Raw genomic sequence first — 49,717 nt, 5'->3', positions numbered from 1 at the left:
CACTATGTGAGCTTCTTCGGCTGGGTGCTGATCCTCTCCATCCCGCCGGTCATCCTGGCGTGGCTGGCACCGTTCCCGCACGATCATGACGAAGCCGCCGAGTTCGCCGGCGAGGCCGCACCGGCCGGAGGACATTGAGATGATGATCAAACCGCTGCTGACCCTGCTCATGGCCACCCTCACCACTGCCGCCATCGCCGCCCAACCCACCTGCGGCGCCGACGTGCTGGGCACATCGCGCACGCTGACGCTCAAGCGCGAAGCCGCAGCCTGGGGCACGGCGCAGCACGCCGCGCTGCCGGGGCTGGCGCCGGGTGAGGTCGTGCTGACCTTCGACGACGGCCCGCGGCCCGAGTCCACGCCGCTGGTGCTGAAGGCGCTGGCCGACCAGTGCGTGAAGGCCACGTTCTTCATGAACGGCGAGCCGCTGAGCCACCACCCCGAACTGGCCCGGCAGGTGCGCGACGCCGGCCACAGCGTGGGCATGCACGGCTACCGGCACGACCACTTCTCGCAACAGCCGCCGGCCGCGCAGCTTGCTGACCTCGATGCGATGGTCGCCACCTACCGTGCCGCTCTGGGCGCCGAGCCGCCAGCCTATCGCTTCCCCTTCCTGGAGGAAACGCCGACGCTGCTGAAGGCACTGGGCGACCGTGCCGTCACCGTCATGTCCATCGACGCTGGCGCCGAGGACTGGCTGCCCGACCAGACGCCGCAGATGCTGGCCGATAAGCTGTTAGGCCAACTCGCGAAGCCGGGCGGCGGGATCATCCTGTTGCACGATGCGCAGGATCAGACGGCGAAGGCGCTGCCGTTTTTGTTGCAGACGTTGAAGGCCAAAGGCTTCAAGGTGGTGCATCTGCAGTGGGAGTGATTTGAGACTACGCGGTCGGCGTGCTGCGACTGCGGCGTCGCAACGCCGGTTCATCAGTCTTTTGGATGTGCCGAAGTCGATTCGTCGGTACAAGCCGATTTGCTGCATGCAAAAACGGAGGCAGCATGGCGACGAAGCGGCCTTTCAGTTTCCTCCACGGGACTTCCCTGCGAGCGCAGATGCGGCAGGGAGGCATCTGCGCATGTTGTTCGACGCTGCTCATCGAGGAAATCGAGGACGGCGACTACGCTTATGGACACCATGTCATCCCCAACCAATGCGGCAACCCTGCTGATCCGAGCCACCAGTGGCTCAGAACTGAGTTGAATTGCGTGGCGCTCTGTCATGCATGCCACATGCGAGTGCACCAGGACGGCAACACAAGGAACGGGGCCGTTGCGCCACCTGAGTATTTCCCTCATAGCCACAAGAATTCCCAGCTGCATGCGGCATGGGTAGCGGAAGTCAACAAAAGGGCTGAGTCCATCTGGAAATATCTGGACGCTAAGGCGACATCCGGCAGCAGCTAGGTTCGCTCGATCGGTTGGCGCGGCATCTCCAGCCCAACCTGCCGCGGGCATCTCTGGGTGCACCCGTCCACTTGAGTCCGTTGAATTGGCGCCAGCCTTCGTGATGACTTCTTCGCAGCCTCGGCGGTTAAGCGAGCACCGGGCTTCGCTATGCTGCCCCGCACCACCGAAGGAGCCATTCATGGATCTCGACCCCCAAGGCCTTGCCACCCGTCGCGCCGTGCTGGGCGATGCCTACGTCGACGCGGCACTGGCCAAGGTCACGCCGTTCACGGCGCCGTTGCAGGAACTGGTCACCCGCCACGCCTGGGGCAATACCTGGCAGCGGCCGGGGCTGGACCTGCGCACGCGCAGCATCGCCACGGTGTCCATGCTGGTGGCGCTGGGACGCACGCACGAGTTGAAGACGCATGTGCGCGGCGCCCTGAACAACGGCGTGACCGTGCAGGAGCTGCAGGAGATCTTCCTGCACGCCAGCGTCTATTGCGGCTTCCCGGCGGCGGTGGACGCCTTCCGCGCGGCGGCCGAGGTGGTCGACGCCGCGCCCTGACGCCCGCCCTTCGACTCGAAGCCCGGGCTTTCCCCGCGCCTCAGGCCAGCACGACCTCGATCCCCCGGCCCCGCAACTGATCCACGATCGCCTGGTCCGCGCCGCTGTCGGTGATCAGCATGTCCAGCTGTTCCACCGGCGCGATGACGGAGAGGTTGCGCTTCATCAGCTTGGATGCGTCCGCCACGGCGACGACCTGGCGGCTGATCTTCATCATCTGTGCGTTGAGCTGGGCTTCCAGCAGGTGCGGCGTCATCAGGCCGATGTCGGGGTCCAGGCTGTCGACGCCGAGGAACAGTCGGTCGGCGTAGAGGCCTTGCAGCGCAGCCACGGCCTGGGGGCCGGACAGCGAGTAGGAGTTCGGCCGCAGCTGGCCGCCCGGCATGATGAGGTTGATGTGCGGCACGGTGGCCAGCAGGCCGGCGATGTTGAGCGCGTTGGTGATGACGTTCAGCGACGTCAGCCGCAGGCCGCGGATCTGCTTGGCGATCTCCTCGGTCGTGGACCCCGAGTCGAGCAGGATGGTCTCGCCGTCGCGGATCAGCTTTACCGCCTCGGCGGCGATGCGGGCCTTCTGCTCATGGCGCAGCTTCTGCTTCACACCGATGGGCACTTCCTCGGTGTCGCGTTGGGCCAGCGCGCCGCCGTGCGTGCGCAGCACGGCGCCGGTGGCGGCGAGCGCGTTGAGGTCGCTGCGGATCGTGACGACCGAGGTGTGGAAGCGCTCGGCGAGTTCGTCGACCGTGACGCGGCCCTGCGTCTGCACCAGCTCGCGGATCAGGCGGCGCCGCTCGTCGATGAGGAGCGGACTTTCGGTTTTCGCGGGTGCGTGGGCGGAGGCGGGCATGCAGGAACGAAAGGCGGGAGCCGACTTTCGAATGATATCGGCGTCAGTCCTGCAGCCGGGCCAGCGCCGCGGGCGACAGCGGCTGGCCCGCGAGACGCGCGGCGTACAGCGCGGCACCCAGCTCGGGGCCGAAGCGCGGCGTCCTGAGCGCGGCACCGGGCAGGCGGCGTGCGAGCGCGGCCTGCAGCGGGCCGAGCACGAGATCGCCCGACGCGAACACACCGCCGGAGTAGGACACGTCCACCGCCTGGCCCGGCGCGAGCGCGAGGCTGCGCGCGATGCCGGCGGCCAGCGCGGCGAGTTCGTCGCCGGCACGCACCAGCAGCTGCCGCGCTTGCGCGTCGCCAGCAGTCGCTGCGGCGGTAGCGAGCCGGGCGATCTGCGCGAACTCGCTGCGCGCAGCGCCACCGTTGATGGCAGCGCAGAGGTCGAGGTCGTGCTGCAGGCCGAAGTGCTTGCGCACGAGGCCAACGAGCGGGCCGGGCTCGGCGCGGCCGTCGGTCATGCGCGAGAACAGCGCCAGCACCTCGCGCGCCAGCCAGTGGGCCGAGCCTTCGTCGCCGAAGACTTCGCCCCAGCCGCCGCAGCGCGCGCCGCGGCCCTGCCACTCGCCGTAGGCGATGGAGCCGGTGCCGGCGACGAGGCTGATGCCGTCACTGCCCGCGAGCGACCCGGCCCAGCTGCAGACCATGTCGTTGCCGACGGCGCTGCGCGGCAGCACGCCGGCTAGCAGCGTGTCGAAGCGGCCGAGCAGCGTGCTGTCCTCGCCATGCGCGGGCAGGCCGGCGAAGGCCTGCGTGACGTCCGACGCGGTCACGCCGGCCTGGGCCAGCGCGGCCTGCACGCCGTCGCGCAGCAGCGCGCGCAGCGCGTCGAAGCCGATTTCGACGTAGTAGCTCGTCGTGGCTTCATGGCGGGCGAGCCGGCGGCCGTCGTCGCTGACGAGGGTGAAGGCGGTCTTGGTGCCGCCGCCGTCGATGCCGAGGAAGAGGGCGCTCATCCGGTGTGCTGCTGTGAGGTCAGGGGGTGGATGGTGACACCGCTGACGACGCGGGTCACGGTGCCGGAGGCGCTGGGGTTGTCGGGCGTGATGCCGCGCTGCAGCGACGCGAGCAGCGCCAGGCATTGCGCGAACACCAGGGCCACGGGCGCCAGCGCGAGGTCGGGCGCGGCGGCCGGCAGGGCCAGCGGCACGTCGTCGGCATGCGTTGCCTGGGCGTCGTCGAACACACCGAGCGCGAGCACGCGGGTGCGGCCTTCGCGGCGCAGTTCTCGCAGCAGGTCGAGGTCGTACTGGCGTGTGTAGGCGTCGTTGGACAGCAGGATGACGACGAGCGTGCGGTCGTTCAGGATGGTCTTGGGGCCGTGCCGGAACCCCAGCGGCGAGTCGGCCAGCGCGACGAGCTGGCCATCGGTCAGCTCCAGCAGCTTCAGCGCGGCTTCGCGGGCCAGGCCCAGCAGCGCGTTGCTGCCGAGGTAGACGACGCGCTCGAAGGGCTGCTCGGCCAACGCGTAGAGGCGGTCGGTTTCGGTGTCGGCCAGCGTCTGCGCGGCGGCGGCCAGCGCTGTCACCGGTTGCAGCGGCAGGCCGAAGGCCCAGGCGGCGGCGAGCAGCATGCCGGTGAAGCTGGATGTCATCGCGAACGCGCGGTCGTGCGTCTCGTCGGGCAGCAGCAGCACGTGCGCGTCGGCACGGCCGGTCATGCGGCGGTTCAGCGTGCCCTCGGCGGCGCAGGTGACGACCAAGTGGTGGCAGGTCTTGACGCAGCGGTCGGCCAGCTCGACGGCGGCCAGGCTCTCGGGGCTGTTGCCGGAGCGCGCGAAGGAGACGAGCAGCGTCGGCACCTCGGCCTGCAGGCATTGCTCGGGGCTGGAGACGATGTCGGTCGTCGCGACGGCCTCGACGCGGATGCCGGGGCGCTGGCCGAGGTGGCGCAGCAGCGCGGGCGCGATGCACTGGCCGATGAAGGCGGAGCTGCCGGCGCCGGTCAGCACGATGCGCAGGTCGGGCAGCGCGAGGAGCGGGGCCAGGAAGGCGTCGAGTGCCGGGCGTTCGGCCTGCAGTTGCGCGTGGATGGCCTGCCAGACGGCAGGTTGGTGCGCGATCTCGCGCGCCGTGTGCGCGCCGCCGCGGTGGTCGAGGTCGGAAGGGGCGAGGTGGAGCAGGGGCATGTCGGTATCGGGTCAGGCGGCGCAAGCGGTCAGGTAGGGGCGCAGGGCTTGCACGGTGCCGTCGCGCAGCAGCGCGTCGGTGTGCGTGGTAATGCGGCCGTCGCGCACGGCTTCGTACTGGCGGGGCAGGTACTGGCTCAGCAGCGTCAGCGGCGGCGGTGCGGCGTCGAGCCGGGCGAGCATGGTCCGGCAGGCCTCGCGCACGGCGGGGTGGGCCCAGTAGTAGCGGATGCGGTCGCTCAAGCTGTAGGCGAGGTCCACGTCCAGGCGCGCCGGGTCCTGGTAGTAGCCGCGCCAGTGCTCGGGCTCGGCGCGCATGACGCCCAGCACGGTGTCGACGAGGCCATCGCCCTGGCCGACCCATTCACGCTCGACGGCCGCCAGCGCCCACAGCGTCTCGCGCAGCGCGAAGGTCACGCCGGGGCCGACCTTCAATATGGCGAAGTGGTCGCGCGCCAGCTGGGCCAGGCGCTCGGGGGTCTGGTAGTCGGTGGAATGGGCCTCGAAGACGAGGCCGGGCTGGGTCTCGATGAAGGTGCTCAGGTCGCGCGCCTTCTCGGGGCGGTAGTCGATGACCTTGTGGTGGTCGAACTCCACGCCGGGTTGCACGACCATCGCGATGACGCGCTCCCAGGCAAGGTCGAGCCCCGCGCGCGCGAAGGCGTGGCGGTGCAGGTCCAGCGTCGACGCGGCGGCTTCGGGTGACGTGACGGCGAGGTCGGTCAGGTCCTCGTGCGCGCCGCCTGGCACGGGCACTTCGGTGCCGATGACGTAGACGGGCGGCTCGCCACGGTCGGGGGCGTCGCGCCAGGCCTGCTCGGCCGCGCGGCACAGGCGCACGGCGCGCGCGGCGATCTCGGGTTCGGGCAGCGGCACGGGGTCGCCGGCGCAGCTCATGGAGCAGTCGAGGTGGATCTTGCGGAAGCCCGCGGCCACGTACTGCGCCACCATGATCTCGGCCTTGGTCATCGCGGTTTCGGCCGGCAGCTTGCGCCAGGCGTTGGGCCCCAGGTGGTCACCGCCCAGCACGAGCAGCTCGGGCGCCAGGCCCTCGGCGGCGGCGAGGTCGGTCACGTAGTGGCGAAAGTCCAGCGGCGTCATGCCGGTGTAGCCGCCGTCCTGGTTCACCTGGTTGGACGTGGCCTCGATGAGCGCCGGGCGGCCCTGCGCGGCGCACTCGCGCAGCGTGGCGGCGATGACGACCGGATGGGCGGAACAGACGGACGGGATGCCGATCGCCGGGCCGAAATCAGCGCGGTTGGCGGCGACTCGCTTGTGGCGGCGCACGAGGTCGAGCATGAGCTTCATGCGGCGTCTCCTTGAACGGGTTGGGAGGAAGAAGGGATCTCGGGTTGCAGCGCCAGCAGCAGCGCGGCGAGCAGGGCCAGTGCGACGCCGAGCAACTTGCTGCCGCTGGGTGTGGCGCCGCTGAGGGCCATGGACAGCACCGCCGTCAGCAGCGGCGCGCCGGCGTTGACGAGGGGCGACACGACCATCGCCTTGCCGTAGCGGAAGGCGTAGACCAGCGTCAGCGCGCCGATGGCGTTCAGCACCTGCGTGACGGCGGCCAGCCCCGGGCCCTGCCAGCCCCAGTTGACGGGCTGAGAGAAGTCCGTCATCGCCAGGGCGATGGGCACGCACAGCAGTGCGCCGACGGTCATGTAGAAGAAGATGCTCTCGGCGCTGGTGCCCGCGTTGGCCAGCTTGATGAAGTAGGCCTGCAGGCCCCAGGCGGCCAGCACGACGAGGGCCAGCACGAACCACAGCCCGAGGCCCTGGCTGCCCTGGCCCAGCTGCAGGTCAAACAACGGCAGCGAGCACAGCGCCAGCGCGATGCCGGCCACGCCCAGCTTGCCGGTGCGCTCACCCAGCAGGCCGAAGGACAGCGCGATGGTCAGCGCCGGTGACAGCGACACGATGGGGAAGATCAGGTAGGCCGGGCCCGACTGCACGGCGCGAAACAGCAGCATCTGGCCGCCGGCGCCGAGCAGGCCCACGGTCAGGCCCAGCACGACGGCGCGGCGGTCACGCTCGATGCGCCAGCCGTTGCGGGCCAGCACGATGACGGCGGGCGGGATCATCGTCAGCGCCCACACGACGTAGATCAGCGTGTCGGGAAAGCCGTGCTCGGACGGCAGGCCGGCGAAGGCGCCCCACACGCCCCAGAGCAGGGTGGTGACGAGGGCATGGAAGAGCCAGTTGCTCTGCATGGGCAGCATCTTTCAGGTTCAGCGAAGTGGGCGGCGCCGACTTTCGAGCGAAAGCATAATCGAACGAAAACGAAAACACAACGATGAGTGTGGTTTCGTATGAAAAATTTCGAGACCGAAGAATGCTTCCCTGTATAGGTCGCTGTTATCGCTCTATGTCAGCATGGCGGAAGTCTTTCGTGGCATGATGTATCGAAAGTAATCGGCATCGGTGAAAACCATATACGAAATCAAACGAAAGAATTCGTAGACTTGCGTCAAGCCGGCCGACGGGGCTCAACCGAGGCCGGCAACCCGCACCGGGGGAGAGCTGCCCCGGTACCTCTTCGCAGATTGCTTCTGGCTGCCCTGACGGCAGCCTCGCCACAAAAAAGGAACCGTTTGATGAGTCCTCGACTGCAACCCCGTTTTGCGCTGCACCCGCTGACCGTGGCCGGCCTGGTGGCCGTGGCCGCGCTGGCCGCCGCGAACCCGGCGCTCGCCCAGGAGGCTGCCAAGCCTGGCGCGCCGGCCGATGCCAAGGCCGCCGACGCCGACCAGCTGGAGCGTGTCGAGGTCGTCGGCACCCGGGCCAGCCTGCAGCGCTCCCTCACGCTCAAGCGCAATGCCGCCGGCGTGCAGGACAGCATCAGTGCCATCGAGCTGGGCCGCTTCCCCGATGACAACGTGGCCGACTCGCTGAGCCACATCACCGGCGTGGCGATCTCGCGCACGGCCGGCGGCGAGGGTCAGAAGGTCAGCATCCGCGGCCTGGGCCCGGAGTACACGATCACGACCTTCAACGGCCGCATCCTGGGCACCGACGGCGCCGGCCGTGACTTCGCCTTCGACGTGCTGCCGTCGGACGTCATCAGCGGCGCCGACGTCGTCAAGTCCACGCAGGCCTCGCTGACCGAGGGTTCCATCGGCGGCCTCGTGAACCTGCGCTCGGCCAGCCCCTTCGACCAGAAGGGCCAGCACGGCCTGGTCCGCGCCGAAGCCGACCGCAATCAGATGACGCACCTGAACGGCAGCAAGCTGTCGGCGGCTTACAGCAACACCTTCGATGACAAGTGGGGCGTGCTGCTGGGCGTGGTCTACGCCGACCGCAAGGAGCGCACCGACACGGCCGGCAACGATGGCGGCTGGACCCGCAACGCCGTACCCAGCGACGCGAGCGCCTTCTGGCCCTGGGGCAATGCCTGGGGCGGCGCCATCGACCCCAACGGCAATGGCGTGCTCGACAAGAACGAGGAAGGCCTCATCGGGCCCGGCCAGTTCCGCTTCGGCTCCATCATGGAACAGAAGAAGCGCCTGGCGCTGTCGGCCAAGGTGGAGTTCCGCCCGAGCGACACGTTGAAAGTCGTGGCCGACGGCATCAAGACGCGGCTGGACTCGCCCCAGGTCGGCTACCAGCAATCCTTCTACCCGCTGTTCTCGCCGGGCCGCTGGTCCAACATGGTGGTGACCAATGGCGTCGTCACCGATCTGACGTTGGACAACACCGGCCCCGACCTGCGCCTCAATCCCGAGCTGCTGAACAAGACGGAGCACCGCGTCGTCGACACCGCGCTGTACGGCGTCAACGTGGAATGGAAGGCCCGCCCCGACCTGAAGGTGACCGGTGACTTGTACGAGTCCACCTCCAAGCGCCATTCGGGCGGGCAGGACAGCTATGTCGTGCTGCGCATGAACCAGCCCAACGTGACGCGCATCCAGCTCACCGGTTCGCAGGTGCCTGACGTGAAGACCACCTTCGCCGATGGCCGCGACCTGCAGAGCGGCCTGGCGCAAGGCTTGTTCACGGGCAAGGACTTCAACACCCACTACTTCGAGCTGTCGGGCGACAACGTCGATGACCGCATCACCGGCGCGACGGTGGGGGCCGCCTGGACGGTCGACCGCTTCAACCTCGACACGCTGAGCTTCGGCATCAGCCAGACCAATCGCAAGAAATCGCGCGACCTCATCGACAACGATTTCAACGGCGGCTCGGGCTACTACTCCGGCGCCAATGCGATCAACGTGGGCGCGCTGGGCGGCAACGTGCTGGACCAGACGCTGAACCTGCCCAACTTCATGAGCGGCGTCAGCGGCAACTTCCCGCGCAGCTTCATCGGCTTCGACATCCCCGGCTACCTGAACGCACTGCAGGCCTACAACGGCAAGGCCCGCCCGGATGGCGGCACCTACGACTACAGCAAGGCCGCGCCGGCATGGGACCCGCTGCAGAGCTACCGCGTGACCGAGAAGACGACCGCAGCCTACGTGCAGGCCGACATGTCGGGCGAACAGTGGAATGCCGACTTCGGCGTGCGCTTCGTGTCCACCAAGACCACGGCCCAGGCCTGGGAAGCCAAGATCGCCAGCCTCATCACCAACGGCCCGTTCAACTACACGGCCAACTACGCCGCGCCGACGACCATCCAGCAGGACGGTGACTACAAGTTCGCGCTGCCATCCGCGAACTTCACCTGGCACCTGAGCAGCGACCTGCAGCTCCGCCTGGGCGCCGCCAAGACCATGGCCCGCCCCTCGGTCGACAAGCTCGCGCCGACGAGCACCACGCAGAGCGTGTCCTGGGGCGACTTCACCGAGGTCTACGGCGGCAACGCCAGGCTCAAGCCCTACAGCGCGCGCCAGGGCGACGTGTCCCTGGAGTGGTACTACGCCAAGAACTCGGCCTTCAACGTGGCCATCTTCCAGAAGAACATCAAGAACCAGATCACGACCAGCTACGAGACCGGCGTGGACATCGGCGTGCCGGGCCACCTGTTCAACGTCATCCGGCCCATCAACGGCGACAAGGCCCGCGTGCGCGGCGTGGAGGTGGGCCTGCAGCACCTGTGGGACAACGGCTTCGGCGTGCGCGCGCAGTACACCCGCAACCAGTCGCGCAGCTGGGTGGGCGGCGAGGAGCGCCCGCTGGAAGGCATCGCGCCGGCCACGTCGTCGCTCGGTGTGCTGTACGAGAAGGGCCCCTGGAGCCTGAGCGCCACGGCGGACCACACCGACGAGTTCGTCACCGCGGTCAACGTCATCGGCGCCGGCTTCAACGAGCGCGCCAAGGCCATGACCTGGCTGACAGCCCAGGCCGCCTACGCCATCAACGACCACCTGCGTATCACGCTGGAAGGCCGCAACCTGACGGACGCGACGCAGGAGTACACGCTGGGCAACGGCAACATCGCACTGCCCAACGGCTACAACCGGTTCGGCCGGGCCTTCACCATCGGCGCCAGCCTCAAGTTCTGATGCGACACCTCGTCTCCTCCGTTGCCGCCCTGCTTGCCGGGGCGGCTTTTTTACCCGCCCAGGCGGCCGATCCCCGCTACACGATGGCCGACTACGGCCGTGTCGTGAAGATCGACGCCCACATGCATCTGCACAACCCCGATCCCGCTTTCATGGCCGCGGCGAAAGGGCAGAACGTCAAGGTGCTGACGATCAACGTCGACTACCCGGACTTCCCGCCGCTGGACGACCAGCAGCGCGTCGCCATCGAGCTGAAAAAGCAGTTCCCGCAGAACCTGGCCTGGGTCGCCAGCTTCCCGGTGGACGGCTCCGACAAGCCCGAATGGCTGGCGGCCACGCGCGCCCGCGTCCAGGCCTCGTTGAAGGCCGGCGCCGTCGGCGTGAAGGTGTGGAAGAACATCGGCATGAGCCTGCGCGGCGGTTCCGACCATCACCTCGTCATGATCGACGACGCCCGCTTCGCACCGCTGTTCGACGATTTCGCGAAGCAGGGTGTCCCGCTGCTGGGCCACCAGGGCGAGCCGCACAACTGCTGGCTGCCGCTGGAGCAGATGACGGTCAACAATGACCGCGAGTACTTCAAGGCCCACCCGCAGTACCACATGGCCCTGCACCCCGAGATGCCCAGCTGGGAGGCGCAGATGGCCGCGCGCGACCGCATGGTGGCCGCCCATCCGGGCCTGCACTTCATCGGCGTGCACCTCGCCTCGCTGGAGCGTGACGTCGACGAGATTGCCGCCTTTCTCGACCGATTTCCCAACGCCAACGTGGACGTGGCGGCGCGCATCGGACAACTGCAGTACCAGAGCCAGCGTGATCGCGAGCGGGTCCGCCGCTTCTTCATCAAGTACCAGGATCGCATCATGTACGGCAGCGACCTGGCCCAGGAGCCCAGCCAGGACGGCGCGGCGCTGGCCACCGAAGCCGAGCGCGTGTGGCGCATGCACTGGCGTTACTTCAACACGGCCGACACCTTCAAGGTGGCCGACCTCGATCGGCCGGTGCAGGGCCTCGCGCTGCCCAAGGTCGTTGTCGACAAGCTCTATCACCTGAACGCCGAGCGCATCTTCGCCGGCGCCTGGAGCGGCAAGCCATGACGGCACGGCGGGCCTTCCTGCAGTGGCTGGGCGCGGCGCCGCTGGCCGCGCAGCTGCCGCTTGCGCAGGCACAGGGGCGTGGCCATGCGCGCGTGCAGGACACCGCGGTCTCGCTGCAGTTCGACGATCAGCTGCGCTGCCGCATCGTCAGCCTGCTCGGCCGGCAGCCGGTCGAGTTGACGGGTTTCGACGCCAGCGAGCAGGTCGTCGTCAACGGCCGCGCTGTCACGCGCTTTGCGCTGCAACAGGCGGAACCCGGCAAGGCAACGACCGTGTTCGGCACAGGCCAGCGTCTGCGCCTCGTCGGCCGATCGAGCGAGGGTCTGGAGAAGCACATCACCGTCACGCTGCTCGACGAACACCCGGGCGTCGCGCTGCTGGATGTGGCCTACGCCAACACGGGCGGCCAGCCTGTCACCGTCGACGCGTGGCTCAACGCCGCGCACCGCCTGACCGTGGCGCCGCGCCACGCGGGCGGGTACTGGACGTATGCCGGCGCGAGCCACGCCGACCGCCGCGACTGGGTGCAGCCCGTGAAGCGCGGCTTCGAGCAGCGCAACTTCATGGGCATGAACGCGTCCGACTACGGCGGCGGCACGCCCGTTGTCGATGTGTGGCGTCGCGATGTCGGCCTGGCCGTCGGCCACCTGGCCCTTCAACCGCAGCTCGTCGCGCTGCCCGTGAAGGCCCAGGGCGACGCCGTCGACGTCGCGCTGCGCGGTGACGCGCCGCAGACGCTGGCGCCGGGCCAGGTGCTCGCCACGCCGCCCACGTTCATCGCCGTGCACCGTGGCGACTTCTTCGTGCCGCTGGACCGCTACCGCCGCCTGATGGCCGCGCAGGGCCTGGCCGCGCCCGAGCCGCCGACCAGCGCCTACGAGCCGCAATGGTGTGCCTGGGGCTACGAACGCGATTTCTCGCTGGACTTCGTCCGCGCCACGCTACCCAAGGTGCAGGAGCTGGGCTTCAAGTGGGCCGTGCTGGATGACGGTTGGCAGGTGAAGACCGGGGACTGGCGGCCCGACCGCGCCAAGTTCCCGCGTGGCGAGGACGACATGAAGGCGCTCGTCGCCGACATCCACGCGCGCGGCATGAAGGCGCGGCTGTGGATCGCGCCACTGGCCGTCACGCCCGGCAGCGACGAACTGCACGACCACACCGACCTGCTGCTGCTCGACAAGGACGGTGCGGTGCAGAACGTGACCTGGTGGAACGCCTTCTACCTGTGCCCCGCCTACGAGAAGACGCAGGCGCGCCTGGCCGCGACCATTCGGATGATCATCGGCGACTGGGGCTTCGATGGCCTCAAGGTCGACGGACAGCACCTCAACGGCGTCGCGCCCTGCTTCAACCCCAAGCACCGGCACGCTCGGCCGGAGGACTCGGTCGAAGGCGTCGCCGCGTTCTACAAGGTCATGCACGACACGGCCCACGCGGCCAACCCGCAGGCCGTGTTGGAGGTCTGCCCCTGCGGCACCGGCTATGCCTTCCACAACATGCCGTTCATGGACCAGGCGCCCGCGTCGGACCCGCTGTCCAGCTGGCAGGTGCGTCACAAGGGCAAGACGCTGAAGGCGCTGATGGGCCGCTGGGCGGCCTACGCGGGCGACCACGTCGAGCTGAGCACCGGTGGGCAGGATTTCGCGTCCAGCGTCGGCATCGGCGCTGTCGTGGCCAGCAAGTTCACGTGGCCGGTGGACCCCAAGCCCAAGGACTCCTTCCTGCTGACGCCCGCGCGCGAGCAGCACTGGCGCCAGTGGGTGGACCTCTACAACCGGCAGCGCCTCGCCGAAGGGCGCTACCGCGGCGAGCTGTACGACCTGGGTTTCGACAAGCCCGAGACGCATGTTGTCGAACAGGGCGGGGCGCTGCACTACGCCTTCTATGCCGACACGTGGGACGCCCCTGTCACGCTGCGCGGCCTGGGTGCCGGGCGGTGGACCTTGCGCGACTCGTTGACCGGCAAGGAGCTCGGCAGCGTCAGCGCCGACAAGCCGACGCTGCCCGTGCGCTTCACGCACAGCCTGCTGGTCGAGGCGCATCCGGAAGGCGCCGGCACGCTGCCCGTCGCCTTCGCCGGCCGTGTCTCGCAGGTGGCCGCCGACGGCTTCCCGCATGCGTCGCAGTGGGCCGATGCGCCAGCCACCTTCTTCCGCCACGACTGGCAGGGCCGCACGCTCGCAGGCCCGCAGTCCACCCGCGTGCAGTTGCTGCAGGGGGCAGGCCAGCTCTACCTGCGCTTCCTCTGCAAGTACGACACGCTGAACACCTACGAGCACGCCGGCTCGGCCACCGACATCTGGCCGCTGTGGGAGCGTGATGTCGTCGAGGTCTTCCTGCAGGCGCCGGACCGCGCGGGGCTGAAGAGCTATCGCGAGGTCGAGGTGGCGCCCAACGGGCTGATGCTGGAGATCGCCGTCGAGGCCTCGGGCAAGAAGCGCATCGTCGGCGAGAGCCGTGCGCGCGCGAGCATCGACAGCAACCAGCAGCTCTGGACCGCCGAACTCGCCGTGCCCATGCGTGGCGCGGGTGGCGCCGACGATGGCTGGCGGCTCAACCTGTTCCGCGTCGAAGGGCAGGGCGCGGGCCGTGTCTGCTCGGCCTGGAGCCCGACGCACACCGCCCAGCCCGATTTCCACGTGCCCTCGGCCTTTGGCCGCCTGCTGAATCTGGACGCCGCATGAAGCTGCTTGCCCTCGCCCTTGCGGCCACGTTGACCGCGGCGCATGCCCAGCAGCCACTGGCGCCTACGGGTCGCTGGTCGCATCAGCCGGTCGGCACGGCGCCGACGCCGCCGATGGGCTGGTCGAGCTGGAACGCCTTTCGCGTCGACATCACGGAGCAGAAGGTGCTGGACTCGGCCCGGGTCATCGTCGACTCGGGCCTCGCGGGCGCGGGCTACCGCAGCATCAACGTCGACGACGGCTGGTGGCTGAAGCGCCGCACCGGCGACGGCCGCATGCTTGTCCGCACGGGCCTGTTCCCGAGCGCGGCGACAGGTGGCGCCAACGTGTCGTCGCTGCGACCGTTCACCGACAAGATCCACGCGATGGGCCTGAAGGCGGGGCTGTACACCGACATCGGCCGCAATGCCTGCTCGCAGGCCTACGACGCCGACAGCCCCAACCTGCCCGAGGGTACGCAGGCCGAGCGCGAGGTGGGGCTGATGGGCTTTGTCGACCGCGATATCGCGCTGTACTTCAACGAGTGGAACTTCGACTACCTGAAGGTGGACGGTTGCGGCCTGTCGTCGTACGGCCGAGACCGCCCCCACGTCGCATCGGGCCAGTACCGCGAGTTCACGCCCACCCTCGTCGAAGGCAGCGTCAACCAGTCCGACGTTGCCGGCACGAAGAAGCTCTACGAGGGCCTGAAGCAGGCGCTGCGCAGGGCGCGGCCGTCGAACGACTACGTGCTGTCCGTCTGCCTGTGGGGCACGGCCAACGTGCGCAGCTGGGGCCAGGAGGAAGGCACCATGTGGCGCACCAGCCGCGACATCGCGAACACCTTCTCGCAGATGGTCCACAACTTCGACACCGTGGCCACGCGTGAGTTCTACGCCGGCCCGGGCCGCTGGAACGACCCCGACATGCTGGAGGTCGGCAACGGCGACTTCGACGGTGGCCATCTGCTCGAGGCGCGCACCCACATGAGCCTGTGGGCCATCGCGGCCGCGCCGCTGATGATCGGCACGGACCTGTCCAGGGCATCGCCCGCCATCATCGACATCCTGAAGGCCCCCGAGGTCGTCGCCATCAACCAGGACCCGGCAGGCCATCAGGGCGTCATCGCCTACGCCGACAGCGACCGCGAGATCCTCGTGAAGACGCTGGCGGATGGTCCGAACGGAGGCCGTAAGGCCGTGCTGCTGTTCAACCGCACCTCGCAGCCCACGAAGATCACGCTGACCGCCGAGCACCTGAAGATGGCCGCCGGTGCGCCCATTGCGCTGCGTGACGCCTGGGCGCGGGCCGACGCGGGCAGCTTCACCGGCAGCAAGGTCTTCGAGCTGCAGCCGCGCGAGGCGCTGCTGTTCACCGCGACCGGCAAGCACGTGCTGCCGCGCGGCTACTACGTGTCCGAGCGACCGGCCGACCTCTACGTGGCTCGCGACGGCATCCGTGCGCTGGAGCAGGACCCCGTCGTCTACCGCGCGCTGGCGTCCTGGTCCGCCACTGACAACGGCGGCACGCGCCCGGCCTACGCCGGCTGGGGCGCGCCGCGCGCCGATTCGACGCCGTACGACCAGGCGCTGAGCGTCCGCCGCCAGGCATTCCGCCACGGCATCGGCGTGCTCGCCGATTCGCGGCTGCAGGTGAAGGTGCCGGCCGGCGCGCGGCGCTTCGTCGCGTCCGTCGGTGTGGACGACTCGACGCGCGGCATGACCGCCGCGGTGAGCTTCGAGCTGTGGGGCGATGGCCGCCGGCTCGCGAGCACGCCGCCGATGAAGTTCAACCAGCCGGCGCGTGAACTCAGCGCCGACCTGCATGGCGTGCAGCTGATCGAACTGATCGCGCGCCAACACGGGGCCGATACCGCCGGTCCCGTCGTCGTGACCTGGGGTGAGGCGCGCGTCGAGTAGCCGCGTCCCCGGTACCGCTTCCTTCTTCCCGCTTCCCTCCTGTCGGCACCGCTCGCTGGTGCCCGGGGTGCGCTCGCGCCTGCGCGCCCCGCCTTCCTGTTCCGGCGTACTTCGAGGATGACCCATGCGTGAACTTGGATTGAAGCCCGTCGCGGCGGCCCTGCTGGGCCTGACGGTGAACCTGGCCGGTGCCGCACCCAGCGGTGCCGGCATGGTGGCCTACTGGGGCGAGACGCCCGCCACCTATGGCGGCCAGGTGCCGTCGGGCAGCTACGTCGTCATCAACCCCAACAGCGGCGCCACCGGCCTGAGCGCGAGCCAGGTCACGAACTGGAAGGCCGTCATCGCCAGCATCCGTGCCCAGGGGGGCAAGGTGCTGGGCTACGTGGCGACGGGCTACGACACCAACACGGCCGACGAGCTGGCACGCTACAACGCGATCTCCGCCAACCTGACCGCCTACAAGAGCACGCTGGGTGGCGTGGATGGCTTCTTCTTCGACGAGGCCGCGTTCGACGATGCCTCGCTGACGGACACGCAGAAGTGCAATGGCACGCCGCCCAAGTGGAGCGCCGTGCGCGCCAAGATGACCGCGGCCGGCACCAGCGGCACGGTGGTCTGGAACGCGGGCTGGCCCGGCGCCAGCGGCTGCTTCATCAACGCGGCGAGCTATGGCGAGCATGTCGTCATGTACGAGGCGGCCTACAGCGACTACGCCAATGCGGCGAGCTGGCTCAACGGCGCGGTGCAGAGCCTCGCGACGTCGCTGGGCGTGAAGACCTGGCTGCTCGTGCACTCGGCCACGCAGGCGCAGATGCAGACGACGCTCAAGGGCACCACGGCCAACTACGTCTACGTCACCAGCATGACCTACAACCCCAGCCTGCCGTGGGGCGGCCCGATCTGGAACTACACGCCGACCTACTGGGGCAACGAGACGCTGAGCGGCTCCGAGCGCTGGTGCCTGAAAAGCCTGAAGAGCGGCGGCAGCTGCTGAACCCGGAGACCCCGACATGAAGCGTCTGAAAACCGCACTCGCCGCGCTGGCCCTGGCGACGGCTGCGCCCTTCGCGGCCGCCGTCGAGATCGTCGTGCCGGCCTATTTCTACCCGTCCTGGATGCCCTCGATGAACGAGTGGAACCAGCTGACCGCCGCGGCGGGCCAGGGCGTGCAGATCACGGCCATCATGAACCCGGGCAACGGGCCCGGGACGGCGCCCAACAGCGACTACGTCGCGTCGGTCGACGCCTTCCGCGCGGCCGGCGGCAAGGTGCTGGGCTACGTCTACACCTGCTACGGCGTGAGCCACTGCACGCCGGAGGTGCCGCCCACGCGCTCCACCGGCGACGTGCTGGCCGACGCGCAGAAGTACGCGGACTGGTACCGCGTGGACGGCGTCTTCCTCGACGAGATGGCGTCGCAGACGGGCACGTTGCCGTTCTACAAGACGGTCAGCGACGGGCTGCACGCCAGCCACCCCGGCTGGCAGATCGTCGGCAACCCGGGAACGGTGCCGGCCGCCGGCTACACGGCGGTGACCAACACGTTGATGAGCTTCGAGGGCTCGTTCAGCGACTTCGTGAACGGGGCCTTCCTCGGCAGCGTGACGAACGCCGCTGCGACCGGCGCCATCGTCTACGGCGTGGCCACGGTGACGCAGATGCAGCAGGTCATGGGGCTGGCGAAGCAGCATGGGCTGGGCGCGATCTACGTCACCGACGGCACGCTCGACAGCGGCAACCCCTATCTGCATCTGCCGAGCTATTGGTCTGCCGAAGTCGCCGCTGCCGCGGCGGTGCCGGAGCCGGCGTCGGTGGCGCTACTGCTGGCCGGGCTGGCCGTGGTGGGCGCTGCACGGCGGCGTTCGCGCTGAAGCCACAACGTGGCCGCAGGGGGGGGCTGCGAAGAAAAAGGGCGAGAGGCCTCGCGGCCTCCCGCCCCATTGCGTCAAGCGGCCATGGCGGCCCTTGCCGGCACTTCCGCGTAGTGGCTCAGCTGCATCGTGAACTGCGCCCGGCCGGAGCTGATCGCGCGCAGATGCCCGATGTAGCCGAACATGCGCTCCAGCGGCACGTGCGCAGTCACGACGACCGCGTTGCCGCGGGCGTCCTGGCCTTGCACCTGACCGCGGCGGCGCAGTAGGTCGCCGATGACGTCGCCCAGTGACTCGGCCGGCGTGATGACCTCGACGGACATCACCGGCTCCAGCACTGCTGGCGCCGCCTTCAGCACCGCTTCGCGCAGCGCCGCCGCCGCCGCCAGCTCGAAGGCCAGCGCCGACGAGTCGCGCGCGTGGGCGCTGCCGTCGACCAGCGTCGCCTCGAAGTCCACCAGCGCGTGGCCCGCGAACGGACCCGCCTGCGACGCCTTGCGGATGCCGGCTTCGACCGCCGGGATGAACTCGCGCGGGATCGCGCCGCCCACCACCGTGCTCTCGAAGCGGAACCCGTCACCGCGCGGCAGCGGCGCGACGCGCAGCGTCAGCTCGGCGAACTGGCCGGGGCCGCCGCTCTGCTTCTTGTGCACGTGGCGCACTTCGGCCGCGGCCGTGATGGTCTCGCGGTAGGCCACCTGCGGGCGGCCCACGGCCACGTCCACGCCGAAGCGCGAGCGCAGCTTCTCCACGGCCACTTCCAGCTGCAGCTCGCCCATGCCGGACAGCAGCGTCTGGCCCGAGTCGGCGTCCTGCCTCAGCCGCAGCGACGGGTCTTCGCGCACGAGCGTGCCCAGGCCCTTCGCGAGGGCCGCGGCATCGGCCTGCTGGCGCGGCTCGATGGCGACGTCGATGACGGCCTCGGGCACGACGATGCTTTCCAGCACGGGCGCGTCCTTGCGCGCGGCCAGCGTGTGGCCGGTCAGCACGTCCTTCAGGCCGACGACGCCAGCGATGTCGCCCGCGACCAGTTCGTCGCGCTCGACCCGCCGATCCGCGTGGATCTCGTACAGCCGCGCCACGCGCTCGGCCTTGCCGGTGTTGGCGTTGAAGACCGTGTCGCCGCGCTTGAGCGTGCCGCTGTAGACGCGCACGAACACCATCGCGCCGTGGTCGTCGGCGGTCAGCTTGAACGCGAGGGCCGACAGCGGGCCTTCGACCGCGGCAGCGCCGGGCGCTTCACCGGGGGCGGGCAGGTAGGCCACGACCGCATCCAGCAGCGGCTCGACGCCGCGGTTGCGGAAGGCCGACCCGGCCAGCACGGGCACGAAGGCGCCCGCGATCGTGCCGCGGCGCAGTGCCGCACGCACGCTGTCCAACGGCAGTTCGTCGCCACGCAGCCAGGCGTCCAGCAGCGCGTCGTCCTGCTCGGCGGCAGCTTCAAGCAGGCGCGCACGCGCGGCCTCAGCGGCAGCCAGCAGCTCGGGCGGGATGGCGTCCACGCGGGGCGGCGCTTTCGCGTCGTCACGGTCCCAGACGAGGGCCTGCATCGTCAGCAGGTCCACGATGCCGCGGAAATCGCCTTCCGCGCCGATGGGCAGCTGCAGCGGCAGCGCGCGCACGGCGAGGCGTTCCTGCAGCGACGCGACGACGCGCTGGAAATCCGCGCCGACGCGGTCCAGCTTGTTGACGAAGGCCAGGCGCGGCACGCGGTACTCGTCCGCGAGGCGCCAGTTGGTTTCGGTCTGAGGTTCCACGCCGGCCACGCCGTCGAAAACGACGACGGCGCCGTCCAGCACGCGCAGCGAGCGGCGCACCTCGAGGTTGAAGTCGATGTGTCCGGGCGTGTCGATCAGGTTGATCTGCGTGCCCTGCCAGTGCACGGTCGTCGCCGCGCTGTGGATGGTGATGCCGCGCGCGCGTTCCTGCGGGTCGAAGTCCATCGCGGTGTTGCCGTCGTTGACGTCGCCGATGCGATGGTTCTCGCCCGTGTAGAACAGGATGCGTTCGGTGGTCGTGGTCTTGCCCGCGTCGACGTGCGCGATGACGCCGATGTTGCGCAGGTTGCGGAGATGAAGATTGTTCGAGTTCATGGTGGTTCCTGATTCGGGTGGTGTTGCCAGCCCGGTGGAGGAACCACGGGGCTAGCGCGAAGACAGGACGCCGAAGCGCGCACGCGACAGGCACAGCCGAGCCGCGCTCCGGCGCTCGGGAATCGTGGCGATCAGCTTGTCGAAGGTGCGGGCGAACATGGCGGAACTCGGAAATCAGAAAAACAAAACCCCGGGAGGTGCGAGCCTGCCGGGGTTGTTTGCTGAACCGGAAGGCTGCTGGTGCGCCTTCCGAACACGGTCGAAGACGCCTCAGGGAGTGATGCGGGCTTGGGTCGTGCGGTTGAGCTTCATGATGCGGAGGATTGTGCCGCGGTTCGGAGAAACCCCGGGCTTGTGGGGGCATCTGGCGGCGCGGACGTCGGTTTCAATAGCGCCCCATGCCGACCCGCCGCCTGCTTCCGTTGCTCGCCCTTGCCGGCGTTGCCGTTGCGGCCTGGATGGCCTGGCCCGACGAGACGCTGCCGGCCGCGCCGTCGCCGGGAACGGTTGCGTCGCTGCCGCTGACCGCGCCTGCAGCGGCTTCGATGGCGGCACCGGCCGCCGCCTTGCCGACTGCGGACTGCGCGCCCACACCGACGCTGAGCCCGCACGACCGCGCGATGACCTTGCAGCGCGCGGTGGCGCAACTGGCCAGTGATTCGGCCGGCGACGCCGTGCTGGCGCTGCTGATGCAGAGGCCGGCCGGCGACGACCCGGCGGCGCTCGCGCAGTGGCGCACCCTGGTGCGGCAGGCCGCGTTGCGGTCGCAGGACGCCCAGGCGCTGCGCTGGGCCGCCACAGCCTGCGACAGCGCGGACTGCCGCCGCGCGCTGCTGCAGGAGCGCGTGCGCGTCGAGCCCGACAACGCGCTGCACTGGGCCGAGCTGATCGACGAGGACCCCGCCGCCGCGGACGAGGCCTGGCAGGGCCTGGCCGCGTCGCGCTACTGGCACGAGCAGCCGCAGGCCGCTGCCGAGCGTGTTGCACGCGCGCTGCCACCGGGCCAGCGCGAGGCCCTGCCGGACCTCGCCTGGGCTGCCCTGCCTGCACCGTCCGCTGGCTTGACCAATGCCTGCGGAAACTATGGCCCGGCGCACCCTGTCGGTGCCGCCTGCGCGCACGTGGCGACGCTGCTGCTGTCGCACAGCGATTCGCCCGGCGCCTGGCAGCAGGGCGCGGAGCTGGCCCGCCAGATGGGGCGCAGCGATATCCCGCCCGCGCCGCCGGACCTGCCGCCGCCGCCGCTTCCGGCCGGCTGCGCGGCCAAGCAATCAACCCGTTGAGTGAATGCGGTTTCTCGGTAGCGCGCCCGAGGCGGCGCGCTTGCAGGGCTTCCTAGACTGCGCTTGACCGCACCGGCAGCACAGGGCGCGGCACCGCGGCGGCGATGACGCCCGCTCGCGGACACCCACGAACGGAGACAACATGTTCAACATCCCTTCGCGCGGGCGCTTCGCGGCGCTCGGGCTGGCTGCGGCCGCCTGTACCTTTGCCTCAACCTCGGCGCTGGCCGCCTGGGGCATCACCGATGCCAGCGGCCTGCTCACCGTCGACACCGGCGCCGGCCTCGTGTTCAAGGTCAGCAAGACCAGCGGCGACATCACCTCCATCAAGTACAACGACGGCGCCGAGCTGCAGGGCCAGACCAAGGGCTCGCACATCAGCTCGGGCCTCGGTACCGTGCCGACCTACGCGTTCACGCCCTCGGGCACGACGGCGGTGATCACCATCGCCACGTCCACGCTGACGCACTACATGGTCGTGCGCCGCAACGAGAACATCATCTACATGGCCACCACCATCACGGCCGAACCCAGCGTGGGCGAGCTGCGCTGGATCACGCGGCTCAACGGCAGCGTGTTCACCGGCGTGCCCGCGGAGTCCAACCTGCGCGGCAATACCGGGGTCATCGAAAGCGCCGACATCTTCGGCATGAGCGACGGCACGACGCGCTCCAAGTACTACGGCAACCAGCGCGCCAAGGACCTGTCCATCCGCGGCGTGACGGGTTCCGGCGTGGGCGTCTACATGGTCTACGGCAACCGCGAGTCCTCGTCGGGCGGGCCCTTCCACCGCGACATCCAGAACCAGAGCGGCACCGACACCGAGCTCTACAACTACATGAACTCGGGCCACAACCAGACCGAGGCCTTCCGCACCGGCCTGCACGGCCCCTACGCGCTGGTGTTCACGAGCGGCTCCACGCCGTCGGCCCCTGACATGAGCTGGATGTCGGGGCTCAACCTGCAGGGCTGGGTCAGCGGCCGCGGCAAGGTGGTGCTGAACGGCCTGTCGGGCATGGACACGGCCTACACCTACACGGTGGGCTTTGCCAACGGCACGGCGCAGTACTGGGGCACGGCCTCCGGCAGCGGCGCCGTGACCGTGGCCAATATGAAGCCCGGCACCTACACGATGACCGTCTACAAGGGCGAGCTGGGCGTCTATACCGAGCAGGTGTCCGTCAGCAGCGGTGGCACGACGACGCTGAACACGCGCAGCATCACGGCTGACCCGTCGGCGCAGAGCGTGCTCTGGCGCGTGGGCAACTGGGACGGCACGCCGCTGGAGTTCCTGAACGGCCAGACGCTCAACGTGCGCCACCCGTCGGACTCGCGCAACCCGTCGTGGGGCCCGGTCACCTACGCCGTGGGCAGCGCGACGAACAAGTTCCCCGGCGCGATCTGGAAGGACGTGAACGGCGGCACCAAGATCACCTTCACGCTGACCAGCGCACAGCTGGCCGCACGCACGGTGCGCATCGGCATCTCGGCGGCCTACGCCAACGCGCGGCCGCAGATCTCGGTGAACAGCTGGACGAGCGGCGTGCCGTCGCCGTCGACGCAGCCGGACTCGCGCTCGCTGACCATCGGCACCTACCGAGGCAACAACGCGATGTTCACGTACAGCGTGCCGGCCAGCGCCTTCGTGGCCGGCACCAACACGCTGACGATCAACGCGGCATCGGGCAGCGGCAGTACGGCCTATCTGAGCGCAGGTTTCGCGGTGGACGCCGTCGACATGTACTGACGGGCGACGGGCTGGGGCGCGAGCCCTGGCCGCATGCGCCGCACGCACGCGTCGTGGCACGGCCGCTGGTGAAGACACCGATCTGCCGCCCCCCGACCTCCCGGCAGAATGCGCGCCAAAGTTCCAGGGAGATGGACATGTCGGAATTGGCAGACGAGCGCTTCGCACCACCGCAGGCGCATGTGGAGGACCTCGCCACGGGCGAGGTGATGTTGGCCGGGCGCGGGACGCGCCTCCTCGCTGTCGTGGTGGACACGGTCATCGCAGCCGCGCTGGGCTGGGCCGCCGGCATGATCCCCGTGCTGCAACAGGCGTTCCTGGTCCAGACCCAGGCGACCGCCAAGAGCATGTGGTCGCTGACGCCCTGGTCGGCGGGGCTGGGCCTGCTGGTGTTCCTGCTCGTGCAGGGCTGGCCGCTGGTGACGCGCGGGCAGACCGTCGGCAAGATGCTGCTCAAGCTGCGCATCGTGCGCCCGGATGGTTCCAGGCCCGACGCCTGGCGGCTGCTGGGGCTGCGCTACGGCATCGGCATCGTCAGCAACCTGAACCCCATCGTCGCGATGGTCTACGGCCTGATCGACTCGCTGCTGATCTTCCGCGGCTCGCGCAAGTGTCTGCATGACACGATCGCCGACACCCAGGTGATCAGGCTCTGAGCGCGCCGAACGCGGCGCCCGTCCAGCGCATCGACACGCTGGCGCTCGTCGAAACGCCGGAAGGCATCGTCCTGTCGTTGCAGCCCGCCGGCCTCGTGGCGCGGACGATGGCGTTCCTGCTGGATCTGCTGATCCGGCTGGGTATCGACCTGGGCCTGGCGTTGGGGCTTGGCGCCTGGGGCGGGCTGGGCAGCGGCCTGGTGCTGATCGGCATCTTCAGCGTGGAGTGGCTCTATCCCATCGTGTTCGAGCTGCGCCGCGGCGGGGCGACGCCGGGCAAGCGCGCGCTGGGCCTGCGCGTCGTCATGGATACCGGCCTGCCGGTGACGCCGGCGGCCTCGTTCACGCGCAACCTGCTGCGCGTGGCGGACTTCCTGCCGCTGGCCTATGCCTTCGGCATCGTCGCCATGCTGCTGAACCGCGAGTGCAAGCGCCTGGGCGACCTGGCCGCGGGCACGCTGGTCGTGCATGCCGACCCCGTCGTGCTGCACGACGCGCCGCCACCGGCCGCGCCGCTCGCGCCGGCCCGGGCGCTGAGCGCCCGCGAGCAGGCGGCCATCCTGTCCTGGGCGGGCCGCGCCAAGCGGCTGACGCCGGCGCGCTTCGACGAACTGGCCCGGCTTGCCGCCGCTGCGCTGCCTCCCGTGCAAAGCGATGAGCCCCGCCGCGACACGGCGCAGCGGCTGCTGGGCGTGGCGCAGTGGTTGATGGGGAAGCGGGCATGACCCCGATGCGCTTCGAGGCCGAGTACGGCCCGGTGTGGGACGCGTTTGCCGAGCAGCTCCAGCAGGCCCGGCAGGGCGGGGCCGTGGATGGCGCGCTGCTGGCGGCGCGCTACCGGCGTGTCTGCGAAAACCTGGCGCTGGCGCAGTCGCGGGCCTACCCCATCCATCTGGTGGCGCGGCTGGAGGCGATGGCGCAGGAGGCGCACCAGCTCATCTACCGCCGGCAGGACTACGGGCTGGGCCGGCTCGGCCGGCTGCTGCGTGTGGAGCTGCCCGGCGCGGTCCGTGCGCAAGGCCGCTACGTGCTGCTGGCGCTGCTGTTGTTCGTGCTGCCGCTGGCGGTGTCGTTCCTGCTGGCATGGCACGGCCCGGACTTCGCGCTGCACCTGCTCGACGCCAGCCAGTTGCGGCGCTACGAGAGCATGTACGCGGACGGCAAGCAGGCGCTGGGGCGGATGCGCGACGCCGACGGCGACTGGCAGATGTTCGGCTTCTACATCTTCAACAACATCGGCATCGGCTTCCGCTGCTTCGGTGCCGGCATCCTGGCCGGAGTGGGGAGTGCCTTCGTGGTGGTCTACAACGGGCTGCTGATCGGCGTCGTCGCCGGCCACCTCACGCGCGTGGGCCTGGGCCACAACTTCTGGCCCTTCGTGGCCACGCACTCGGCTTTCGAGCTGACCGGCATCGTGCTGTCGGGCGCGGCCGGGTTGCGCGTCGGCCTGGGCTGGCTGGCACCGGGTCGCATGACGAGGCTGGAGGCGCTGCGCGCGGCGGCGCTGGCGGCGGTGCCGCTGGTCTATGCGGCGTTCTTCCTGCTGCTGGTGGCCGCGGCCTTCGAGGCCTTCTGGTCCCCCGCGGCCTGGATCGCGGCCGAGGTCAAGTACGGCGTGGCCGCGCTGTGCTGGGTGCTGGTGCCGACCTGGCTGCTGCTGCTCGGCAGGGGAGGCACGCATGCGCGTTGAAGGCCTGGCGGTGGTGCTGCGCCCGCGCAGCCAGGGCGAGGCCTGCGACCTGGGGCTGGCGCTGGTTCGCGGGCATGCGGGCTCGATCTGGCGCTGCTTCACGCCGGTGATGCTCGTGGTGGCGGCGCTGGCACTGTGCACCGTGGACAGCTTCGGCTGGCTGCCGATGCTGATCGTGTTCTGGCTCAAGCCGTGGCTGGACCGCGTGCTGCTGTTCGTGCTGTCACGCGCCGTGTTCGGCGAGGCCACGCGCTGGCGCGACCTGTGGCGCGCCCGGCGCCAGGTGCTGGGCGGGCAGTTGCTGCGCACGCTGCTGTGGCGCCGCTTCTCGCCGTGGCGCGCCTACACGCAGCCCATCGAGCAGCTGGAGGCGCAGCGCGGCGGCGCGCGGCGCAAGCGCGCCAAGCTGATGCTCAACGGCAACCGCGGCGCGGCCACGGCGCTGCAGACGGCCTTCACGCACGCGGAAGCCGCGCTGGCTTACTCGCTGGTCGCGCTGCTGTGGTGGTTCACACCGGAGAACCGCAGCGCCGACGTGTGGGACTGGTTCTTCCACCCCGGTGCGCACGCGGCCGGCGAGCTGGGCCTGAGCCTGGTCATGTCGCTGAGCTACTTCGCCGTGGTGCTGTTCCTGGAGCCGTTCTATGTGGCGGCGGGTTTCGCGATGTACCTGAACCGGCGCGTCGTGCTGGAGGCCTGGGACATCGAACAGGAGTTCCGACATGCGTTCGCTTGAGGCGCCGGTGTTGGCGCTGGCGGTGCTGCTGGGCTGTGCGGCCGCGCACGCCCAGCCCGTGGCCGCGTCGGCGCCATCGGTGGGCGCGAGCGCGGTGCGGGCGGCGGCCAGCGCCGTGGCGGCTGACCCGCTGCTGCCCGGCAACGAGAAGACCAAGACGCTGCGCTTCAAGGACCGTGAGGACGACAAGAAGAAGCCGCCCGACAAGGATGACGTCAACTGGTGGGTGGACATGATGCGCAACGTGTCCGCCGGCCTGCGCGTGGCGATGTGGATCGTCGGCGCCGGCTTGCTGATCTGGGTGCTGCTGCGCCTGCGCGACTGGCTGGGCGGCCAGTCCGGCGCCGGCACGCTGGCGGCGCTGCCGCCCACGCACGTGGGCACGCTGGACATCCGCCCCGAGAGCCTGCCGGCCGACATCGGCGCTGCGGCGCGCGCGCTGCTGGGCCGCGGCGAGCAGCGGGCCGCGCTGTCGCTGCTGTACCGCGGCGCGCTGTCGCGGCTGGTGCACACGCACGGCGTGCCCATCCGCGCGGCGAGCACGGAGCGCGAGTGCCTGGCGCTGGCGGCCACGCGGCTCGCGCCGGCGCCGCAAGCCTTCCTGACGCAACTGGTGGCGGGCTGGCAGACGGTGGCCTACGCCCGCCGCCAACTGACGCCGGACGGCCTGGAGGCGCTGTGCGCGGGCTTCGACGCGCAACTGCCCGCAGCCGCGCCGGGGAGGCCGGCATGAACATCGAGCGCCTGGGCTGGCTGCTGGCCGCGCTGCTGGCCGTCGTGGGTGGCTGGTGGCTGTCGGTCAACACCGAATGGGTGGAGACGGACCGCTTCCGCGGCGCGCAGGGCGAGGCACGCGACAACCCGGTCTACGCCTTCGAGCAGTTGTTGCGGCGCCTGGGCATGGCCGTCGAGCACCACGAGGCGCTGGACACGATGCCGCCGCCGGGGGCTCGCCTGGTGCTGCTGTCCAACGACTGGGAACTGGTGCGCGAGCGGGCCGGTCAGTTGCACCAATGGGTGCAGGGCGGAGGCCATCTCGTGCTGACGCAGGTCTCTGACTGGGAAGACACCGCATTGGCGGACTGGGTGCCGGTGGACGAGATCAAGCTCAAGCGTCCGGCGCGGGCCGTCGCGACACCTGCTGCCCCGGCGGCTTCGGCGGTCAGGGGCCGGCGCCCCGGGCGAGCCGCGGGCGATCTCGGCACCGGCCTGGCGTCCGCGCCACCGCTGTGGGAGGGCGTCGAGAAGCTGGCCGTCTGCCGGCTGTTCGCCGAATACCGCAGCTTGCAGGTGCACAAGGGTCAGCAAGCGGACTGGACGCTGAAGCTCACCGAGGCCCCGGGCACGACGCAGGCCTTGCGCGTGTCCGTCGGGCAGGGCAGCGTGACGGTGCTGAACCTGCCCTGGCAAGTCTTCGACAACCGCAACGCACTGGAGTGCGACGCGCCGCTGATGCTGGCAGCGGCCATGCAGTCCATGCCGGGCGCAACGACCTGGGTCTACCTGCACGAGAAGCGCGCCTCTTTCCTGCCCTGGCTGTGGCAGCAGGGCTGGGTTGCCATCGTGGCCGGGCTGCTCGCACTGGCTGCAGCGCTGTGGCGTGGTGCCGTGCGCTTCGGGCCCCGGCTGGCGCCCGCGCCGCGCCTGCGCCGCTCCATCTCGGAGCAGGTGCGCGGCCTGGGCGCCTACCTGCTGGGCCATGGCCGCGAGGCCTTGCTGGTGGCCCAGCAGCGGGCATTGGCCGAGGTGGCGGCACGCAAGCTGCAGCGCTGGAGCCGCCTGCCGGTGGCCGAGCAGGCGGCGGCCGTCGCGGCGGCCACCGATCTGCCCGTCCACGACCTCTTGGCCGCGCTGTCCGCGCGGTTCTGCACCCGGGTGCAACTGCTGCGCTACCTGCAGGTGCTGGAATCCGCCCGGCGCCGGCTCCACGGAACCCCTGAAGAAAGACAAGTCCCATGATCAAGCCCGAGGAACTCAAGCTCGCCACGCAGTGGCTGCACGCGCTGCGCAGCGAGATCGGCAAGGCCGTCGTCGGGCAGGCGCAGGCCGTGGAGCAGATGCTGGTGGCCGTGGTGGCGTCCGGCCACGTGCTGGTGGAGGGCGTGCCGGGCCTGGGCAAGACGCTGCTGGCCCGCGCGCTGACGCAGGCGCTGCGCCTGCAGTACGCGCGCGTGCAGTTCACGCCCGACCTGATGCCCGCCGACGTCATCGGCCACAGCGTGCTGGACGACACCGGTGCGGGCCTGGGCCGCCTGCGCGTGCGCCAGGGCCCCGTGTTCACGAACCTGCTGCTGGCTGACGAGATCAACCGCGCGCCGGCCAAGACGCAGAGTGCGCTGCTGGAGGTGATGCAGGAGTACCAGGCCACGCTGGAAGGCCAGACGCTGCCGCTGCCGCGGCCCTTCATCGTCATGGCCACGCAGAACCCGGTGGACACAGAAGGCACCTACCCGCTGCCGGAGGCGCAGCTCGACCGCTTCCTGCTGCATGTGCGCATCGGCTACCCGACGCATGAGGAGGAGGCGGCGGTCGTGCAGCTCGTCACCACAGGCCGCGCCGGCCACGAGCTGCCGCTGGAGGCGGTGCAGCCGGTGCTGGACGACGTGCAGGTGCTGGAGCTGCAGCGCCTGTCCGGCCAGGTGCTGGCCGACGAGAAGGTGATCGACTACGCGGTGCGCGTCGTGCGGGCCACGCGCAACTGGCCGGGGCTGGAGGTGGGTGCCGGCCCGCGCGCCAGCGTGGCGCTGGTGCGCACGGCGCGTGCGATGGCCCTCATCAACGGCCGCGACTTCATCACGCCCGACGACGTGGCCGCGCAGGCGCTGGCGGTGCTGCGCCATCGCGTGACCATGGCGCCCGACGCGCAGATCGAGGGCCGCGACATCGACGAGCTGCTGCAGGCCGCGCTCGACAGCGTGGAGGCGCCCCGGCTTTGAAACCCGCGGCCCGTCGCGTCGTCCTGCCCACGCGGGCCAGCATCGCCGTGCTGGCGCTGCTGGGCGTCGTCGCCTCGCTGGTGCTGAGCCTGGGCGCGCCGCTCGCCATCGTGGCGCCCGCCGGCGTGGGGCTGCTGCTGGCGCTGCTCGCCGTGGCTGCCGCGGACCTGTTGTTCAGCCTGCGGCTGTGGACGCGAGGCGGGCTGCGCGTCGAGCGGCGCCTGCCCGCGGCATTCGCGATCGGCGCGACGACCGAGCTTGAGATCGCCATCGTCAACCCGGGGCCGCGGGCCTGGCGCCTGCAGGTGTTCGACGAGTTGGACCCGGTGTTCGATTTCGAGGGCCTGCCGCGCCGGCTGACCGTCGCGGCGCAGAGCCGCGCCAGCCTGCGCTTCCACGTCACGGCGCGTCAGCGCGGCGTGGTGCGGCTGGGGCTGACGCAGCTGTTGTGGCGCAGCCGCGCCGGCCTGTTCGACGTGCGCGAGCGCCTGGGCGAAGAGCGCAGCCTGCGCGTCTATCCGAACTTCGCCGCGCTGGCGCGCTACGCCTGGCTGTCGGGCGACAGGCGGCTGGCGCAGATCGGTATCAAGAACTACGTGCAGCGTGGCCAGGGCACGGACTTCCGCCAGCTGGCCGAGTACCGTCGAGGCGACCCGCTGCGCCACCTCGACGCCAAGGCCTCGCTGCGGCTGCGCCGGCCCGTGGTGCGCGAGTACCAGGACGAGCGCGACCAGTGCGTGATGTTCATGCTCGACTGCGGCCGCCGCATGCGCGCCGATGAGCAGTCGGCCGGCATCGGCGAGAACAGCCATTTCGACGACGCGCTGGACGCGCTGATGCTGCTGGCCTACGTGGCGCTCACCGAAGGCGACGAGGTGGGGGCGATGACCTTCGGGTGTGACCAGGCGGGGCGCCGCGACTTCGCGCCGCGCAAGGGCATGGCCACGCTCAACGCGCTGATGAACAAGATGCACGACCTGCAGCCGGGCGGCCACCACTCCGACTACCTGGCCGCGGCCGAGGCGCTGTCCCGGCGGCTGCGCCGCCGCTCGCTGGTCATCATCCTCACCAACTTCCGCGACGAGGACTCGCCGGAGCTGCAGCCCGCGCTGCGCCTGCTGCGCCGCCGCCACCTGGTGCTGCTGGCCAGCCTGCGCGAGACCGCGCTGGGCCGCATCGCCGCCCAGCCCATCGCCGCGGCCGATGACGCCGTGACGGTGGCCAGCGCCCACCTGCTGTCGCAGGCCCGGCACGACGCCTTCGCCCGCGTGGTGGACTACGACAAGCTGTCCATCGACGTCGAGCCCCGCGCGCTGGCCGCCACGCTGGTGAACCGCTACCACCAGGTCAAGCGCGCCGGCCTGCTGTGAATGAAGGCCCAGGAGTCCCCATGACCGAGCCCGCGCCGAACCCCTACGCCGCGCCGCAGTCCGACGTGGTCGACGCGGCGCCGGTCGCGGCCGTCCCGGCGCGGCTGCCGGTCACGCTGCTGCTGCGCTGGCTGCTGGCCGCGGTGCTCGTGGCGCTGGGGCTGTGGCGCTCGCTGGGGCTGATCTCGAACTGGCGCTACTTCACCGACAGCATGGTCATCGACCCGGCCTACAACCCCTGGCCGTGGCTGGCGCTGGAGCTGTTCGTCGTGCTCACCGGGGCGCTGCTGGCCTGGCGTTCCCGCTGGGTGTTCGTGCCGTGGCTGCTGCACGTCGGGCTGTTCGCGCGGCAGATCGTCGTCATGAGTGGCGGTGCCGGCGTTCCGGGCACGGCCTACGAAGTCTGGGCAGCGGAACTGCTGGTGTTCGGCTTCTGCGCCTGGCTCTGGCTGCGGCGCGGCCTGCGGTGAAGCGCCCCGTCGCAGTCTTGCGATCCGATTCCGTTTTCGAGCACTGATTTTTCAAGGAGGACCCATGACCGAACCCAGCCTGAACCAGTACGCGCCGCCGCTGGCCTACGTGGCCGACGCGCCGTCCAGCGCAGGCGTGGCGGAGCTGAAGCTGTTCTCGCACCAGGGCCGCATCGGCCGGCTGCGCTACCTGGCCTATGTCACGGCGGCGTCCGTGCTGCACAGTCTCGTCACCGGCGTGGTGACCGTGGTCGTCGTGAGCGCCCCCCCACTCGCGGTCCTTGCCTGGCTTCCCCTCGTCATCTTCCTCTGGTTCGCCGTCATCACTGGCATCAAGCGCTGCCACGACATGGACATCAGCGGCTGGTGGTCGCTGACGTCCATCATCCCGGTCATCGCGCTCGCCTGGGTCTTCTGGCCTGGCAGCCGCGACGCGAACCGCTACGGCCCGCCGCCGCCGCCCAATACCTGGGGCGTGCGCATCCTGGGCCTGCTGCTGCCGGTCATTGCCCTCGTGGGCATGCTCGCCGCCGTGGCGATCCCCCAGTACAAGCAATACACCGACCGCGCGCGCGCCGCGCAGGCTGCCAACCCGCGCTGACGCCGACGCCGCCGTCAGGCCCGCTGCGGGACGGCGGCGAGCTGCGCCGTCGTCGCGTGGCGATACGGCGCACAGAGCTGTTCGACGTATGCCTGGTGGCCCGGCAGGCCGCCTACCGTGCGGGACACCCGGACCTCGATGTCGCCGAGGAAGTTCTTCAGCTCGGGCGCGCCCATCAGGTCGGCCACCGGGTGGTAGCGCTGCGGCGAGACGCCCTGGCCCATCATGACCTGTATCCACGAGTTCTCGGCGAACAGCTCGTCGCTGGGGCGGAATACGCGGCCGCTCTCGCGGAACAGCTCAATGCGGTGGCGCAGCGTCGGCGGCAGGTCCATCTCGCGCACGTGCTTCCAGAGGTCGGAGTCGGTGCGTTCGTTGACGTGGTAATGCAGCACGATGAAGTCGCGGATGTGCTCCAGCTCGCGCCGGGATTGCTGGTTGAACTCGTCGCGGTCGGCCGGCTGCACGCCGCCGGCCGGGAAGGTCTGCATCAGCCGGATGGCGGCGCGCTGGATCAGGTGGATGCTGGTGGACTCCAGCGGCTCGACGAAGCCGCTGGCCAGGCCCACGGCGATGCAGTTGCGCTCCCACACCTTGGCGCGCTGGCCGGGGGTGAACTTCAGCACGCGCGGCTGGATCAGCAGCTCGCCTTCGACGTGGCGCTTCAGCACCTCGGGCGCGTCGGCGTCGCTGAGCTGCTTGCTGCTGTAGACCAGGCCGTTGCCGACGCGGTTCTGCAGCGGGATGCGCCATTGCCAGCCGAACGGGTGGGCGATGGCGCGCGTGTAGGGCCAGGCCTCGCGCACGGAGGCCGTCTGCACGGCGACCGCGCGGTCGCAGGGCAGCCAGTAGGACCAGTCCTCGTAGCCCACGCCCAGCGTCTCGCCGAGCAGCAGCGAGCGGAAGCCCGTGCAGTCGATGAAGAGGTCGCCGTCGATGCGGCTGCCGTCCTGCATCTGCAGCGCGGTGATGTCGCCGTCGCGGCCTTGCGGGCCGTCCTGCAGCACGGCGGCGATCTTGCCCTCGATGCGCTGCACGCCGAAGCGCTCGCTCATGGCGCGCAGGTACTTGGCGTAGCGGCCGGCGTCGAGGTGGTAGGCGTAGTTCAGCCGGTGGTTGGGCACGTGGGCGAAGCGGTTGGCGAACGCGGCCACCGTCTCGGGGTTGTAGGCGGCGTACTCCTTGGCGATGCCGGCAGCCCGGCCCTTGAGCCAGAAGTGCTGGAAGCCGGCGCTCCAGTGGTCGGTGCCGGTCGTGCCGAAGGAGTGGAAGTAGTTTTCGCCGATGGCCTTCCAGCCCTCGAAGTTGATGCCGAGCTTGAAGGTCGCGTTGGTCGCGGCCATGAACTCGGCCTCGCTGATGCCCAGCAGTTCGTGGAACGTCGTCAGCGCCGGGATGGTGGCTTCGCCGACGCCGACGGTGCCGATCTCCTCGGACTCGATGAGCTTGATGTCGAGCTGCTTGCCGAGCAGCTTGCTCATCAGCGCGGCCATCATCCAGCCGGCGGTGCCGCCGCCGGCGATGACGACGCGGCGGAAGGAAGAAGTGGAGGTGTTCATCGCTTGAGGTTGCTCAGGAGTTGCGCGCGCGCCTGGCGCGAGGTGATTTCGTCGGGCAGCTCCAGCAGGCCGCGTGCGGCCGGCGGGATGTGGGCCCAGGTGCTGTCGTCCGCCTCGAAGACGAAGTGCTGGAAGTGCGCCTGCCAGATGCGCCTTTCCTTCTCGGGCAGGTTGCGCATCGTCATCAGTGCAAGGTGCAGCGCGTTCAGCGGTGAGTCGACATAGCCGGGCGTCTGGCGCCACCAGGCGTTGATGAGCAGATTGACGGGCGACAGCCCCTCGATGTGGTGGAACCACATGCTGGGGATGAAGATGGCATCGCCGGGTTCCAGCTCGGCGACGAGGCCGGCATCGAGCGCCTGCGAGAAACGCGGGAAGCGCTCGAAGTCCGGCGCCGAGAAATCGACGAGGCTGATGGGCTGGCCGGCGGGCGTCGGGTCCAGCGGGCCCATGTAGAGGTTGTGGATCTGGTCGGGCGCGAACAGCGTGAAGCGGCGCCGGCCGGCGGCCACGACGGCGAGGTTGTCCGGCAGGTCGTAGTGCGCCGCGACGCGGCTGCGGTTGCCCAGCCACAGGCTGACGAGGGCCTCGCGCGCGCCGAGGCCCAGTCGGTTCAGGTCGAGGAAGCCGGGCAGCACGGCGTCGACCGTCGTCGAGCCGACGTAGAGCGCCGGCGGCTCGGGCGTGGCGGCCATGCCGAGCAGGCCCATGAGCACCTGGTCCAGCGTCGCGATGTGGCGCGTGAAGTTGAAGCTCGTCAGCGTCTCGTCGGCGTAGAAGGCGCGTCCCCTGGCCTCGGGCGGCAGCTGGAACAGGCCCACGCGCATGCCCTGGTAGAAGCCCATCAGGTGCGCCGCCAGCGCATCGTCGGACTGGCGTGCGGCCTGCACGACGGGCCAGTGCGCGAAGCCGCCGCGCACGACGAAGGGCTGGTCACCGGTCAGCAGCTCGGCGGGCAGGTCGTCGGGGTCGAAGCGGCCCGTCCAGGCGGGGATGTCGCGCATGGTCAGCGGGCGAGGCGACCCTGCCGGTCGATGAGGCCTTGCAGCTGCGACAGGGACGCCATCTGCATGTAGATGGGCAGCAGATGGCCGTCGCGCTGCAGCGCTTCGAGTGCGGCGCCGGGCAGGGCGGCGAGGCGGTCTTCCTCGATGGTGTACAGGCCCGACAGCCGGCTCTGCTCGCCGTCCGGGCGCTCGATGTCGAGGACGAAGGGCTCCAGCAGCTGATGGCGGGTCAGCGCGTCGATGAAGGTGGGCAGCTGCTGCGCGTGCGCGTGCAGGTGCTCCAGCAGGCTGACGACATGGTCCAGGTACTCGCTGTGGCCGCCGTGCGGCATGAAGATGGCCGTGCCGACTTCGCCCTCCTCGGGCCTGACGATGCGCGGGCTGTCCAGGTCGACGTGCAGTTGCAGGTTGTCGCCGTTGCGGCCGATCAGGAAGGGGTCGCGCTGCAGCGCCATGGGCATGACGGGGGCATCCCAGCCGTGCTCGGTCAGGAACAGGTTCTGACCTTCCTCCAGGCCGAACAGCGCGACGGGCTGGAAGCTGCTGCCATCCGGGCCGTCGACCTGCTGGAAGACGATGGGGAAGTGGGCCTGCAGCTGGCGGAACTCGGCCGGCAGGGCCAGCGCCGAGGAGCGCGCGTCGCCCAGGGCGGCGGAGCGTCCGGTGTGCAGGCGCAGGTGGCGGTGGGTGACGTTGTCGAGCAGGGCGGGGCGGGTCATCGGGCGGGGCTCTGGGCGTGGATGTGGTCGATCAGGCTGCGATGGCCGGGCAGTCCGGACAACAGGCGGCGGGCCTGGCGGGCGGATTCGTCGAAGCAGGCCTGGGCGGCTTGCAGCCTGGCGGCGGAGAGGGGCGGGGCGTCCGAGCGGAAGCCCATGCCGTAGAGGATGTACTGGTAGCTGGCCGACGGGAAGACCTCGTCGATGCGGCCGAAGTCATGCCGTGCCGGCGGGCGCAGCCGCCACTGCGGCAGCAGCTCGCGCAGGCGCTCGGGCCAGGTGGCCGGGTCGCGGTGGGCGCGCCAGTAACTGCTGTCGTCGCGCTGGCTGAGCGCGTAGTGCAGCTTCAGGAAGTCGATGACGCGGGCCCAGCGGTAGCCGAAGTCGTCGTTGAAGCGGCAGGCCACGGCGTCCATCGTCGCGCGCGTCATCGGCAGCTCGTCACAGAGCCGCGTGGCGGACAGTTCCACCAGCGCCAGCGCGGAGGCCTCCAGCGGTTCGATGAAGCCCGACGACAGGCCGATGGCAACGCAGTTGCGCACCCAGAAGCGCTCGCGATAGCCAGGGTCGAAGCGGATGGGCCGTGGCGTGGGGCGCTCGGGTGGTGCGCCGGTGGCGTCGAGATAGGCCTGCAGCGCGGCCTGGGCTTCGTCGTCGCTGGCGTGGGCGCGCGAGTAGACGCAGCCCACGCCGCGCCGCGTGGGCAGGCCGATGTCCCAGATCCAGCCCTTGGCCCAGGCGGTGGCGACGGTGACCGACGCGATGGGCGCGCCGGGCGTGGCGTAGGGCACCTGCACGGCCAGCGCGGCATCGTTGAACAGCACTTCGCGCTCGCTCTTCAGCGGCACGCCGAAGTGCTGACCGATGAGGCGGGACGCGAGGCCGGAGCAGTCGATGAAGAGGTCGGCGGCCAGCGGGCCGTGCTCGCGCGTCTGCAGCGCGGCGATGTCGCCGTTCTCGTGCGGCAGCACGGCGTCGACGTGGTCGACGACATGGCGCACGCCGAGGTGGGCGATGGCGTGGTCGCGCAGCGCCTGGCCGAACAGGCCGGCGTCGAAGTGATAGGCGTAGTTGGCGACGGCGCCGAACTCGGGCGTCTGCACCTGGCGGGGCGCGAGGCCGGCCTCGCAGACCTGCACGCTGGGGCTGGCGACGTCGGCGAACGGGCGCGTGGACGCCGTGGCCAGCCACGCGGCGGCGAGGTCGGCATCGCCGTAGCCGACCGGCAGCATGAAGGGGTGGTAGTAGCGGTCGCCGTCGGCGCCTGCAGTGCCATGCGCCCAGCCGTCGAAGCGTGAGCCCTGCTTGAAGGACACCTCGCAGCGGCGCACGAAGTCGGCCTCGGACAGACCGATGCGGCGCAGCGTGTCGCGCATGCTGGGCCAGGTGCCTTCGCCGACGCCGATGGGCGGCGTGGCGGGGGATTCGACCAGCGTGATGCGCAGCCCGCCGCGCGGCTCGCCATGCTCGGCGGCCAGCAGCGCGGCCACCAGCCAGCCGGCCGAGCCGCCACCCAGCACCACGATGTCACGCAGTCGGTTGTCCACCAGGGGCTCCCACAAACAAAAAGGGCCGCTCGTGCGGCCTCGCCAATGCGGCGAACAAGGACGGCACCCCAGAGCGAAAGCGCCGTCGAACCAGACTGTGCCTCAGCAGGGGCTGCCGGGATGCCCCGACTTTCCTGGATCTCCGCGGGGGAGACGGGGCCAGGCGCAGAGCTCGGCCCCCCGAGGCTTCAAGTTCAGAACTTGTAGCGGGCGCCGATCATCACGCGACGGCCCAGCTGCGTCACGCTGCCGATCTGCAGCGCGTCACGCATCTGTGTGCGTGTGTACTGGTCGGTCAGGTTGATCGCTTCCAGCTGGAAGGACAGGTGGTTGTTGTAGGCATAGCCCAGTGCGACGTCCACCTGGCCGTAGGGCTCGGTGTACAGCGGCTGCGCACCTTCTGCACCGCCGTAGTTGCCGGACAGGTACTTGCCGCGCCAGTTGTAGGCCACGCGGGCGCTGTAGGTGGAGTCTTCGTAGAAGGCCACCACGTTGCCCGAGTCGCCCAGGCCGACCAGTGCCGTGCCGGTCTGGTCGCCGAGCGTGCCGTTCTTGTACGTCAGCCCCGAACGTACGCGGGTGAAGTTGATGGAGCCACCGAAGCCGTTGCTGAAGGTGTGCTGGAAGTTCAACTCGATGCCGTTCAGGCTCTTCTTGTCGCTGCTGTTGGACGGCGTGGTCATCTTGAACACCAGCGTCGGGTCAGAGGGCTGGCCGGTAATGGTGCCGATCGGCTTGCCGCTCGGATCGGTACCGGTCACGCTCACGCCCGCGGCCGTCGGATGCTTGGTGAAGATGTATTGGCTGATACAGGTGAGGTCGCTCACGCCGCAGCCGCCGGTCGACACCGCTTCGTTGAACAACGCGCCCATGGCGGGCGTGTGCACGTCGTACGGCGACGCGTTGACGACGGTCGACGAGATGTAGTTGGTGATGGACTTGTGGAAGAAGCTCGCCGCGATGTAGCTGCCCTTGGCGTAGTAGTGCTCGGCGGAGAAGTCGAAGTTGTTGGACTTCAGCGGCTTCAGACCCGGATTGCCCATGCTGCCGGTGTCGCCGTCGACGCGGCCGACGAGGTCCGTCGTCCGGCCACCCTGGATGGACGCCCAGCCCGGGCGACCGATGGTGGAGCCGTAGCTGATGCGCAGCTTGGTGTTGGTGGTCACGTCGGCCGACAAGTCGATGGACGGCAGGAAGTAGGCGTACTTGCCCTTGGCGTCCGCAGACGTCGAGTTGGGGCTGTACACCAGGCCGAACTCGTTGCCGCCGTTCCAGACGACGGAGGTCGGCGGCGTCTCCCGGCTCGGCGAATCGACGTTGGTGCGCTCGTAGCGGCCACCCACCGCGGCGTCGAATGGAATGCCTCCCATCTCCCAGCCGCGGTTGTACTGCAGGTACAGCGCCTGCGACTTTTCCGTCGTGCGGAAATCCTGGACGCTGGAGGTGATGTTGTTCGGGTCGGCCGCCAGCTTGGCGCCATAGCCTTGCGAGTTGTCGAAGTCGAACGAGGCCAGGTAGGGCAGGCTGGAGCCGAGCGTCTTGATGGCGGCGTTGCGGACGTCGTCGAAGTTGAAATAGAAGAACTTGTTGAACAGCGCCGGGTTGCCGGAGCCCGGGATGCGGCTGAAGTACCTGCTGATGGTGTCGGCGTGCCAGATGCTGTCGGGCATGGCGGCGGGGCCGCCCGAGCTGCCGCCGCCCCAGACGTTGCGCTGCACGACGGTGTAGGCAGAGCGGTTGTTCACCTTCGTCAGGCTCAGACCGAAGTCCAGGCCGCTGTCGTCGTCGATCTTCCAGTGACCCTTGCCTTGCCACTGGTCGATCTGGTCGCGCTGGTAGCTGTTGCTGAACGCCGAGCCCTGCAGCTCCATCAGCGACGGGTCGAGCTGCGTGCCCTTGATGGAGAGCACCGGGAACTTCTGGCTGAAGTCGACTGAGGTGTCGCCGCGGTTCATCGACGCGGTGCCGATGGTGACGCTGGTGCCCAACGGGTCGTCCGCGCCTGAAGTGGCGCTGGAGTGGTGCCCGTCGAGTTCGAAGGTCAGTGCGTTGGTGGGCTTCCATTGCAGGTTGAAGCCCAGCGACTTGTTCTGGTTCTTGGTCTTGACGCGGGACGTGCCCATGGCCACGTCGGAGCCGCTCATGTGCTCGCCGTAGACGATGGGCGAGGCGATGGCACCCGTTTCGTAGGAGCCGAACTGATTGCCGAAGCCGAACCAGGCCGAGATGTCGTTGCGTGTCTGGCGGAACTTCTGCTCCGACATCGTGTAGTCCAGCGTCGCCACCGTGTCCTGGGTCGGTCGGGCCTGCAGCACGAGCTGGCCATTCGTGCGTTCGCGGTGAATGCCCGTGAACGAGTAGGCAAACGACTGCGGCACGCTGTAGATGGAGTTGACGGACGGCCGGTTCGTGATCTCTGTCGACGTGGCGGGCAGGCCGCCGTAGACGGCGTTGGAGCCGCTCCAGTTGTTGTCCTTGATGCCGGCGAAGGACTTCCAGCCGTTGTTCGCTGCGGCCGAGTTGTAGCCCGAGTCACGCTCCTGATAGCTGCCGATCAGTGCGATGCCGAACTTGCCGTCGGCGAACTGCGTGCTGTAGATGCCGGAGACCTCGGGCGTGGCGTTCTTGCCCTTCTCGGGCTCCGGCAGGCGCTGGGCGGACTCGTCCTTGACCATCTTCACGCCGAAGCTGGCGACGGTGTCCTTGCGGTCGAAGGGGCGCGGCGTGCGGATGTTGATCGTGGCGCCCATGCCGCCCGTGGGGCTGGAGGCGCGGCTGGTCTTGTAGACCTCCAGCGCCGACACGCCTTCGGAGGCGAGGTTGGAGAAGTCGAAGGAGCGCGAGCTGGGCGCGCTGCCGTCGATGTTGGAGCCGGGCATCTGGCGGCCGTTGAGCAGCACGAGGTTGTAGTCCGGGCCCATGCCGCGCACGGTGACCTTGGTGCCTTCGCCGTTGGCGCGGTCGATGGACACGCCGCTGATGCGCGACATGGCCTCGGCGAGGTTGGTGTCCGGGAACTTGCCGATGTCTTCGGCCACGATGCCATCCACCAGGCCCGAGGCGTGGCGCTTCAGGTTGACCGACGACTCCAGGCTCTGGCGGATACCCGTGACAACCACGGTCTCAAGCGTCTGTGGGGCGCTGGCAGCAGCACCGGGCGCGGGCGCAGCGGCCTGGGCTTGCGCCGCGGCGCTGGCGAACAGCAGGCCGCTGGCGGCTGCCAGGCTCGTGAGGCGAAGGGCAGGACGAAGCTGTCTCATTCAGTTGTCTCCAGGTTGATCTTCTGATGCTGTGATACGAAAAACTGAAAGCGCTTTCAAGAATACGCCATTGGAAGCGCTTTCAACCTAGGCAACACCCTTGGTCTGCGGCCCGACGGCAACGTCGGGCGGAAGCGACCAAAAGATGTCGGCACGCCGCAGCCATGGCCTTGGAATGCCCGTCCAGACTGGGTTGGCAGGCCGGCGGCATGGCGGGCGCGGATAGCTCCGGGTTGAAAACTAACCCCGGGGCAAAAGTGCTTGAAAGCGCTTTCAAATAATGATGCGGCAGGTCCCGGAGGGTCGGCTACATGGTTTACCCGTGCCGAACAACAGTCGGCGCATGGGCGGGTGGGCCGGCGCGCGCCGGCCGGTGGCTCAGCGCTGCATCCGCCGCGTGCTCTCGCGCACGACCAGCTCCGGCCCCGGCAGCGTGGCCTTGGGCTGGCTGCCGCGCAGCATGTCCAGCATGGCCTTGGCGGCTTCGGTGCCGATCTCGTAGACGGACTGGCGCACCGTGGTCAGCGGCGGCATGGAGTAGCGCGCCATGATGAGGTCGTCGAAGCCGACGAGGGAGACGTCGTCGGGCACGCGCAGGTTGCGCCGGTGCAGGCCCAGGCAGGCGCCGATGGCCATCTGGTCGTTGGACGCGAACAGCGCCGTGAAGTGCGTGTCGCGTTCCAGCAGCCGGCTGACGGACAGCATGCCGCCGGCCTCGGTGTAGTCGCTCTGCACGATGAGGTTGGGGTCTTGCGCGATGCCGGCCGCGGCCAGCGCGTCGAAGTAGCCGTTCTGGCGCTCGACCGCGTCGTCGTGCAGCAGGTCGCCGGCGATGAAGGCGATGCGGCGGTGGCCCTGCTCCACGAGGTGTTGCGTGGCCAGCCGCGCACCCTCGCGGTTGTCGAAGCTGAAGCTGAACAGCTGTGGCCCGCTGAGCTGGCGTCCGACGACGACGACGGGCAGGTTGTCCGACACCTTGGCCAGCTCGGCGTCGGCGATGCGGCCGGCCAGCACGATGACGCCGTCGACGCGGCGCGACAGCAGCGTCTCGATGGCCTTGCGCTCGTCGTCCTCGTGCCAGTTGCCGGACACGAACAGCGGCACGTAGCCGGCGCGTTCGAGCTCGCGCTCGATGCCCAGCAGGGCTTCGCCGTAGAACGGGCTGGAGATGATCTGCGTGACGACGCCGATGGACAGCGTCTTGCCGCCGGCGAGGCCGCGGGCGACCGGGTTGGGCCGGAAGCCCAGCTCCTGGATGGCCGCGTGCACCGCGTCCTTCTTGACCTGGCTGACGGCGGCCGTGCCGTTGAGGATGCGCGACACCGTGCTGGGCGACACGCCAGCCAGCTCCGCCACCTGCTCCAGCGTGACGACACCGTCCGGGCGGCTTGAAGGCGCTTTCTTGGCGGAGGTGGGCTTGTCGTTCATCGGCTGGGGCGGGGCGATGGGGCGAAGTGTAGGTGCGGTGTCACGCGATCCGTGGTGGGGTTGCCGCTGGGTGGCCCGCAGCGTTGCGGGCATCTCGTCAATTTTGACGCTGCACGTGAAAGCGCTTTCAATGATCAACAAAAAAAGCCCGGCGCGACCTAGGCAACACCCTGACGGATGCGGGCCTAGGGGGCCGGGCTGTCAATTCGCCGGGAGGAGGCCGGCGCGGGAGACGTGAGGTTGCTTACTTCCAGGGCGCGTTCTGCAGCGCCGGGTCGTCGACGAGGTTGAGCAGGCCGGCGGCCTTCTTGCCGATGCTGCCGGGCGAGGCCAGCGCCGCACTGCCGCAGCTGCCGGACGCCGTCTTCAGCGCCTGCCACAGCATGGCGCCGTCGCGCGGGTTGCGGTTGGCCAGCGTGCTGGTCGTCACCGCGTTCAGGTAGCGCTCCACCGAGTAGGGCTGGTTGATGGTGGCGCCGTAGCTGTTCTGCAGGATGACCGAGCCGGTGCACTGCGCGTCGGCGTTGTTGACGACCAGTTGCCCGCCGGCCCAGCCCTCGGGCGCGGTCTCGAAACCGATGGACACGATGGTGCTGCTCGGGAACAGCTGGCGATACTGCTTCCACGCGGTCACGCCGTCGTAGTGCTCGTAGCGTGCGTCGTAGCTCATGATGTTGACGATGTCGAACGCGGTCTTCAGCGCCGGGTAGCTGCTGATGAGCAGGCGTTCGCCGCCCGCCTTGCCGCCCCAGTAGCTGACCCCCACGCCGGCGCACTGCGGGTCGTTGGCGGTGGCGCCGGTGCAGTCCGATCCGGACGACCAGGCGGCCACCGTCAGGATGCGTCCACCGCCGGCCAGGTCCACGGCCTTGCGCATGGCCTTCACCGCGCCGGCGTAGGCATCGGTGGTGATGCCGTCGACCTCGTAGTCCACGTCCAGCCCGTCGAAGCCGACGTCCTTCAGCAGGTTGGACAGCGCCGTGATCGTCGCGCCGCTGCCCGCCTGGCCTTCGGCCGACAGCGTGCTCCAGCTGTTGTAGGTGGCGCCACCCACGGCCAGGATGACCTTGATGTTGCGGGCGTGAAGCACATCGATGGCGGCCTTGATGTCCGACGGCCGGCCGTTGAAGTTGATGCCGGTGCCCGACCAGTTGTTGGCCGCCATGCCGCCCCACGTGAAGTTGGGCTGCGCGAACGCGGCGACCACATGCGTGTAGTTGGCCGGGATGCGCGCGAAGTTGCTGGCCTGGAAGACGCCGTTCAGGTCCTTGCCGGTGGCATCGAACCAGTTGTCGCTCCACGTCGGGTAGTAGACCGTGTAGGCGCGGCCGGCCTGGTTGGCCGACTTGGCGGCCGGATCGGTGAGGCCCGGCGCCGGCGCCGGTGCGGGCGAGGGCGACGGGCTGGGGCTGGGCGACGGAGATGGGGACGGGGACGGAGACGGCGAGGGGCTCGGGCTGGGTGAAGGCGACGTCGTGCAAACGCCCTGCGACGTCCAGGGCTGGCCGCTGCCGGTCGGGCCGCTGCTGGTGGCGGGGTCGTTGCCCTGGGTCCACCAGTTGGCCTTGTAGTTGGTCGTGCCCTTGCTGGCGATGTCACCGCCGTTGTAGGCCTTGGTGCTGACCCAGGCTGCGGCGCAGTTGCCGCTCGGTGCGGGGGCGGGCGAGGGCGCAGGTGTCGGTGCCGGCGTGGGGGCGGGCGTCGGCGCCGGTGTCGGGGCCGGCGACGGTGCCGGGCCGGAGGCGGCGCCGATGTCGGTCCACAGCGACGCGTTGGTCGGGTTCCAGCCGGTCGAGGCGTAGTCCGTCTGGTTGACAGTCGCGCGGTAGAGACGGCCGCTGTAGGTCACGACGGTGCCGGCCGTGTAGTACACGTCGGGCGCCCAGGTCGGGTAGGTCTGTGCGCCGGCACTGAGGGCGAAGGCGGCGGCAGAGATGGCGGCGAGGCGGCGCAGCTGATGCACCGGGATGCCGAGGGTGGGTTGCTTCATGGGAGACGTCCTGTGCTTTGAAAGCTCTGGAAAGGCTCGTTGAAAGGCGAACACCCCTCGGGGTGCCGCCGGCGGCTGGGCCTGCCGCTCCGTGCAGGCTCTTGGAGTTGGCTTCAACTGGTATTTATCCAGTTTGCGACTTCTGCCACCTCTTGAATACCACTTTGCTAACCGCCACGTTCCACGTCACCGGTGGAAACCCGCGATCGGGTGACAAGACGTTGCCGCTGTCCCGGAAGCCAGGGGCAAGGCCTTGCGCCAGCCTTCGTCAGAAGCGGGCCTAGGGTTTGTGCTGCTGGGGCAGGCAATCGGCCGAGGCACAATCTTGAAAGCGCTTTCAAGATCATGCCTGCCCCTAACTTCCTCCCTCGCCGCCACCTGCTCGCCGCCGCCGTCGGCGGGGCGGTGGAACTGGCCGCCCGCCCGGTGCTGGCTTCGTCCGAGCCGACGCCGCTGACCGTTGCCGCCTTCCCCCTCGTCGATGTCATCGTCAAGGATTTGCTGAAGGGCTGGAGCCAGCGCCATCCGGAGGTGCGTGCCGAGGTCATCAGCCGCCAGTACGACGACCATCACACGGCGATGACGACAGCGCTATCGACGTCCGGCCACCTGCCCGACGTCATCGCGCTGGAAACCAGCTACCTGGGCCGCTTTTCGCTCGGCACGGGGCTGGAGGATCTGTCGGCGCCAGCCTTTGGCGCCGAGCGCTTCAAGGAGCGCTTCGTGCCGTTCGCCATCGACACGGCGCGCAACCGTGACGGTGCCATCGTCGCCATGCCCAGCGATATCGGCCCCGGCTCGCTGTTCTACCGCGTCGACCTGCTGGCCCAGGCCGGGCTCAAGGAGTCGGACCTGACGCGTTCGTGGGAGGGCTACGTCGAGGCCGGTGCACAGTTGAAGGCGAAGACCGGCGCCTACCTGATCGGCGACGTGCGGCTGCTCAAGGACATCGTCGTGCGCGCGGGCACGCCGCCCGGCGAGGGCTATTTCTTCGACAACCAGGGCCGCGCGCAGATCACGTCGCCACGTTTCGTGCGCGCCTTCGAGCTGGCCAGGAAGGTGCGCCAGCTAGGCCTGGACGCACGCGTGGAGGTCTGGTTCAACGACTGGGCCGAGATGCTCAAGCGGGGCCGCCTCGCCACCGAGATCTCCGGCGGCTGGATGGCGGGCCAGATGGCCAACTGGGTCGCGCCCGGCACGGCCGGCAAGTGGCGCGTGGCGCAACTGCCCGAGAACACGTACTGCTCCTACGGCGGCACCTACTACGCCATCCCGCGCCGCTCGGCACCCGAGAAGAAGCAGCTCGCCTGGCAGCTGATCCAGGAGCTGACGCTGGACCGCCAGCGCCAGCTCGACGCCTTCCGCTCGCAGGACGCCTTCCCCGCGCTGCTGGCCGCGCAGGACGATCCGTTTTTCGACCAGCCCGTTCCCTTCCTGGGCGGCCAGCATGCGCGCGTGCTGTGGCGCGACGCGGCGCACCGCATCCCCGTCGTCAAGATGCACAAGCAACAGAAATTCGCCGACGAGGTCGTCAACGCCGAGCTCGACAACGTGCTCGAGTACGGCAAGCCCATCCCGCAGGCGCTGGAAGATGCGCAGGCCTTGCTGGTCCACCGAGCGAACCGCTGATGAGATTCCATGTCCCTTCCGGATGGGCGCCGTACATCCTGGTCAGCCCCTTCCTGATCCTGTTTGCCGTCTTCGGCCTGTTCCCGCTGCTGTTCTCCGCCTGGCTGGCCTTCCAGTCCTGGGAGCCGACCAGCGGCATCGAGGCGATGAAGTTCGTCGGCCTGGACAACTTCGTGTTCGCGCTGACCGACGGCTGGTTCTGGAAGGCGCTGAAGAACACGCTGTGGCTGGCCGTCGCGTCCGGCGTGCCGCAGCACCTCGTCGCGCTGCCGCTGGCGGTGTTCCTGCACCAGGCCTTCGGGCGCTGGCGCGGCGTGTTCTCGGGCGCCTACTTCCTGCCCTACATCACGTCCACGGTCGCTATCGCGATGCTGTTCGGCTCGCTGTTCTCCACCGACTACGGCCTCGTGAACCAGGCGTTGCACGCGCTGTTCGGCACTGAGAACATCAACTGGATGCGCTCGCCCGACGCCATCAAGCCGGCCGTGGCCATCATCGTGTTCTGGCGCTACGTGGGCTTCAACCTCGTGCTCTACCTCGCCGCGCTGCAGACGATCCCGCACGACCTCTACCAGGCCGCCAAGCTCGATGGCGCCGGCCCCTGGCAGCAGTTCCTGCGCATCACGCTGCCGGGGCTCAAGCCCATGATCCTGTTCGGCGTCACGCTGTCCATCATCGGCGGGCTGCAACTGTTCGAGGAGCCCTTCATCCTGACCAACGGCAAGGGCGGCGCCGACCAGCAGGGCATGACGGTGGCCATGTACCTCTACCGCCTGGCCTTCGACTTCAGCGACTTCGGCGGCGCCAGCGCGCTGGCGTGGATCATGTTCGGCCTCATCGCGCTGCTGACCTGGCTGACGAACAAGGCGTTTGCGGACCGGCAGGTGCAGGCATGAAGAAGACACCCAAGCTGCTGGCCTACGCCATCGTTGGCATCGGCGCGCTGTTCATGCTGGCGCCGTTCTATTTCATGTTCGTGTTCGCGACGCAGTCGCGCACCGACATCTTCAACGTGCCGCCGCCGCTGTGGTTCAGCGGCGAGCTGCTGAACAACCTCAAGGTGCTCACCACCCGTCTGCCGTTCTGGAAGAACGTCGGCTGGAGCCTGTACGTGGGCCTGATGTCCACGGGGCTCACGCTGCTGTTCTGCTCCATGGCCGGCTATGCGTTCGCGATGCTGGAGTTCCGTTTCAAGAAGGCGCTTTTCGCGCTCGTCATGGCGACCATGATGGTGCCCAGCTTCATGAACATGATCCCCAGCTTCATGGTCATGGACGCACTGGGCTGGATCGACACGCACCGCGCGCTCTACCTGCCGGGCGCGGCAAGCGCGTTCGGCATCTTCCTGATGCGCCAGTTCGCGGCCAGCACCGTGCCGAAGGAGCTGCTGAGCGCCGCGCGCATCGACGGCGCGAGCGAGCTGGGCATCTACTGGCGCATCGCGCTGCCGCTGATGAAGCCCGCGCTCGGCACGCTGGGCCTCATCACCTTCATCAGTTCGTGGAACAACTTCATGAACCCGCTGATCGTGCTGCGCAGCGCCGACAACTACACGCTGCCCCTCGCGCTGCGCAGCCTGTTCAGCACCACCAGCACCGAGTGGGGCGCGCTGATGGCGGGCTCTGCCATCGCCACGCTGCCGCTGATCGTCCTGTTCGTCATCTCGTCGCGCCAGCTGATCGCGGGCCTGACCGCTGGCGCCGTCAAGTAAAGCAAGAAGAACCTGCTCATGTCATCCCTTCCCCTGCACCGCCAGTTCCCGTCCAACTTCGTCTGGGGCGTGGCCACCAGCAGCTTCCAGATCGAAGGCGCCGCGCATGAAGACGGCAAGGGCGAGTCCATCTGGGACCGCTTCTGCCAGCAGCCCGGCGCCATTGCCGACGCGAGCAACGGCGACGTGGCCTGCGACCACTTCCACCGCCTGGAAGAAGACCTCGACCTCATCGCCTCGCTGGGCGTCAACGCCTACCGCTTCTCCATCGCCTGGCCGCGTGTGCAGCCGCTGGGCTACGGCGAGTTCAACCCCAAGGGCCTGGACTTCTACGAGCGCCTCGTCGACGGCCTGAAGGCCCGCGGCATCCAGGCTTGGGCGACGCTGAACCACTGGGACCTGCCGCAAGGCCTGCAGGACCGTGGCGGCTGGAACGACCGCGACACGGTGCACCGCTTCGTCGACTACGCCCGCCACGTGCAGGCCCGCCTCGGCGATCGCCTCGACGGCATCACGACGCACAACGAGCCCTGGGTCGTCGCGACGCTGGGCCACGACCAGGGCATCTTCGCGCCCGGCATCAAGAGCCGCAGGATCGCCGCGCAGGTCTCGCACCACCTGCTGCTGTCGCACGGCCTGGCGCTGCAGGCGCTGCGGGCCGATGGCGCCAAGAGCCAACTGGGCATCGTGCTGAACCTCGCGTCCTGCGTGCCGGCAACGGCCATGCCCGCCGACATCGCCGCCGCCAAGCTGGCCGACTCGCGCGGTCGCCGCTGGTATGCCGACCCGCTGTTCAAAGGCGCCTATCCGGAAGACGTGCTGGCCGAGCTGGGTGCGGACGCGCCGGTCGTGCAGCCCGGCGACATGGCCCACATCGCGCAGCCGATGGACTACCTGGGCGTCAACTACTACACCCGCAGCGTCGTGTCGGCCAGCGGCGAGGAATGGAACGCCAAGGGCCGCGGACTGCCCGTGTCGGACATGGACTGGGAGATCTACCCGCAAGGTCTGACCGACCTGCTCGTGCTGCTGAAGCAGGACTACGCCCAGTTGCCGCCCGTCTATGTGACCGAGAACGGCGGGGCGTTCAAGGACGACGCCGTCGTGTTGGGCCGCGTGCAGGACGACGACCGCACCGACTACCTGCGCACGCACATCGCCGCCGTTGCCAGCGCGCTGCAGCAGGGCGTGCCGATGGCGGGCTACATGGTCTGGAGCCTGATGGACAACTTCGAATGGGCCAGCGGCTACCTGAAGCGCTTCGGTATCGTGCACGTCGACTACGGCACGCAGTCGCGCACGCCCAAGGCCAGCGCCGAGTGGTACCGGAACTTCCTCGAAGCCTGGCGCGCCTGAACAGAAAAATTCAACACCTGGAGACCCGAGCGATGAACACCATGACCCTGCCGCCCCGCCCCTGGCGCCACCTCCTGCCCGTCGCGGCCTTCGTGCTGACTGCCTGTGGCGGCGGCGGTGGCTCGGCCACGGCCGCGACGCCCACCGCCCAGACCCCCGCGCCGGCTCCGGCCGCCTCGGCGCCTGCGCCGTCCAACACCTGGACGCTGGTCTGGAGCGACGAGTTCAACGGTGCCGCCGGCACCGTGCCCGACGCGAAGAACTGGAACTACGACCTCGGCAACGCCGAGAACAGCGGCTGGGGCAACCACGAGCTGGAGTACTACACGTCCAACCCGCGCAACGCGCAGCTGGACGGCAACGGCATGCTGGTCATCACCGCCGAGAAGGCCACCAACCCCGGCCCCTGCTGGAATGGTTCGCAGTGCCCCTACACGTCGGCCCGCATCCAGACGAGCGGCAAGGTCAACTTCACCTACGGCAAGGTCGAGGCCCGCATGAAGCTGCCGGCCGGCAAAGGCATCTGGCCGGCGTTCTGGAGCTTGGGCCAGACGGGCCAGTGGCCGGCGTCGGGCGAAATCGACGTCATGGAATACGTCGGCCAGACGCCCAACACCACCTACGGCACCGCGCACGGCACCGGCTACTCGGGCGCGCAGGGCATCGGCAAGCCGTATGACTTCGGCAAGCCGGTGGCCGACGACTTTCACACCTACACCATCGTCAAGCGGCCCAACGAGATCATCTGGTACGTCGACGGCGTGCAGTACCACCGCCTGACGCCAGCCGACATTCCCGCCAGCGGCACCTGGGTGTTCGAGAAGCCCTTCTTCGTCATCCTCAACCTGGCCATCGGCGGCGACTGGCCCGGCTCGCCGGACGCGACGACGCCGCTGCCGGCGCAGATGCTGGTCGACTGGGTGCGGATCTACAAAGAGAACTGACGCCCCTCGCCCAGTCTCGCGCCGCTGAACGCGGGCGAGTCTGGTCCGGACCGCACTGCGGCCAGAGGCCGCAGTGCTTCGGCAGGCACGACAAGTCCTCAGGACTTGCCGTGTCCGGCCTCAGCCCCCGAGGGGACGGCGATGCAAGCGGCATTGAGCCGCTTGCACATCGCCTGCGGGCCGGCTTGGGGCGGCCCGGCGCCGGTCCGCGGAAATGCAGAACCGAGGGCGTCTTCAGACGCCGTCGATGCGCACGCTGATGCCGCCGGCCGTGTAGGTCGTCGTGACCTTGCTGAAGCCGGCCACCGACACCGCCGTGAAGCGGCCGCCGCGCTGGGCACCGGTGGTCATCACCGTCAGCGTGTCGCCGACGGCAGGCTTGTAGGTGCCGGCGAAGCCGATGCTCAGCGTGCCGTCCACGACGACGAAGTTGCCGTTGACCTTGAGGCCACCGTTCGTCGCGCTGCTCATGACCAGCTTCAGCGCGCCGCTGGCCTGCGTGTAGGCGCCGCCGATGGCGAGCACGCCCGGGGCCGCGCTTTCCAGCGTGCCGCCCTTCACGTACACATCGCCGCTGCCCAGGGCCGCCGTCGAGTCCGCGCCCAGCGTCCCGGCCGTGATCACGGTGCCGCCGGTGAAGGTGTTGTTGCCGGACAGGCGCAGCGTGCCGGTGCCGAGCTTGGTGAGCTTGCCCTTGCCGGCGATGTCGTTGCGCCAGCTGTCCAGCGCCGAGAAGCCGCCCAGCGTGGAGTCCATCGTCACGGCCACGTCGCCGTTGAACGCGCCGTAGCCGTCCGCGGCGGCAAACAGGTTCAGGCGGCCCCAGCCCTCGCCGTCGTTGCCCAGCGGGTAGCCGGAGTCCAGTGCGGTGGTCTTCAGCACGACGCGGCGTTGGTCGGCGCTCAGGTAGGGCAGGCGTGTCTCCAGCAGCACCTCGGCGCCCTTGGGCACCGTGGCCGCCACGCCGACGGCGTTGATCTGCGGCATGCCATAGGTCAGGCGCTTCAGGTAGGCG

39 protein-coding genes (1 of these 39 running past the window's edge) are annotated in these 49,717 nt (G+C 69.5%); 25 read left to right on the top strand and 14 right to left on the bottom strand.

The window, feature by feature from the left end; translation table 11 throughout:
• The first annotated feature begins 139 nt into the window (after positions 1 to 139).
• Both ACG04R_RS18865 and ACG04R_RS18860 read left to right on the top strand, forming a co-directional pair.
• Positions 140 to 874 (top strand): polysaccharide deacetylase family protein, encoded by a 735-nt coding sequence (locus tag ACG04R_RS18865; protein ID WP_394414272.1) that lies wholly within the window; start codon positions 140 to 142, stop codon positions 872 to 874.
• Positions 875 to 1,585: 711 nt separating this feature from the next.
• Positions 1,586 to 1,954 carry a carboxymuconolactone decarboxylase family protein gene (locus ACG04R_RS18860; protein ID WP_394414269.1) on the top strand — a complete coding sequence of 123 codons (369 nt, stop codon included), beginning with the start codon at positions 1,586 to 1,588 and terminating at the stop codon, positions 1,952 to 1,954.
• Between the two features lie 40 nt (positions 1,955 to 1,994).
• Here the strand turns inward: ACG04R_RS18860 and ACG04R_RS18855 are convergent, their stop codons facing one another.
• Genes ACG04R_RS18855 through ACG04R_RS18835 form a run of 5 tightly spaced genes read right to left on the bottom strand, consistent with a single transcriptional unit; the run spans position 1,995 to position 7,183 of the window.
• Positions 1,995 to 2,801: a DeoR/GlpR family DNA-binding transcription regulator gene (locus ACG04R_RS18855; protein WP_394414265.1), complete on the bottom strand. Its 807-nt coding sequence runs from the start codon at positions 2,799 to 2,801 to the stop codon at positions 1,995 to 1,997.
• Positions 2,802 to 2,844: 43 nt separating this feature from the next.
• Positions 2,845 to 3,801, bottom strand: coding sequence for an N-acetylglucosamine kinase (locus tag ACG04R_RS18850; RefSeq protein WP_394414262.1), 957 nt, complete (start codon positions 3,799 to 3,801; stop codon positions 2,845 to 2,847).
• Entirely contained in the window at positions 3,798 to 4,973 is a 1,176-nt protein-coding gene (locus tag ACG04R_RS18845; RefSeq protein ID WP_394414259.1) for an SIS domain-containing protein, read from the bottom strand. The genes ACG04R_RS18850 and ACG04R_RS18845 overlap by 4 nt, the downstream gene beginning before the upstream one ends.
• A gap of 12 nt (positions 4,974 to 4,985) precedes the next feature.
• Positions 4,986 to 6,281: a D-tagatose-bisphosphate aldolase, class II, non-catalytic subunit gene (locus ACG04R_RS18840; protein ID WP_394414256.1), complete on the bottom strand. Its 1,296-nt coding sequence runs from the start codon at positions 6,279 to 6,281 to the stop codon at positions 4,986 to 4,988.
• Positions 6,278 to 7,183, bottom strand: coding sequence for an EamA family transporter (locus ACG04R_RS18835; RefSeq protein WP_394414253.1), 906 nt, complete (start codon positions 7,181 to 7,183; stop codon positions 6,278 to 6,280). The genes ACG04R_RS18840 and ACG04R_RS18835 overlap by 4 nt, the downstream gene beginning before the upstream one ends.
• Before the next feature lie 384 nt (positions 7,184 to 7,567).
• Between ACG04R_RS18835 and ACG04R_RS18830 the strand changes: the two genes are divergently transcribed.
• From ACG04R_RS18830 to ACG04R_RS18805, 6 genes are all read left to right on the top strand, one after another.
• Positions 7,568 to 10,417, top strand: a complete 2,850-nt coding sequence (locus tag ACG04R_RS18830) for a TonB-dependent receptor (RefSeq protein WP_394414250.1) — start codon at positions 7,568 to 7,570, stop codon at positions 10,415 to 10,417.
• Positions 10,417 to 11,514 carry an amidohydrolase family protein gene (locus ACG04R_RS18825; protein ID WP_394414247.1) on the top strand — a complete coding sequence of 366 codons (1,098 nt, stop codon included), beginning with the start codon at positions 10,417 to 10,419 and terminating at the stop codon, positions 11,512 to 11,514. The genes ACG04R_RS18830 and ACG04R_RS18825 overlap by 1 nt, the downstream gene beginning before the upstream one ends.
• Positions 11,511 to 14,198: an alpha-galactosidase gene (locus tag ACG04R_RS18820; RefSeq protein WP_394414244.1), complete on the top strand. Its 2,688-nt coding sequence runs from the start codon at positions 11,511 to 11,513 to the stop codon at positions 14,196 to 14,198. Before ACG04R_RS18825 ends, ACG04R_RS18820 begins: the two co-directional genes overlap by 4 nt.
• Positions 14,195 to 16,096, top strand: coding sequence for an NPCBM/NEW2 domain-containing protein (locus ACG04R_RS18815; RefSeq protein ID WP_394414241.1), 1,902 nt, complete (start codon positions 14,195 to 14,197; stop codon positions 16,094 to 16,096). Before ACG04R_RS18820 ends, ACG04R_RS18815 begins: the two co-directional genes overlap by 4 nt.
• Positions 16,097 to 16,220: 124 nt before the next feature.
• Positions 16,221 to 17,093: a spherulation-specific family 4 protein gene (locus ACG04R_RS18810; RefSeq protein WP_394414238.1), complete on the top strand. Its 873-nt coding sequence runs from the start codon at positions 16,221 to 16,223 to the stop codon at positions 17,091 to 17,093.
• 16 nt (positions 17,094 to 17,109) lie between these two features.
• Positions 17,110 to 17,970 carry a spherulation-specific family 4 protein gene (locus tag ACG04R_RS18805; RefSeq protein ID WP_394414235.1) on the top strand — a complete coding sequence of 287 codons (861 nt, stop codon included), beginning with the start codon at positions 17,110 to 17,112 and terminating at the stop codon, positions 17,968 to 17,970.
• Positions 17,971 to 18,044: 74 nt separating this feature from the next.
• On the opposite strand, the gene fusA is transcribed toward ACG04R_RS18805, so the two are convergent.
• A complete protein-coding gene (fusA, locus tag ACG04R_RS18800) occupies positions 18,045 to 20,063 on the bottom strand; it encodes an elongation factor G (RefSeq protein ID WP_394414232.1) in 2,019 nt (672 codons plus the stop codon).
• Positions 20,064 to 20,461: 398 nt separating this feature from the next.
• Between fusA and ACG04R_RS18795 the strand changes: the two genes are divergently transcribed.
• The 12 genes from ACG04R_RS18795 to ACG04R_RS18740 all read left to right on the top strand — a co-directional run bounded on the left by ACG04R_RS18795 (position 20,462) and on the right by ACG04R_RS18740 (position 31,552).
• Positions 20,462 to 21,346, top strand: a complete 885-nt coding sequence (locus tag ACG04R_RS18795; protein WP_394414229.1) for a hypothetical protein — start codon at positions 20,462 to 20,464, stop codon at positions 21,344 to 21,346.
• Between the two features lie 142 nt (positions 21,347 to 21,488).
• Positions 21,489 to 23,093 (top strand): rhamnogalacturonan lyase B N-terminal domain-containing protein, encoded by a 1,605-nt coding sequence (locus ACG04R_RS18790; RefSeq protein WP_394414227.1) that lies wholly within the window; start codon positions 21,489 to 21,491, stop codon positions 23,091 to 23,093.
• A 137-nt stretch (positions 23,094 to 23,230) separates the two neighbouring features.
• A complete protein-coding gene (locus ACG04R_RS18785; protein ID WP_394414224.1) occupies positions 23,231 to 23,749 on the top strand; it encodes an RDD family protein in 519 nt (172 codons plus the stop codon).
• 77 nt (positions 23,750 to 23,826) lie between these two features.
• Complete coding sequence (locus ACG04R_RS18780) at positions 23,827 to 24,474, top strand: RDD family protein (RefSeq protein WP_394414221.1); 648 nt, start codon at positions 23,827 to 23,829, stop codon at positions 24,472 to 24,474.
• On the top strand, positions 24,471 to 25,439 hold the full coding sequence (locus tag ACG04R_RS18775; RefSeq protein ID WP_394414218.1) for a stage II sporulation protein M: 969 nt from the start codon (positions 24,471 to 24,473) through the stop codon (positions 25,437 to 25,439). Before ACG04R_RS18780 ends, ACG04R_RS18775 begins: the two co-directional genes overlap by 4 nt.
• Positions 25,429 to 26,175 (top strand): hypothetical protein, encoded by a 747-nt coding sequence (locus ACG04R_RS18770; protein WP_394414215.1) that lies wholly within the window; start codon positions 25,429 to 25,431, stop codon positions 26,173 to 26,175. The genes ACG04R_RS18775 and ACG04R_RS18770 overlap by 11 nt, the downstream gene beginning before the upstream one ends.
• Positions 26,162 to 26,908, top strand: a complete 747-nt coding sequence (locus ACG04R_RS18765; RefSeq protein ID WP_394414212.1) for a DUF4129 domain-containing protein — start codon at positions 26,162 to 26,164, stop codon at positions 26,906 to 26,908. Before ACG04R_RS18770 ends, ACG04R_RS18765 begins: the two co-directional genes overlap by 14 nt.
• Positions 26,905 to 28,134: a DUF4350 domain-containing protein gene (locus tag ACG04R_RS18760; protein WP_394414210.1), complete on the top strand. Its 1,230-nt coding sequence runs from the start codon at positions 26,905 to 26,907 to the stop codon at positions 28,132 to 28,134. Before ACG04R_RS18765 ends, ACG04R_RS18760 begins: the two co-directional genes overlap by 4 nt.
• On the top strand, positions 28,131 to 29,111 hold the full coding sequence (locus tag ACG04R_RS18755; protein ID WP_394414207.1) for an AAA family ATPase: 981 nt from the start codon (positions 28,131 to 28,133) through the stop codon (positions 29,109 to 29,111). The genes ACG04R_RS18760 and ACG04R_RS18755 overlap by 4 nt, the downstream gene beginning before the upstream one ends.
• Positions 29,108 to 30,481 (top strand): DUF58 domain-containing protein, encoded by a 1,374-nt coding sequence (locus tag ACG04R_RS18750; RefSeq protein WP_394414204.1) that lies wholly within the window; start codon positions 29,108 to 29,110, stop codon positions 30,479 to 30,481. Before ACG04R_RS18755 ends, ACG04R_RS18750 begins: the two co-directional genes overlap by 4 nt.
• 20 nt (positions 30,482 to 30,501) lie before the next feature.
• Complete coding sequence (locus tag ACG04R_RS18745; RefSeq protein WP_394414201.1) at positions 30,502 to 30,951, top strand: hypothetical protein; 450 nt, start codon at positions 30,502 to 30,504, stop codon at positions 30,949 to 30,951.
• Positions 30,952 to 31,015: 64 nt separating this feature from the next.
• The gene (locus ACG04R_RS18740) at positions 31,016 to 31,552 is read left to right on the top strand and encodes a DUF805 domain-containing protein (RefSeq protein WP_394414198.1); all 537 of its coding nucleotides are present in this window, start codon (positions 31,016 to 31,018) and stop codon (positions 31,550 to 31,552) included.
• Positions 31,553 to 31,566: 14 nt separating this feature from the next.
• On the opposite strand, the gene ACG04R_RS18735 is transcribed toward ACG04R_RS18740, so the two are convergent.
• From ACG04R_RS18735 to ACG04R_RS18705, 7 genes are all read right to left on the bottom strand, one after another.
• On the bottom strand, positions 31,567 to 33,111 hold the full coding sequence (locus tag ACG04R_RS18735; RefSeq protein ID WP_394414196.1) for a tryptophan halogenase family protein: 1,545 nt from the start codon (positions 33,109 to 33,111) through the stop codon (positions 31,567 to 31,569).
• Complete coding sequence (locus tag ACG04R_RS18730; protein ID WP_394414193.1) at positions 33,108 to 34,115, bottom strand: cupin-like domain-containing protein; 1,008 nt, start codon at positions 34,113 to 34,115, stop codon at positions 33,108 to 33,110. The genes ACG04R_RS18735 and ACG04R_RS18730 overlap by 4 nt, the downstream gene beginning before the upstream one ends.
• Before the next feature lie 2 nt (positions 34,116 to 34,117).
• Positions 34,118 to 34,837 carry a SapC family protein gene (locus tag ACG04R_RS18725; protein WP_394414191.1) on the bottom strand — a complete coding sequence of 240 codons (720 nt, stop codon included), beginning with the start codon at positions 34,835 to 34,837 and terminating at the stop codon, positions 34,118 to 34,120.
• Positions 34,834 to 36,384, bottom strand: coding sequence for a tryptophan halogenase family protein (locus ACG04R_RS18720; RefSeq protein ID WP_394414188.1), 1,551 nt, complete (start codon positions 36,382 to 36,384; stop codon positions 34,834 to 34,836). The genes ACG04R_RS18725 and ACG04R_RS18720 overlap by 4 nt, the downstream gene beginning before the upstream one ends.
• Before the next feature lie 194 nt (positions 36,385 to 36,578).
• Entirely contained in the window at positions 36,579 to 39,644 is a 3,066-nt protein-coding gene (locus ACG04R_RS18715) for a TonB-dependent receptor (protein ID WP_394414185.1), read from the bottom strand.
• A 378-nt stretch (positions 39,645 to 40,022) separates the two neighbouring features.
• Positions 40,023 to 41,072: a LacI family DNA-binding transcriptional regulator gene (locus tag ACG04R_RS18710; protein WP_394414182.1), complete on the bottom strand. Its 1,050-nt coding sequence runs from the start codon at positions 41,070 to 41,072 to the stop codon at positions 40,023 to 40,025.
• A 244-nt stretch (positions 41,073 to 41,316) separates the two neighbouring features.
• Positions 41,317 to 43,062, bottom strand: a complete 1,746-nt coding sequence (locus tag ACG04R_RS18705; protein ID WP_394414179.1) for a glycosyl hydrolase family 18 protein — start codon at positions 43,060 to 43,062, stop codon at positions 41,317 to 41,319.
• Positions 43,063 to 43,407: 345 nt separating this feature from the next.
• Between ACG04R_RS18705 and ACG04R_RS18700 the strand changes: the two genes are divergently transcribed.
• From ACG04R_RS18700 to ACG04R_RS18680, 5 genes are read left to right on the top strand one after another with little or no spacing between them, the layout of a single operon-like run.
• Positions 43,408 to 44,691: an ABC transporter substrate-binding protein gene (locus tag ACG04R_RS18700; protein ID WP_394414175.1), complete on the top strand. Its 1,284-nt coding sequence runs from the start codon at positions 43,408 to 43,410 to the stop codon at positions 44,689 to 44,691.
• Positions 44,691 to 45,587: a carbohydrate ABC transporter permease gene (locus ACG04R_RS18695; RefSeq protein ID WP_394414172.1), complete on the top strand. Its 897-nt coding sequence runs from the start codon at positions 44,691 to 44,693 to the stop codon at positions 45,585 to 45,587. The genes ACG04R_RS18700 and ACG04R_RS18695 overlap by 1 nt, the downstream gene beginning before the upstream one ends.
• The gene (locus ACG04R_RS18690; protein ID WP_394414169.1) at positions 45,584 to 46,402 is read left to right on the top strand and encodes a carbohydrate ABC transporter permease; all 819 of its coding nucleotides are present in this window, start codon (positions 45,584 to 45,586) and stop codon (positions 46,400 to 46,402) included. The genes ACG04R_RS18695 and ACG04R_RS18690 overlap by 4 nt, the downstream gene beginning before the upstream one ends.
• 18 nt (positions 46,403 to 46,420) lie before the next feature.
• Positions 46,421 to 47,758 (top strand): GH1 family beta-glucosidase, encoded by a 1,338-nt coding sequence (locus ACG04R_RS18685; protein ID WP_394414166.1) that lies wholly within the window; start codon positions 46,421 to 46,423, stop codon positions 47,756 to 47,758.
• A gap of 32 nt (positions 47,759 to 47,790) precedes the next feature.
• Complete coding sequence (locus tag ACG04R_RS18680; protein WP_394414163.1) at positions 47,791 to 48,702, top strand: glycoside hydrolase family 16 protein; 912 nt, start codon at positions 47,791 to 47,793, stop codon at positions 48,700 to 48,702.
• Between the two features lie 234 nt (positions 48,703 to 48,936).
• Here the strand turns inward: ACG04R_RS18680 and ACG04R_RS18675 are convergent, their stop codons facing one another.
• A protein-coding gene (locus tag ACG04R_RS18675; RefSeq protein WP_394414160.1) for an acid phosphatase crosses the window boundary here: on the bottom strand, positions 48,937 to 49,717 show its 3' portion. 1,208 nt of this gene lie beyond the right edge of the window; the window shows 781 of its 1,989 coding nt (coding positions 1,209-1,989); the start codon falls outside the window, past its right edge; the stop codon is at positions 48,937 to 48,939.

Source organism: Pelomonas candidula, from assembly GCF_043555985.1.
In the GTDB taxonomy this organism is placed as follows: domain Bacteria; phylum Pseudomonadota; class Gammaproteobacteria; order Burkholderiales; family Burkholderiaceae_C; genus Pelomonas; species Pelomonas candidula.
This window is presented reverse-complemented; position numbering and strand designations above follow the sequence as displayed.

What these genes read in the sequence shown, in the direction of transcription:
- ACG04R_RS18865 (WP_394414272.1), top strand. Translation starts at nt 140, where the DNA reads ATGATGATCAAACCGCTGCTGACCCTGCTCATGGCCACCCTCACCACT.
- ACG04R_RS18860 (WP_394414269.1), top strand. Translation starts at nt 1,586, where the DNA reads ATGGATCTCGACCCCCAAGGCCTTGCCACCCGTCGCGCCGTGCTGGGC.
- ACG04R_RS18855 (WP_394414265.1), bottom strand. Translation starts at nt 2,801, where the DNA reads ATGCCCGCCTCCGCCCACGCACCCGCGAAAACCGAAAGTCCGCTCCTC.
- ACG04R_RS18850 (WP_394414262.1), bottom strand. Translation starts at nt 3,801, where the DNA reads ATGAGCGCCCTCTTCCTCGGCATCGACGGCGGCGGCACCAAGACCGCC.
- ACG04R_RS18845 (WP_394414259.1), bottom strand. Translation starts at nt 4,973, where the DNA reads ATGCCCCTGCTCCACCTCGCCCCTTCCGACCTCGACCACCGCGGCGGC.
- ACG04R_RS18840 (WP_394414256.1), bottom strand. Translation starts at nt 6,281, where the DNA reads ATGAAGCTCATGCTCGACCTCGTGCGCCGCCACAAGCGAGTCGCCGCC.
- ACG04R_RS18835 (WP_394414253.1), bottom strand. Translation starts at nt 7,183, where the DNA reads ATGCAGAGCAACTGGCTCTTCCATGCCCTCGTCACCACCCTGCTCTGG.
- ACG04R_RS18830 (WP_394414250.1), top strand. Translation starts at nt 7,568, where the DNA reads ATGAGTCCTCGACTGCAACCCCGTTTTGCGCTGCACCCGCTGACCGTG.
- ACG04R_RS18825 (WP_394414247.1), top strand. Translation starts at nt 10,417, where the DNA reads ATGCGACACCTCGTCTCCTCCGTTGCCGCCCTGCTTGCCGGGGCGGCT.
- ACG04R_RS18820 (WP_394414244.1), top strand. Translation starts at nt 11,511, where the DNA reads ATGACGGCACGGCGGGCCTTCCTGCAGTGGCTGGGCGCGGCGCCGCTG.
- ACG04R_RS18815 (WP_394414241.1), top strand. Translation starts at nt 14,195, where the DNA reads ATGAAGCTGCTTGCCCTCGCCCTTGCGGCCACGTTGACCGCGGCGCAT.
- ACG04R_RS18810 (WP_394414238.1), top strand. Translation starts at nt 16,221, where the DNA reads ATGCGTGAACTTGGATTGAAGCCCGTCGCGGCGGCCCTGCTGGGCCTG.
- ACG04R_RS18805 (WP_394414235.1), top strand. Translation starts at nt 17,110, where the DNA reads ATGAAGCGTCTGAAAACCGCACTCGCCGCGCTGGCCCTGGCGACGGCT.
- fusA (WP_394414232.1), bottom strand. Translation starts at nt 20,063, where the DNA reads ATGAACTCGAACAATCTTCATCTCCGCAACCTGCGCAACATCGGCGTC.
- ACG04R_RS18795 (WP_394414229.1), top strand. Translation starts at nt 20,462, where the DNA reads ATGCCGACCCGCCGCCTGCTTCCGTTGCTCGCCCTTGCCGGCGTTGCC.
- ACG04R_RS18790 (WP_394414227.1), top strand. Translation starts at nt 21,489, where the DNA reads ATGTTCAACATCCCTTCGCGCGGGCGCTTCGCGGCGCTCGGGCTGGCT.
- ACG04R_RS18785 (WP_394414224.1), top strand. Translation starts at nt 23,231, where the DNA reads ATGTCGGAATTGGCAGACGAGCGCTTCGCACCACCGCAGGCGCATGTG.
- ACG04R_RS18775 (WP_394414218.1), top strand. Translation starts at nt 24,471, where the DNA reads ATGACCCCGATGCGCTTCGAGGCCGAGTACGGCCCGGTGTGGGACGCG.
- ACG04R_RS18770 (WP_394414215.1), top strand. Translation starts at nt 25,429, where the DNA reads ATGCGCGTTGAAGGCCTGGCGGTGGTGCTGCGCCCGCGCAGCCAGGGC.
- ACG04R_RS18765 (WP_394414212.1), top strand. Translation starts at nt 26,162, where the DNA reads ATGCGTTCGCTTGAGGCGCCGGTGTTGGCGCTGGCGGTGCTGCTGGGC.
- ACG04R_RS18760 (WP_394414210.1), top strand. Translation starts at nt 26,905, where the DNA reads ATGAACATCGAGCGCCTGGGCTGGCTGCTGGCCGCGCTGCTGGCCGTC.
- ACG04R_RS18755 (WP_394414207.1), top strand. Translation starts at nt 28,131, where the DNA reads ATGATCAAGCCCGAGGAACTCAAGCTCGCCACGCAGTGGCTGCACGCG.
- ACG04R_RS18745 (WP_394414201.1), top strand. Translation starts at nt 30,502, where the DNA reads ATGACCGAGCCCGCGCCGAACCCCTACGCCGCGCCGCAGTCCGACGTG.
- ACG04R_RS18740 (WP_394414198.1), top strand. Translation starts at nt 31,016, where the DNA reads ATGACCGAACCCAGCCTGAACCAGTACGCGCCGCCGCTGGCCTACGTG.
- ACG04R_RS18735 (WP_394414196.1), bottom strand. Translation starts at nt 33,111, where the DNA reads ATGAACACCTCCACTTCTTCCTTCCGCCGCGTCGTCATCGCCGGCGGC.
- ACG04R_RS18730 (WP_394414193.1), bottom strand. Translation starts at nt 34,115, where the DNA reads ATGCGCGACATCCCCGCCTGGACGGGCCGCTTCGACCCCGACGACCTG.
- ACG04R_RS18725 (WP_394414191.1), bottom strand. Translation starts at nt 34,837, where the DNA reads ATGACCCGCCCCGCCCTGCTCGACAACGTCACCCACCGCCACCTGCGC.
- ACG04R_RS18715 (WP_394414185.1), bottom strand. Translation starts at nt 39,644, where the DNA reads ATGAGACAGCTTCGTCCTGCCCTTCGCCTCACGAGCCTGGCAGCCGCC.
- ACG04R_RS18710 (WP_394414182.1), bottom strand. Translation starts at nt 41,072, where the DNA reads ATGAACGACAAGCCCACCTCCGCCAAGAAAGCGCCTTCAAGCCGCCCG.
- ACG04R_RS18705 (WP_394414179.1), bottom strand. Translation starts at nt 43,062, where the DNA reads ATGAAGCAACCCACCCTCGGCATCCCGGTGCATCAGCTGCGCCGCCTC.
- ACG04R_RS18700 (WP_394414175.1), top strand. Translation starts at nt 43,408, where the DNA reads ATGCCTGCCCCTAACTTCCTCCCTCGCCGCCACCTGCTCGCCGCCGCC.
- ACG04R_RS18695 (WP_394414172.1), top strand. Translation starts at nt 44,691, where the DNA reads ATGAGATTCCATGTCCCTTCCGGATGGGCGCCGTACATCCTGGTCAGC.
- ACG04R_RS18690 (WP_394414169.1), top strand. Translation starts at nt 45,584, where the DNA reads ATGAAGAAGACACCCAAGCTGCTGGCCTACGCCATCGTTGGCATCGGC.
- ACG04R_RS18685 (WP_394414166.1), top strand. Translation starts at nt 46,421, where the DNA reads ATGTCATCCCTTCCCCTGCACCGCCAGTTCCCGTCCAACTTCGTCTGG.
- ACG04R_RS18680 (WP_394414163.1), top strand. Translation starts at nt 47,791, where the DNA reads ATGAACACCATGACCCTGCCGCCCCGCCCCTGGCGCCACCTCCTGCCC.